Genomic DNA, 57435 nt, shown 5'->3' with positions numbered 1-57435 from the left:
GACCTCTACAAGGTGCTGGAGACGATCCCCGCCGAGCAGGCCTTCCGCCCCCTCGCCGAGGGCGGCTGCCCGCTCGTCGCCAAGCCGTAGGGAGGGAGCCGAACGCCATGATGCGCGCGCTCGAAGGGCAGGCCGCCTGGGTGACGGGGGCCGGATCCGGGATCGGGCAGGCGGCCGCCGTGGCGCTGGCGCGGGCCGGCATGCGGGTCGCGCTCACCGGACGGGGTCAGGAGGCCCTCGCGCGCACCGCGGAGATGGTCCGCGCGGCGGGCGGCGAGGCGCTGGTCGCCCCGGCCGACATGGGCGTGGCCGACGACGTGCAGCGCGCCTGGGAGGCGGTTCACGCCGCGTGGCGGCGCTGCGACCTGCTGGTGAACTCGGCGGGCCTCAACGTGCCGCGGCGCGGCTGGAGCGAGATCACGCCGGCCGGCATCGACGCCGTGGTCGGCGTCAATCTCAACGGCCCCTTCTACGCGGCGCGGGCGGTGCTGCCGACCATGCGGGCGCAGCGGAGCGGCCTGATCATCCACGTCTCCTCCTGGGCCGGCCGCTACGTCTCCAAGCTGACGGGACCGGCCTATTCCGCCGCCAAGCACGGGCTCGTGGCGCTCTCGGAGAGCCTGAACCAAGAGGAGTGCGGGCACGGCATCCGGTCCTGCTGCATCTGCCCCGGCGAGGTCGCGACGCCCCTCCTCGACAAGCGGCCAGTCCCGGTCACCGCGGAGGATCGCGGGCGCATGCTCCAGCCGGAGGATCTCGCCGAGACGATCCTGTTCGTCGCCCGCCTGCCGGCCTCCGTCTGCGTCAACGAGATCCTGATCAGCCCGACCTGGAACCGCGGCTATCTCGAGGGCGTGAAGCTCTGAGCGGGGCCGTCGCGGCGCGCTTGGCCGGGGGCGCGGTGCGCTCATCCCGCGTTCAGGCACGGAGGACGAGTGTCGCCACGGCCAAGCTGAACACAAGTATTTCTGAATTGTATCTGAGACTTTATGGACTAAATTCGGCGCAAGCTGGGCTATTTCAAGATTAAAATTGGATGAATGCGGGGTTCAGAACCGATTAAATCCGTCGCGCCTACCAGCGCTGCCGGAAGGCGATGAGACGCGTCTTCGCCGAACCGATGGGGACAACGGTCCGGCGGACCGCCGGGCCCCTCGGGGCCCCATCGCGCACGACCGGGGGGCGCGACCATGTCAGGGACCGAGGACGATCCAGGGATTCCGGGCTCCGCCGGCGCGGCGGACCCGGCCGGACCGGGCGCCGCGGCCGCATCACGCCCGGTGCCGGTCGGCGGACCCGGCCGGCCGATCGACGACGGCGCGCGGGACCGGATCGGGCGCGGCCTGCGCCTGCACTACGCGGGCGTCCTGGCCCTGCCGATCCCGGACCGGCTCCGGACGCTGCTCGACGAGCTCGCCGCACACTCCGACACGGAGGCCTCGCGATGACCCTGATGCTGCAAGCCGCCCCCGCGGGGAGCGGATCCGGTCCGGCCCCCCGGGGCGCCGACGCGGAGATGCGCGACCTCCTGCTGGGGGCGATCCCGGCGCTGCGGGCCTTCGCGTTCTCGCTGACCTACGACCTCGACCGCTCGGACGACCTCGTGCAGGACACGCTCGTGCGCGCCTGGGTCAACGCCGCAAGCTTCCGCCGCGGGACCAACCTGACCGCGTGGCTGTTCACGATCCTGCGGAACCTGTTCTACTCGGAGCAGCGCAAGCGCAAGCGCGAGGTGGAGGACGCCGACGGCCTCCATGCCGGACGCCTGACCGCCCTCCCCGAGCAGGAGATCCGGATGGAGATGGCGCAGTTCCAGAGCGCGCTGAACCGGCTGCCGCCGGCCCAGCGCGAGGCGCTGGTCCTGGTCGGCGCCCAGAGCTTCACCTACGAGGAGGCCGCGGCCATCTGCGGCGTCGCGGTGGGCACGATCAAGAGCCGGGTCAGCCGCGCCCGGACCCGCCTGATCGAGGTGCTGGGCATGACCGGCACCGACGACATCGGACCCGATCCGCAGACCCGCGCGGCCCTCGACGGCTCCTGAGGCGCGCGCCGCGGCGAGGACCGCCGCGGCGCCTACTTGATGAGCCTGACGACGTCGCGGAACCGCCTGTGCCGCGCCGTGCCGAGCCACTCGAACGCCACCATCTCGGTCGTTACGATCTCGGTGCCGTGGGCCGCCATCCGGGCGAGCGCCGCCTCCCGGTTCTCGATCCGCCGCGAGCCCACGGCGTCGGCCACCACGGCGACGCGGCGGCCGGACTCGCGCAGCCCGAGAACCGTCTGCAGCACGCAGACATGCGCCTCGCAGCCGCTGACCACGAGGTCGCGGTCCGCGGGCAGGCGCTCGAGGAAGCCGGGCGTCCGGGTCGCGCCGAAGCTCATCTTCGCGAAAGCCGTCCCGGGCTCGGGCGCCAGGGCCGGCACGGTCGGCCCGAGGCCGCCGGCATTCTGCTCGGTGACCAGGACCGGGACGTCGAGCAGCTGCGCGGCGGCGAGGAGGCGGCCCGCATTGGCGACGACCCCGTCCCCTTCCGCGATCGTCGGCATCAGCCGGGCCTGAACGTCGATGACGAGGAGGAGCGAGCGGGCGGGGTCGATCAGCGGCATCGATGTCTGGTCCCTGCGGACGGGTCGCGTCGGAGACGGAGGGGGCCCATCCTGGCCCCATCCGAGCCGTATCCTCGCCCCATCCGGTCCGGTGGGGACCGCGCCCGCAGGCATGACACGTGCGCGCCCCGACCGCGACCCCGCCCTAGAGCCGCTCCCGATCGTTTTGCGACGGTTGGGAAGGGCGGCGACTCCGGTCCCGGCAGCCGCGCCAGGCTCCCTCTCCCTCGCGGAAGAGGGCACCGGTGCCTCGTTCGGCACAACCCCGGCGGTCGCCTCCGTCCCGAACCGACAGGGAACGGCTCTAGCGGAGCGCGATGTCGCCGGGGATGTTCGCCGCCGCGGCGCCGCCGGCGGCCTTCTCGAACCACCGCCGGGCGGCTTCGAAATCCTGCTTCACCCCGCGACCGTTGACGTAGAGGAAACCGAGATTGTTCATCGCGTCCACGTTGCCGCCGGCGACCGCCCGCTCGAACCAGCGGCGGGCCGCGGCGGCGTCCCGCTTCACGCCCTGACCGTTGAGGTGCAGGCTGCCGAGGGCGTTCATCGCGTCAACGTTGCCGGCGGCGGCGGCCTTCCCGAACCAGGACGCGGCCGCGCCGTAATCCTGCCCGACGCCCTGACCGTTGGCGTAGAGTAGGCCGAGATTGTACAGGGCCGACGCGGCGCCGGCGGCCGCCGCCTTCTCGTACCAACTGCGCGCGGTGGCGTAGTCCTGCGTCACGCCCTGGCCGGCATCGTAGAGGCTGCCGAGGTTGTTCATGGCCTCGGCGTTGCCCGCCAGGGCGGCCTTCTCGAACCACGCCGCCGCGGCGGCGTAGTCCTGCTTCACGCCCTGGCCGTTGTAGTACAGGCTGCCGAGGTTGAGCATGGCGTCGACGTCACCGCCGGCGGCCGACTTCTCGAACCAGCGTCCGGCCGTACCGAAATCCTGCTTCACGCCCTGGCCGTTGATGTAGAGGATTCCGAGATTGTACATCGCGGCGGCGCTGCCGCTGACGGCCGTCGTCGTGGAGAGGCTCCCGGCGGTCTCCGCCTGTGCGCCCAGCCCGGACAGGACCGAGAGCGCCAGAGACATGGAGACGATGGATGTCGCGCGCATGGCCGTGAATCCCTGTGCGGGCACGCGAACGGTCATGCCCTGCGCGGAAGCCGATCCCGAGCATCTTCCGCAATGCTGAAGGCGTGTTCCCGAACCTTCTTCGTCCGCTGACAGTCTTACGGGCGAAAAACCCTTCGGCTGGACTGCACCGGACTGATCCTTGACCTATCCGGGCCCGGCAGGACTTTCTGGACCAAATCGCACATGCGGCCCGCATGGTCGGCCGACATCGCCGGCGCGCGCCACGGGCCGCGACAGGGTTCGCGCGCGGCGGGGACCGTGCGGGACCGGCCGGAAGGAGGCGTTGAGGGCTCGGCGGGGCGGGCGACCGGTCCCGGGACGCGTCGCTAGTAGGTCGCGAACAGCCGCGCCACCGCCTCGGGCTCCGCCGTGACGGTCAGCGCCAGGGCGAGCAGGATCCGGGCCTTCTGCGGGGTGAGGTTGTCGGCGCTGAGGATGCCGCGGCTGCGCAGCCGGGTGGTGAGCGGGACCACGCCGCTGCCGGCCCGGGTCGACATCACCACCACGATCCCGGCGGCGGCCGCCGCCTCCAGGGCCTCGGCCTCGGCGGGTGGGGTCATGCCCGGCGCGAGACCGGCCGCGACGAGGCCGCGCGCGCCCGCGGCCAGGAAGGCCCGGACCGCGGTGCCGTCGGCGTCGGCGTACCCGTAGGCGACGTCGACCCGCGGCAGCGCCGGCAGGGTCCGGATGTCGAAGGGCGTGCCCGGCGCGTGCGCCCGCTCGGAGCGGCGGTAGTAGCGGACGGACTCGCCGTCGACGTGGCCGAGCACGCCGAAATCCGGGGTCCGGAAGGTCTGGAGCCGGGCCACCGAGGTCTTGGTCACCTCGCGGGCCGCCTGGATCTCGTCGTTGAGCACCACCAGCACGCCGCGCCCGCGGGAGGCGGGCGCCGCGGCCGTGCGCACGGCCGCCACGAGGTTCAGCTTGGCGTCGGTGGAGAGGGCGCTCATCGGCCGCTGCGAGCCGACCAGCACCACCGGCAGATCCACCGTCAGGGTGAGGCTGAGGGCGTAGGCGGTCTCCTCCAGCGTGGCGGTCCCGTGCCCGATGACGATGCCGGCGAGGTCCGGGTGCTCGGACGCGAGGCGCTCGCACAGCCGGACGAGGTCGCGCCACTCCGCGAACCCGATCGCCGGGCTCGGGACCGCCCGGAACGGCACCGGCACCACCGCGGCGACTGTCGCGAGTTCCGGAACTGCGTCCAGGATCGCGCCGGCCTCGAGACGCCGGTCGGTGGCGGTGTAGTCGAGGATGTCGAGGGCATCGCGGCCGAGGGACGAGATCGTCCCGCCTGTGCCGATGAACGCGACCTTGGGCAATCCGGTCCCCGCTCCTGCCGCCATGCCGTCTCTCCCGTGCCTGTCCGGCGCTGTGATGCCGCGTCGCGCGGCCGGGGTCGACCCCGGCCGCGCGCAGGCGGGCGATGCACCGGGCGGGAGGCCCGCCGGGCGCGTCCCCGGCCTCAGCTGCGGAAGTCGAGGAGGAGCGCCGAGACGGCGCCGCTGTTGGCGGTGCCGCTCGCCCCGTAGCCGACGCGGCCCGACTGGCCGCTCTGGAGCTGCTGGATGAAGGTGGATAGCAGGTCGTTCGTCGTGCGCGCCGCGTCGGTGGTCGAGGTCGAAGTCGAGGTCGAGGTCGAGGCCGACGCGGAGACCGACGCCCCGCTCCCGGCGCTGCCCGCAGCGTCCGTCGGCGCCGGGCCGGGCGGGGGCCCCGGCGGCGGACCGTCCGGGCCGGCGACGTCGCCAGTCCCGTCGCCAGTGGCGTCCGCGCTCTGGGTGCTCCGGCCGTGGCTGGCGAACAGGTTCTTCAGCTCCGTGGCCTGGTCGGCGGTGAGGCTGCCGCTGCTGACCTGATCGGCGATCAGGCCGTCGATCCGGTCCTTCATCGAGGACGGGTCGAGCCCGGACCGGCTCGTCGCGCTGGTCGAGGCAGCGCTGGTCGACGACAGGCTCCTATCGATGCTGCTCAAGGCGCCCGCGAGGGCCGTCGCGTCGGTGCTGCTGATCGTGCCGGCCGACAGCGCGCTGCTGATCGTGTCGGACATCCGGGTCTGGGGCGACGCAGGCGGCGACCATCGCTGCGCGGCGAGCTGTGCTGTCGCGGTGGACGAGACGGTACTCATGGGGGGCTCGGGTCACGGATGAGCCGGATTCGCCCGGCGGCGGGTCCGTGTGCAAATTACCCACGCGGTTCTTAAGGCCGCGTTTCCGGGATCGCCCGGATTCCCGTCGCGCTAGCGGACTCGGGGACGGCCCGGAGCCGGGGCGCGACCGGGGATACCGGTCGCGCCGCTCAGAGGCTCGCGGCCATGCGCAGCGGCGGCGCCTCGGCCGGGCGCGCCGCGGCCTCGGCGTGGCCGTAGAGGCCGCGGTGCTTCGGGTTCGGCGAGAGCCGGTCGGTCAGGCCGATCACCGTCTCGGCGGCGCCGAGCAGCAGCGCGCCCTCCGGGGCGAGCTGCGCCGCGAGCCGCGCCAAGACGTCGGACTTGGTCGGCGCGTCGAAGTAGATCAGCACGTTGCGGCAGTAGATCACGTCGAACTGGCCCAGCGAGGCGAAGCTGTGCAGCAGGTTGAGCTGACGGTAATCCACCATGCTGCGCAGGCTCTGGGCGATCTGCCACTGCTCGCCGACCTGGGTGAAGTACTTGATCAGCCACTGCACCGGCAGGCCGCGCTGGACCTCGAAATGGCTGTACAGCCCGAGCTTGGCCTTCTCGATCACCTCGGTGGACAGGTCGGTGGCGACGATCTCCACCTGCCAGCCGGCGAGCCGCGGCGCCGCCTCCTGAAGGAGCATGGCCAGCGAGTACGGCTCCTGCCCGGTCGAGGCCGCCGCGCACCAGATCCGCAGCCGGCGGCGGCCGGCATTGCGCGCCAGCACGTCCGGCAGGAGCGTGTCGCGGAACAGGTCGAAGGGGATCCGGTCGCGGAAGAAGAAGGTCTCGTTCGTGGTCATGGCCTCGACCACGGCCCGCTCGATCGTGCTGTTCTGGGCGAGCTTGAGGGCGCCGATCAGGTCGCCGAGGCTGGCGAGGCCGAAGCGGCGGCAGACCGGGGTCAGCCGGCTCTCCACGAGGTAGCGTTTCTCCGGCGTCAGCGCGAGGCCGGAGCGCTGCTTCAGGAAGGTGCGCAGGAATTCGAACTCGAGCTCGGTCATGCCGGCTGCCCCGTGATCAGGGCGCGCAGCGCCGTCGCGAGTTCGGGCAACGGCAGCACGGCCTCGGCGAGCCCGGCCCGCGCGACGCTGCCCGGCATGCCCCAGACCGTGCTGGTGGCCTCGTCCTGAGCGAGGACCGGGCCGCCGGCCTCGGTGAGCGCCCGGGCGCCGTTGGTCCCGTCCGAGCCCATGCCGGTGAGGATCACGGTCGCGGTGGCGGCGCCGAACACCACCGCCGCGTCCTTGAACAGGACGTCGACCGCGGGGCGGCAGAAATTCACCGGGGGGCCGTCGGTGAGCTTGATGATCGGGCCGCCGGCCCCGCCGGCCAGCCCCATGTGGCGGCCGCCCGGGGCGACGTAGATGCGGCCCGGCTCGACCCGCTCCTCGGCCTTGCCCTCCGCCGCCGGGAGCCCGGTGCGGGTGGCCAGATGCTCGGCGAAGACCGCCGTGAAGATCGGCGGCATGTGCTGGACGATCAGGACCGGCAGGCGCCGCAGGGCGGCGGCGCCGATGCCCTCCAGCATCTCGCCCACGGCCCGCGGGCCGCCCGTGGAGGAGCCGATCAGCAGGGCGCGGGGCTGGGTCCGGTTGCGGACCTTGGGCCGGAGCGTGAAGGGAGTCGCGGGGCGCGCCGCGGCGGCCGGCGCCGGATGCGCCGCGGCCGGCACGGCCGCCGGCGCGGGCGCGGCGTGGTAGCCCGGCGCGTGGCCGGCGGGCGCGGCGGACGGGCGCCGGTTCCGCGCGCGGGCGGAGCCGAACACGCGGACGCGCTCGATCAGCTCGACCCGGAACGTGTCCGAGGTGGTGACGCCGCGGCTGCTCTCCGGCTTGGCGATGTAGTCCACCGCGCCGAGGGCGAGGCATTTCAGCGAGATATCGGCGTTGCGCGTCGTCAGGGTCGACATCATCACGACCTGCACGCTCGGGCTCATGGCGAGCATGCGCGGCAGCGCGGTCGTGCCGTCGAGTTCCGGCATCTCGATGTCGAGCAGGACCACGTCCGGGTCGTGCTTGGCCATCAGCTCCAGGGCGATCCGGCCGTTGGAAGCCGTGCCGACGAGCTCGAATCCGGCCTCGCCGATCCAGCGGGCCACGAGGCCGCGCACCACGGCCGAGTCGTCGGCCACGAGCACACGGATCGCCGTGGCCGATGAGGTCGTGCTCTGGGTTGGCGGCGTGCGCAGCGGGGCGACCGCGGGACTCAGGGCCATGATGATTGCCTCGGGTGCAGGGTCGCGGGGCTCGGGCCGCGGGTCAGGGAGCGGGCGATCAGGCCGCGTCGGCGACGAGACCGACCTGTTCGAGCTTGGCCGTCAGGATGTCGCGGTCGAAGGGCTTCATGATGTACTCGTCGGCCCCCGCCCGGAGGGCGCGGGCGATCGCCCCGACGTCGTTCTCGGTGGTGCAGAACAGGACCTTCGGCGCGCCCCCGCCCTCACTCTGGCGCAGGGCCTGGAGGAACGCGTAGCCGTCCATGTTCGGCATGTTCCAGTCGAGCAGGATCGCGTCGGGCATGCTGGCCGCGCAGGCTTCTAGGGCGGCGCTGCCGTCCTCGGCCTCGCTGACGTTCATGCCGAGATCCTCGATGATCCGCCGGGCGACCTTCCGGATCACCGCGGAATCGTCCACCACCAGGCAGGTGGTCTCGTGGGGCGCCTTCATCGACCTCTCCCTCAAGCCGCCTTGGCGCCGGCGGGCGTGAAGCCGAGGAGCGCGTCCACGTCGAGGATCACCAGGAGCCGGCCGTCGAGGCGGTGGACGCAGGTGGCGAGGTCGCGGAAGCGCGGATCCAGGTTGATCGGCACCGCCTCGCGGCTGTCGGCGCCGAGCTTGAGCACCTCGCCGACCCCGTCGACCACCAGCGCGAAGGTCTCGCCGGCCTGCTCCAGGCCGATCGCCATCTTCGGGCTGGCCTTGGTGCCGTCCGCCTCGGCCTCCGCGTCGGGCAGGCCCAGGCGCCGGCGCAGGCTCATGGCCGTCACGACCCGGCCGCGCAGGTTCAGCAGGCCGACGATCTCGGCCGGCGCCAGGGGAACCGGCGTCACGCCGGAAGGGACAAAGACGTCGTGGACCCGCTCGATCGCCAGACCGAACAGCGTCTCGCCGACGAAGACCGTGACGAAGTCGTCGGTGGCGCCGGTCTCGGCGCCGCTGGTGGGGGCGCCGCTGGTGTTGGCGTTGGCAGCCTGCATCGGAACTCTCCGGATTCGTTCGTCGCGATCGTCGCGGTGGGCTCGGGTCGATCGGCCTGGGTCGATCGCCCTGGGGCGGGCGGCGCGGCGGCTCAGGCGGCTTTCGACACCGTGGCGGCGCCGATCTCGGCCAGCGCCGAGATCAGGCCGCTGCGGTCGAACTTCGCCACGAGGTCGCTGATCGCCAGCGCCCGCGCCTTCTCCACCGCGTCGGCGCCGATCGCGCCGGTGAGGCCGATCACCGGGAGCCCGGCGACGCGCGGCTCGGCCCGCCGCATGGCGGCGACGAGGTCGAAGCCGCTGCGGCCCGGCATCTCCAGGTCGGTAACCACCACCTCGATCTGCGGATCGGACTGGAGGGTCGACAGGGCCGTCTCGGCGCTCGACGCCGTGACCACCTGGTAGCCCGCGGCCTTGAGCACCGGGCTCAGCATGTCGCGGAAGAAGGCCGAGTCGTCGACCAGCAGGACCGTGGAGATCTGCTCGGGCCGCTTCAGGCCGCGCGCCCAGTCGTCGTAGGCCAGCGGCAGGAAGTGGGCGATGTTGATGATGTCGGTCGCCCGGCCCCGCAGCACCGCCGAGCCGATCAGGTCCGACCGGTCGGCCGCGATCTCGATGTCGAGGCGCTCCTCGACGATATCGACGATCTCGTCGACCACGAGGCCCATGGCGCGCTCGCCGTCGGAGAACACCACCAGGGCCTGCGTCCCCTCCGACTTGATGGTGATCGCCGCGTCGGCCGGGACCAGGGGCATCAGGCGCCCGCGGTACTGGATCAGCGCGCGGCCGCCGAGCCACTCGACCTTGGCGCACTCGATCTCCTCGAGGCGGGTGACCAGCGACAGCGGCACCGCCTTGAAGCTGCCCTGGCCGCCCTTGAACACCAGGAGCGTGGTCTTGGTGTCGGCCATCTCGACCGCCTCGTCGGCGTCGGCGTCGATGTGGCCGCCGCTGCCCTGGACGCCCTGCGCCACCTGGCGGGCCACGCCGTTGGGATCGACGATCAGCACCACGGCGCCGTCGCCGAGGATCGTGTTGCCGGCAAACATCGGGATGTGCCGCAGCTTCACCGACATCGGCTTCACGACGATCTCCTCCGTGTGGAAGACCTCGTCGACGAGGATGCCGAAGCGCTCGCGTCCGACCTGGGCGACCACCACGAAGCCGGCCTGGTCCGTCTCGGCGCCCGGACTCGACTGCCCGAGCAGGCCGGTGAGCGAGACGATCGGCAGCAGCCGCTCGCGCAGGCGCAGCACCGGCGCGCCGTTGATGTGCTCGACCCGCTGCGCCCCGGCATCGACCCGGACCAGCTCCAACACCGCCACCTGCGGCAGGGCGAAGCGGTGCTCGCCGGCCCGGACGATCAGGGCGGCCACGATCGCCAGCGTCAGCGGGATCTTGATGGTGAAGGTGGTGCCGCGACCCGCCGTGGTGGCGATGTCGATCAGGCCGCCGATGGTCTCGATGTTGGTCTTGACCACGTCCATGCCGACGCCGCGGCCCGAGACCGAGGTCACCGCCGCCGCCGTCGAGAAGCCGGCGTGGAAGATGAACTTGGCGACCTGGGCGTCGGTCATCCGCTCGATATCGGCCTGGGAGGCGAGCCCGCGCTCCGCCGCCTTCTTGCGGATGGCCGCGAGGTTCAGGCCCTTGCCGTCGTCGGCGATCTCGATCGTGATCGTGCCGCCCTCGTGGTAGGCGGCGAGGCGGATCGTTCCGCGGGCGGGCTTGCCCGCCGCCACGCGCTCGGCGGTCGATTCGAGGCCGTGATCCGCCGAGTTGCGGACCATGTGGGTCAGCGGGTCCTTGATGACCTCCAGGACCTGCCGGTCGAGCTCGGTCTCGTTGCCGACCATCACGAGGTCGATCTGCTTGCCCAGTTCGGCCGAGAGGTCGCGCACCACGCGCGGCAGCTTCTGCCACGCGTTGCCGATCGGCTGCATGCGCGTCTTCATGACGCCTTCCTGCAGCTCGGCCGTGACGTGCGACAGGCGCTGCAGCGGGACCTTGTAGCTCGAATCCTCGTGCCGGCGGGCGATCTCGAGGAGCTGGTTGCGGGTCAGCACCAGCTCCGAGACCATCGTCATCAGGTGCTCGAGCGTGTCGACGTTCACCCGGATGGTCTGGTTCTTGGCGGCGGCGGTCGTCTCGCCCTCGGCGCCCTCGACCTTCTCGGCGCGCGCCGGCTCGGCCTTCTCGGTCTTCTCGGCCTCGACGGGCTCGGGCTTCTTCTCGAACTTGGGCGCCGCGCTGACGGCGGGCGCTGGGGCCAGGGCCGGGGCCGGAGCGACGGCGGCCGCAGGGGCGGGCGTCGCGGCCACGGGGGCCGGCGGCGGGAGGAAGTCCGATTCGTCCGGACCGGGGGCGGCCAGGAAGGCGGCCTCCAAGTCGTCGAGGGAGACCTCGCCGGGCTTCAGCTCGCGGACCACCGGATCGGGCAGGACCGGCTCGGGCGGCGGCGGCGGGGCGGCGGCCTCGGGCGAGCCCTCGGCCATGCGCTCCAGGGCGGAGATGAGGTCGTCGTCCGAGCCCGCGGGCTCCGTGCCGGTGGCCTCCAGATCGGCCAGGATCGCCTTCAGCCGGTCCAGCGTCAGCAGGATCAGGGTGACGGAATCCGACGTGGCGGGCAGCCCGTCGCGGAAGCGACCCATCAAGGTCTCGGCGGCGTGCGCCAGAGCTTCCAGCCGAGGGAGGCCGAGGAACCCGCAGGTTCCCTTGATCGTGTGCACGAGTCGGAAAATGTTCCGCAGAATAGTCTCGTTGTTCGGATCCTGCTCGAATCGAACCAATTCTGCATCGACCGTGTCGAGATGCTCCCCGCTCTCGGTCAGAAACTCGCGAAGCAGGTCGTCCATAGGCGCTACTCGTTACGCGGAGAAGGTCTCGCGCAACCTACTTACTCGCGCGGGGTTAGGGAAGCGTTTCCATCCCGGCCCCGCGCGGCACCTTTTTCAGAGTTTCACGCCAGCGCCGTGTCCGAAGCCTCTCCATCGCGGTCTTCGGGCGCGTCGATCACTGCGGGCGTGGCGGTGATAGTCACTTCATCGCCCTCGATCGCGAAGCGGACATCCATGGCGGCGGCCCGCGCCACGAGGCCGGCGTAGAACGGCAGGATGCCGTGGGCGTCGACGGTGCCGCTCTCGGGGCTGCCGGCCATCAGCTCCTCGACGTGGGGCGGGATGCGGGCATGCGAGCCCTTGGCCTTCAGCACCAGCGTGGGCGCCTCGCCGTCGCCGGAGACGACGACGTCGATCAGGCCGCCCCGGGGAATCGCCGAGGTGGCGACCATCACGAGATTGAGCAGGAGCTTGACCTTGTTCTTCGGGAACAGCGCCTGCGGGGCGCTCCAGGTCAGCTTGGTCTTGTCGTCGGAGAACATGCCCTTGGCCACGCTCTCGGCGTCGGCGAGGTCGATCGAGGCGCCGGCCGAGCCGGCGGCCCCGAAGGCGATGCGGGCGAATTTCAGCCGCGCCGAGGCCTGACGGGCGCTCTTCCCGATCAGCTCCAGGGCGAAGGTCCGCATCGATTCGTCCTGGTCGTCCTCCAGGACCTCGAGCCCGTTCACGATCGCGCCGACGGGGCTGATCACGTCGTGGCAGACGCGGGAGCAGAGCAGGGCGGCGAGGTCGAGGCCGTCGAGAGTCAGGGTGGGCGAGGTCGGGGAGGACATGGTGCGCTCCGGGCGGGCGGATCTGAGGTGCGGACGTCTGCGGGCCGGGACCCCGATTGGGGCTGCCGGTTCCCGGCCGCCCGGTTCTCGGCCGCCCGGTCCTCGGCCGCCCCTGCGGCGATCGAGTCGCCCGAAAGGATCCCGCGCGGCCCGCGGGCCGGACCGGGGGCGACGACCGGTCCGCACGGATAGACGCCACGGTCGGCTTTGAAAAGCGTTACCGGATCGGACGGAAGGACGGGACGGGCCCCGATTCCGGGTCCGCGCGGCCGCGAACGCGTCGCCGCTGCCCGGTCCAGGCCGCCTCGTGAGCGCGCGGCGGGCGCCTTGAGCCCTGTGCGCCGGACCGGACACGGGCGGCCCGGTCGGCTACGATGCCGGCCCCGTCGCGCCAGGGAGGATGCGGCATGCGAGACGAGACCGGTCTTCCGAACGGAGCGGCGAAGGGAGCGGCCGCCGGGTCAGCCACGACGCTGCGCGCGGGCCTGCGCCCCCGGCTCGGGCTCGCCGACCCGGACGCCGCGCGGGCCCGGCTCGCCGAGCTCGCGCCGGCGCTGCCGGCCGGCTTCCTGACGCCGCCCTGCCGGGACCTGCTCCTCGGCCTGGCGGATCATTCCCCCTTCCTCTGGCGGGCGGCCACCCGGTCGCCCGAGCGGCTCGTCGCCCTGCTGGAACAGCCGCCGGACGCGGCGAGCCGGGACATCATCGCGCGGCAGCGCGCCGTCGGCGCCGCCTGCGGGGCGAATCCCGACCTCGCCGAGGTCGGTCGTCAACTGCGCGCCAACCGGGAGGCCCACGCCCTCCTGGTCGCCCTGGCGGATCTCGGCGGCTGCTGGGACCTCGACGCGGTGACCGGCGCCCTGTCGGCCTTCGCCGACGCCTCGGTGAGCGGGGCGGTCGAGGCGCTCCTCCGGCAGGGGATGGCGACCGGGCGGTACCGGCCCGGGGATCCGGAGGCGCCGCAGGACGGGTCGGGCCTGATCGTCCTGGGCCTGGGCAAGCTCGGCGGCTGCGAGCTGAACTACTCCAGCGACATCGACCTCGTCGTCTTCTACGAGGCCGAGCCCGCTGCCGCGGCGACCGGCGGCGATCCGAAGCCCTTCCTCGTCAAGCTGGCGCAGGGGCTGGTGAAGCTCCTGGCCGACCGGACCGCCGACGGCTACGTCCATCGCATCGACTACCGGTTGCGGCCGGACCCGGGCTCGACCGCGGTGGCGCTCTCCACCGGCTTCGCCTTCGACTACTACCAGACGCTCGGCCAGAACTGGGAGCGCGCGGCCTTCATCAAGGCCCGGCCGATCGCCGGCGACATCCCGGCCGGCGAGGCCTTCCTGGCGGAACTCGCGCCGTTCATCTGGCGCCGGCACTTCGACTTCCCGGCCATCGCCGAGATCCACGCCCTGAAGCGGCAGATCCACATGGTCCGCGGCCACGAGACCATCGCGGTCGGCGGCCACGACATCAAGATCGGCCGCGGCGGCATCCGGGAGATCGAGTTCTTCGTCCAGACCCAGCAGCTCGTCTTCGGCGGCCGCAAGCCCGCCCTGCGCGGGCGCCGGACCGTCGCGATGCTCGGCGAGCTCGTCGCGGAGGGCTGGATCGACGGGCGGGCCCGGGACGAGCTCTCCGCGGCCTACGCGTTCCTGCGCACCCTCGAGCACCGGATCCAGATGATCCGGGACGAGCAGACCCAGCGCCTGCCCACCGGGACCGAGGCGCTGACCGCGCTCGCCCTGTTCGCGGGCTTCCCCGACCTGCCGGCCTTCGAGGCGGCCCTGCTCCGCCATGCCGGCCGGGTCCAGGCACACTACGCCCTGCTGTTCGAGGCGGAGCCGGAGGCCGGCGCCGACGGGGCCGCCCTGGTCTTCGGCGAGAGCGAGCCGGATCCCGAGACCCTGGCGCGGCTCGGCGCCTTCGGGTTCCGGGACCCGGCCCTGGCCTGGGAGACCGTGCAGAGCTGGCATCTCGGGCGCCGCCCGGCCCTGCGGACCGGCCGGGCCCGGGAGATCCTCGCCGAGATGCTCCCGGCGCTGCTGCGCGCGCTCGGCGGGACCGCCGACCCCGACGCGGCGCTCCTCGCCCTCGACCGGGCCTTCGCGCGCATGCCCGCGGTGGCCGAACTCCTCGCCATCCTGCGCTCGCACGAGCGCCTGCGCCTGCTGTTCGCCGACATCCTGGGGACGGCGCCGCGCCTCGCCGACACGGTCGGCCTGAGCCCGCACGTCCTCGACACCGTGCTCGACGCCGACTTCGTGACGCCGACCACGGATCCCGACGAGGTCCGCGCGCAGTACCGGTCGCTCCTGGGCCAGCCGGCGAGCCACGAGGAGAGCCTCGACCGCTGCCGGGACGCCACCCGGCAGATGGCCTTCGTCACCGGGGCCCGCCTGCTGTCGGGCATCCTCACCCCGCGCCACGCCGGGGAGGCCTACGCGGCGATCGCCGAGGCCACGGTGGCGCTGAGCCTGGAGGCGGAGGAGCGCCGGTTCGCCCTGGACCACGGCGCGGTGCCGGCGGGGCGCTGCTGCATCCTGGCGCTCGGCCGCCTCGGATCCCGCCAGCTCAGCGCCGAATCCGACCTCGACCTCGTGTTCCTGTACGATTTCGACCCGGAGAACCGCACCAGCGACGGACGGCGTCCCCTCGACGCCGTGGTGGCCTACAACCGGCTGGCGCAGCGCGTGTTCGCGGCGCTCACCACGGCCACGCGGCGCGGCCGGCTCTACGCGGTCGACCTGCGGCTGCGGCCCTACGGCAGCCACAGCCCGCCCGCCGTGCAGCTCAGCGGCTTCGCGGCCTATCACGGCGGCGAGGCGGAGCTCTGGGAGCACATGGCGCTCGCGCGCGCCCGGGTCGTCGCCGGCGACGCCACCCTGGCGGCCGACGTCACGGCCGCGATCGCCGGAATCCTCCGGCAGCCGCGCGAGACCGCCGCCGTCTGCGCCGAGGCGGGCGCGATGCGGGCCCTGGTCGCGCGGGAGCGGGGCCATGCCGGCCCCTACGACCTGAAGCTCGCTCCCGGCGCGCTGTTCGACCTCGACTTCCTCGCCCAGGCCATCGTGCTGAGCCACGCGCACGACTGGCCCGGCTGCATCGGCCTCGGCGCGGAGTCGCTCTTCCGCGAGGCGGCGGCGCGCGGCCTCCTGCCCGCGGCGGCGGGCGAGGCCCTCGCCGAGACCTACGGCTTCCTCGACGCCGTCTACCAGTGGCAGCGGCTCGTGATGACCGATCCCGCCGCGGAGCCGTCAGAGACCGCGTCCCGGCAGATCGCCAAGGCCGTGGGACTCCCGGACGCGCGCGGCCTCGCGGCGGAACTGCGCCGCCACCGCCGCCGGAGCCAAGCCCTGCTGGCGCGGATCCGGCGGACGGTTCGGATTCCGGCGCGGATGCCGGCCGCCGCGCGGGAGCCGCCGGAGCGCCGATGAGGCGGCGCTCCGGCCGGTGGCCGTCGACATTCACCCCCCGCTCGGGCATTCAGGGCGGTGTCGGGAGGCATCATGACGGGCGCGGCGACGATCTCGGGACCGGAGCGTGAGCGGATCGCCGCGGCGCTCGCCGAGATCGCCTGCGCGGCGGGGGAGATCCTGCGCCGCTACCACCGGGGCCCCTGCCCCCACGCCCTGAAGCCGGACGGCTCACCCTCCAGCGCCGCCGACGTCGAGGCCGAGGACCTGATCGTCGACGCCCTCGCTGGGCGCTTCCCCGGGATCGCGGTCGTGGCCGAGGAGCGCGCCCAGGGCGACACCGCGCGCCCCGCCGACCTCTTCTTCCTCGTCGATCCCCTGGACGGCACCCGCGACTTCCTCGCCGGGACGCCGGACTACTCGGTCAACATCGCGCTGGTGGCGGGCGCCCGCCCGGTGGCGGCCGCGCTGGCCGCCCCCGGCCTCGGCCGCGTCTGGTGGGCCGGCCCTACGACCTTGGAGGGCCCCGTGATCGCGGGCCGGCCGGGGTCCGGGCGTCCGGTCCGCGCGCGGGCGGCGCCGGGGACGGGCCTCGTCGCCCTGGGCAGCCGGCGGCACGGCGATCCCGAGACCGCCACCTGCCTGGCGGCGCTGCCGGTGGTGGAGACGCGCCAGGTCGGGTCCGCCCTGAAGTTCGGGCTGATCGCCGCAGGCGAGGCCGACATCTACGTCCGCTGCGGCCCGACCATGGAATGGGACACGGCCGCGGGCGACCACATCGTCGCGGCGGCGGGCGGCTGCGTGGTGGTGCCGGGCGGCGGCCCGATCCGCTACGGCCAGCACGGACCTGATCACCGCAACGGTCCCTTCGCGGCCCTCGGGGACCCCGCCCTGGCCCCGCGGCTCGCCCTGCCGGCCCGCGCGAGCGACCGGCCGGCGGCGGCGCTCAGCGCGGCGCATCCCTAGGCGGCACGTTGGGCGAGGCGTCGGGCGAGCCGTCGGGCGGGACATCCTGCAGGCGGCGCACGGCCGGCCAGGCCGCCTCCGCCTGCCGGGCCAGGCCGGGCTCCGCCAGGAACCGGGCGCGGCGCCCGGCATCCCGGAACAGGTAGAGGCGCTCGTCGATCACCGCGAAGACCAGGGGATCGGCGTCCACCAGCCGGCCATCAAGGATCCCGGCGGCGTCGTAGCCCCCGAGGCGCGGCGCGTAGGCGGGCGGGTCGTCCCGGAATGCCGCGCGGTTGGCGCCGCTGGAGAAGCGCCAGACCTGGCCGCCCCAGGACAGCTCGAACCGGGCCAGACCGGCCTGCGGCCCGCCCTCCAGGAAGTAGCTGACCGGGTCGAAGCCGTTGAGCGTCAGCAGCTCGATCCGCGTCCGGGCCGTCAGGCCCTCCTCCGCGGCGGCGCGGCCGGGGGCCACCGCCGGCAGGGCCGCCAGCGCGGCTGACAGCGCGGCTGACAGCCCCACCGCCCGCGCGAGCGTGAGCGCCGCACGCGGGACGCCCGCGCCCGACCGCCCGGCCATGCGGACTGCGGGGTCAGGACGCGTTAACCACATCTTGCGGATTCCCTCAGAAGCTGGTCCGACTCATCCGCCCGGCGCGGCCTCTGCCGGCCCGGCGGGACAGAGCGGCTCAGGTCCATCGCACGAACCGTTAATCGAACCGGGCGAGGAGGCAACGATGACGGCACGAGACGATCGCGGCACCGACCGCCGCACCCTCCTGCGCGCGGGCCTCGGCCTGGCGCTGGGTGCGCCCCTCGGCGGCTCTCTCCTCGGCGCCGCGGGCGCGGCCCGCGCGGCCGGCGAGGATCTCGACACGCCCGAGACCTTCCGTCCCGGCGAGATCGTGGAATCCGGCCACCGGTTCTTCGGCACGGTGTCGCGCGGCCTCGCGCTCACCGTCGAGGAGGCGGGCCGGCGCTGGGGCGAGCCCAACGGCTACATCCTCGGCCAGGAGGGCGGCGGCGCCGTGGTGGCGGGCGTCCGCTACGGCGAGGGCACGCTCTACACCCGCAACGCCGGCAAGCGGCGCATCTACTGGCAGGGCCCGTCCCTCGGCTTCGATGTCGGCGGCGACGGCGCCCGCACCATGATGCTGGTCTACAACCTGCCCAACGTGCGCGACCTGTACCGCCGCTTCGCCGGCGTCGACGGCTCCGCCTACTTGGTGGGCGGCTTCGGGATGACCGCGGTGGTCAACGACCGGGTCATCGTCGTGCCGATCCGCAGCGGCGTCGGCGCGCGGCTCGGGATCAATGTCGGCTATCTGAAGTTCACCCGTGAGCCGACGTGGAACCCGTTCTGATCCGGCCTGATCCGGCCTGAGCCGGCTTTGATCCGGGACGGCGTCGGAACGCGTTCTGATTGACCGGCCCCGCGGGATTTCACCCTCGCGGCCAACCTGGGCTAGAGTGGAGTTGGGTCGGGTTTTCCGGCCGGATGCGCGGGCTGCACCCTCGTGATCGAAACGGTGATGATCTTCGCGCTGGGCTTCCTGGCGGCGAGCCTGTGCGGCCTGCTGCTTCTGCCGGCCCTGAATGCCCGCGCCGCGCGCCTGGAGCGTCGGCGGGCCGAGGCGCGCCTGCCCCTGTCGCCGGCCGAGATCGCCGCCGAGCGCGACTTCCTGCGCGCGCAGTTTGCCGTGCAGCAGCGCCGGTTGGAGCGCCGGGTCGAGACCGTCGAGGCGCGGCGGCAGGCCGACATGGCGGCGATCGGGGCCGGGACGATGCGGGTCGCCGCCCTGGCGCGCGACGTCGCTGCCCGCGACGCCGAGATCGCCCAGGCCCAGGCCAAGACCCGGGAGTTGGAGACCGAGCTGACGCTGGCGCGGGAGGACGGGAGCGCGAGCCTCGCCACGCTCCAGGCTCTCGAGGACGCCCATGCCGACCTGCTCGACAGTCTCCTGGCGCTCCGGCAGGGCGCGGCGCCGGCACCGGACGCCGCCGCGCTGGCGGCCGAGCGCGACGACCTGCGCGCGAGCCTGAAGGCGGCCGAGGAAGCTCTGGCCCTGACCGTGGCCGACCGCCAGAACGAACGCCACGACCGGGCCGGAAACCTGTCGCCGGACCGGCAGGCCGGCATCGAGCGCGAGAACGCCGATCTCCGCCGGCGAATCGTCGAGGTCGCCGAAGCCCTCACGGCCCCGGGCCGGATGCCGCGGACCGCGGCGGCGATGCCGGAACCCGAGCGGGTCTGAGCCGATCCACCTCCGAAACGGGGTTTGGCGACCGGAACGCAACCGAAAACCTGCGATGACTGCCTTGTTTCGACCACGCAAAGGCATCATCGCATCGCCGACGCGTCCTGCATTCACAAGTTCGACAGATGGTACGGATACCCATGCGCCTGAAGCCGATCGTCCTCGCCGTCGCGGCGGCCGTTGCCCTGACGCTGCCGGCAGCCGCGCAGCAGACGAAGCGCGGCAACGAGACCCTGAAGAAGTACTGCACCGGGGACTACCTGACCTATTGCGGCAACCTGGCCCCCGACGATCCGGCCACCGATGCCTGCTTCCAGAAGAACTGGAAGAAGCTCAGCGAGAACTGCCGCCGGGCGATCGACGCCTACGAGGCCGAGCAGCAGCAGAACGCCCCCGCCAAGAACCGGCAGGGCTCGCAGGGCGGCAAGGAGCGGCGGGGCTGACGCCTCCCGGCTGTCGAGGCCGGGCCGGGAACCGCGGGAACGGGCCCCAACCGTGCGCCGCGGCCGGCCTGTGGCGGACGGGCGCTCGCGCCGGGACGCGGCAACGGCTAAGGTAGCGCTCCCGCCGGCCCTCGCGTGCCGGTGCCGAGCCCGCCGGACCCTCGCGCGATGTTGTCGAAACCCGCCCTGAAACTCCTCGCCGTGTCCGGCCTCGTGGCCCTGGCGGCTTCCGCCTGCGGGCGGCGGGGTGCGCTGGAGCCGCCCCAGACGGCGGCCCCGCGGGCGGGTGCGCAGGCCGGTGCGGACGCGCCGACCGGGCGGCGGACGCTGCCGGTCTCGGTCGGCCTCGGCGGCGGCGCCCCGGAGCCGGACCCGGCCTCGGTGCGCGCCGGCGACGAGCTCTCCGCGGCGGCGGTCCCGCCGGGCGGCACCGAGGCGCCGGTCGAGACCAGCCGCGGCGCGCGGCGCGGCTACCGGGTGCCGAAGCAGCCTTTCATTCTGGATCCGCTGCTGTAGAGGGCGGAGGCCGGCACGCCGTCGCGGTGCCGCGCCCGGTGGCCCCGCTCGGACTCGGTCGGACCCCGCCACCGGCGCGCGCCCGCCGCGGCCGGCGGCGGAGTGTTTCACGGGAAACAGCCCGCGCTCCGGCGGGACGAGATACGGCGACGAGACACGGCCGAGATGCACCATTTTCACTATCGCGACGGCCGCCTGCACGCCGAGGATGTCGACCTGACCGGCCTCGCCGCGGAGGTCGGCACACCGTTCTACTGTTACAGCACCGCCACGCTGGAGCGGCACTTCCGCGTCTTCGCGGAGGCGTTCGCGGCCGACGACGCGCTGGTCTGCTTCGCCATGAAGGCGAACTCGAACCAGGCCGTCCTGCGGACCCTCGCGGCCCGGGGCGCCGGGATGGACATCGTCTCCGGCGGCGAGCTGCAGCGGGCCCTGGCGGCCGGCGTGGACCCCGGCAAGATCGTGTTCTCGGGAGTCGGCAAGACCCGCGCCGAGATGGAGGCCGCGCTGAGGGCCGGCATCTTCTGCTTCAACGTGGAGAGTGAGCCGGAACTCGCGGTCCTGTCCGAGGTGGCGGTGGGCCTCGGCCTCCGCGCGCCGGTCTCGGTCCGGGTGAACCCCGACGTGGACGCCGGCACGCACGCCAAGATCTCCACCGGCAAGTACGAGAACAAGTTCGGCATCCCGATCACCCGGGCGCCGGCTGTCTACGCCGCTGCGGCCGCCCTGCCGGGGATCGCGGTGCACGGCGTCGACATGCATATCGGCAGCCAGATCACCGATCTGGCGCCCTTCGCCGACGCGGCCCGGCTGCTCGCCGGCCTCGCCCGGGAGTTGCTGGCGGCCGGCCATCCCCTGCGCCACATCGATTTCGGCGGCGGCCTCGGCATCCCCTACCGCGACGACAACGCGCCGCCGCCGGACCCGGCCGCGCTGGCGGCGACCCTGCGGCCGCATTTCGCCCCGCTCGGCCTGCGGCCGGTCTTCGAGATCGGCCGGATGATCGTCGGCAATGCCGGGATCCTGCTGACGCGGGTGCTCTACGTGAAGCACAGCGAGGGGCGGACCTTCGTGATCGTCGACGCGGCGATGAACGACCTGATCCGCCCGACCCTGTACGAGGCCTATCACGGCCTGCGGCCGGTCATCGAGCCGGGTCCCGAGACGCCGCGCCTCGTCGCCGACGTGGTCGGCCCGGTCTGCGAGAGCGGCGACTACCTCGCCCTCAACCGCGAGATGCCGGAGGTGAGGCCCGGCGACCTGATCGCCGTGATGAGCGCCGGCGCCTATGGGGCGGTGCAGTCCTGCACCTACAACACCCGGCCGCTGGTGCCGGAGGTTCTGGTGCGGGGCGACCGCGCGGCGGTGGTCCGCCCGCGCCTCGACGTCGACGCCCTGATCGCCCTCGACCGGGTGCCGGACTGGCTGGCGTGAGCCGCGCTCCGGAGGGCGCCGCCGCCCCCAGGCCGCTCCCGGGACCCGACGGGCCCCTGCCGCTGTCGGTCTTCATCATCGCCCACAACGAGGTGGACCGGATCGGCGCGACGCTTCGGGCGGTCCGCGGCCTGACCGACGACCTCGTCGTGGTCGATTCCGGGTCCACCGACGGCACGCAGGCCCTGGCGGAGTCGCTGGGCGCGCGGGTGCTGCACCATCCCTGGCCGGGCTACGGCCCGCAGAAGCGCTTCGCAGAGGAGCAGTGCCGGCACGTCTGGCTCCTGAACCTCGACGCCGACGAGGTGGTGCCGCCGGAGCTGGCCCGGGAGATCCGGGGCCTCTGGGCCGCGGGCGAGCCGCGCCGGCCGGCGTGGCGGATCGGCATCGCCGAGATCTTCCCCGGCGAGGGCCGGCCGCACCCGCTCGCCTACACGCTGACGCCGGTCCGGCTCTACCGGAAGGATCGGGGCCGCTACGCCGCCTCGCCGGTCCACGACCGGGTGGCGCTGGAACCGGGGGTGAAGCCGGGCCGGCTCCGGGGCGTGATCCATCATTTCTCGGTGCGCTCGCTCGGCGACCAGCTCGACAAGCTGAACCGCTACTCCGACCAGCAGGCGGACGACTTGGAGTCGCGGGGCGTGGTGATCCCGACCTGGCGGGTGTTCGTCGAGCTGCCGGGCAATTTCCTGAAGGCCTATCTCGGCCGCCGCCACTTCGTGCGGGGCACCTACGGCTTCCTGACGGCGATGAACTACGCGATCTCGCGGCATCTGCGCGTCGCCAAGCACGTCGAGCGCCGCCGCGTGGCCGCCGCCCGCCAGGATCGGGTTGACCCGCCGGATCCGACCTTCTAGAGCCAGAGCGCCGGAGACGTGGCCGAGCGGCTGAAGGCACTCGTTTGCTAAATGAGCATACCCAGAAATGGGTATCGAGGGTTCGAATCCCTCCGTCTCCGCCAGCACCGCTCAACTCGATCTAAGTCTCTGGATTGACAGCGATTTTCCGCACGTCGAGTTTTGATTTCTCCCCGCGGAAACTGGCTCGGCCAACGGCCGAAGGAATGCCCACTCGGCGCGCCCGATCGTCACGACGGCGTGTGATTCGAGCTTGAGCGGAGGAACGACTGCTTCCTGGCTCGCTTGCGAAGAGCTCCGTCCGAAGAAATGTGATCGACCGAACCGTCGCATCCTGCTTCGGCAGCATTCTCTGCGAGACCTGACTGCCCGGGTCGCCAGATCGTCAGCGTAGGTACCGACTCCGAGAACCACGCCGCGCCGGTGCCGTCGTGCTGCCTGCGATCCGGAGGCGGGATGATGTCACCCGGCATGCGCGTCGGATTGCTCCGTCCGGGTGGCGTCCAGGCGGGTACGCCGGCTTCGGCACCGGCTGACATGGGCGTGGTCGCGTCCGAAGGAGCCGCACTGAACAGGAGCGCGCGCACGAGGGCGAAGGCACATCCCTAGCGGATCCCGCTCGCGCGGAGCGCCCTTCCCCACCGGGCAGTCGAGACTTGGCCGTCGCGTCGATCCGTGCACCCGCTGGGCACGCGTCAGGACCCTCCCGTGACCGTGACCGGCCGCGCGGAACGGCGCCCGGGCGAGAGCCGTTCCCGATCCCCGTGGCCGCCCTGGTCGCGAAGGCCTGGTCGCGAAGGCCTGGTCGCGAAGGCCTGGTCGCGAAGGAGAACCGCCAGGAGCAGCACCACCGACACGATCAAGGGCCTGGCCAATGAGGCCGTCGGCAACGTGAAGCAGGGCATCGGCAGCGCGACTGGCAACGACAAGCTGAAGGCCGAGGGTAAGGCGCAGGAACTGAAGGGCGAAGCCCAGAAGACGACCGGGAACGTCAAGGACGGCGCCAAGCACGTGGCCGACAAGCTCACCGGCAAAGTTTGATCCGGCCGCCCGGAGCGGTTCCACGCTCCGGGCATCCCGAGGTCGCGGCAACGCGTCGAAGGAAAGGATCGTGGGTGCTGGCAGAGGCCGGTCCTGCAACGCCCGCGCGCCGTGCCGCGTTGATCTGCGAAGACAATATCCGAACCGCAGCCGGACCCTTGCCTGCGCGCAGCATCGTGGGCCCATGGACCAGTTGAACGCGTCGCAACCGACGCCGGAGATCGACCTCTCGTCCTGCGACCGCGAGCCCATCCACATCCTCGGCGCGGTGCAGGGGTTCGGCTTCCTCATCGGGGTCTCCCCGGACTGGATCGTCACCCGCGCCTCGGACAACATCGCGACCTGGCTCGGCCAGGGTGCGGCGGCACTTCTCGGCCTGCCCCTCGATGCCGTCCTCGACCGCGAGGCCATCCACACCCTGCGCGGGCACCTGCAGACCCTGCGCGGGCCGGACGCCGTCGACCGGGTCTTCGGCCTCCGGCTCGTGCCGGGCGGCGAGCCGTTCGACGTGGCCCTCCACCGGTCCGGGGACACCATCGTCATCGAGGCCGAGCCGAGCGCCACCGAACACCTCAGCGCCGGCAACCTCGTGCGCAGCATGGTCACCCGTCTCCAGCAGACCGTGGGGTTCGACCCCCTCTGCCGCGAGGCCGCCCGCCAGATGCGGGCGCTGACCGGGTTCGACCGGGTTATGGTCTACCGCTTCGCCGCGGACCATTCGGGCGAGGTCATCGCCGAGGCGGCCCGGTCCGGCCTCGCTCCCTACCTGGGGCTGCACTACCCGGCCTCCGACATCCCCAAACAGGCCCGCGCCCTCTACGCGCGCAACTGGCTGCGCATCATCGCCGACGTCGACGACACCGGCGCCGCCGTGCTGCCCCCGCGCGATCCGGCCGGCCAGCCCCTCGACCTGTCGCTGTCGACCCTGCGGACGGTCTCGCCGATCCACCTCGAATACCTGCGCAACATGGGCGTGGCGGCCTCGCTGTCCGTGTCCATCCTGCGCGACGGTCGCCTGTGGGGCCTGTTCGCCTGCCACCACACCGAGCCGCGCCACATCTCCCTCGAGCGCCGGACCGGCGCCGAGCTGTTCGGCCAGATGTTCTCCTGGCTGCTGGAGGCCCGCGAGCGGCAGGCCGACGCCGAGCGCGAGGTCCGTTCGCGCGAGTTGCACAACCGCCTGCTGGGCGCGCTGGCCACCGGCGGCACCAACCTGGAAAGCCTCTCCGACTTCCTCGACGACCTGGCGGCGATCCTGCCCTGCGACGGCATCGGCCTGTGGGTGAACGGCGAGATCACGCTCCAGGGCTCGACCCCGACCGCGGAGGAGTTCGCCGGCCTGGTGCGCTTCCTCAACCGCACGGCCGCGAGCAAGGCCTACGCGACCGACGAGATCGGGCGCGTCCACGAACCGGGCCGCGACTTCACCGAGCGGGCGGCCGGCATGCTCGCCATCCCGGTGTCGCGCACGCCCCGGGATTTTCTGGTCTACTTCCGGCGCGAGGTCTCGCGGACCGTGACCTGGGCGGGCAACCCGGTGAAGCCCGCGACTCCGGGGCCGAACGGCGTCCGTCTGACCCCGCGCAAGAGCTTCGAGGCGTGGCGCGAGACCGTGCACGGGCGCTCGCTCCCCTGGGCCGAGGTCGAGATGCGGACCGCCGAGGCCCTGCGCATCACCCTGCTCGAGGTGATCCTGCGCCTCACCGACTCCGCCGAGAAGGAGCGCAAGGTCGCGCAGGAGCGTCAGGAACTCCTCATCGCCGAGCTCAACCACCGGGTCCGCAACATCCTGAACCTGATCCGCGGGGTGGTGACCCAGAGCCGGCCGGCGGACGGGGCGGACAGCGCCTTCGCGAACACGGTCGGCGACCGCATCCAAGCGCTCGCCCGGGCGCACGACCAGATCACCTCGAGCAACTGGGGACCGGGATCCCTGCGCGACCTCGTCATGCTGGAGGCCGGCGCCTACCTCGGACCCAAGGCCGGCCGGGTCGTGCTCGACGGCGCCGACGTCCTGCTGGAACCGCAGGCGTTCTCGACCGTCGCCCTGGTCGTCCACGAGATGATGACGAACTCGGCCAAGTACGGCGCGCTCTGCGACAGCCTCGGGCGGGTCGACCTGCGCTGGGAGCGGGACGCCCTCGACCACTTGGTGATCCGATGGCGCGAGACCGGCGGCCCGGCCGTGCGGGCGCCCACCCGGCGCGGCTTCGGCACGACCATCATCGAGCGGTCGATCCCGTACGAGCTCAAGGGCGAGGCGGAGGTGCGCTACGAACTGGCGGGCGTCGAGGCGCGCTTCACCATCCCCCCGGCCTTCGTCCAGAACGCCTCACGCGCCGCGCCGAAGGCTGTCAGGGCGGTTCACGCCGAGGCGCTGCGCGGTCTCGCGGGGTCCGTGCTGGTCGTCGAGGACAACATGATCATCGCCCTGGAGGCCGAGGAGTTGCTCACGTCGCTCGGCGCCACGAACGTGGACATGGCGTCGTCGACGCGCGAGGCGCTCCGCCTGATCGACGCGGCGCCGCCGGCCCGGGCCCTGCTCGACGTCAACCTGGGCTCCGAGACCAGCATCGCCGTCGCGCGCAGGCTGTTCGAACTGGGCATCCCCTACGCGTTCGCCACCGGCTACGGCGACGGCTTCCGCATTCCGGAAGACCTCGCCGCCGTGCCGGTGGTGAAGAAGCCCTACGGGGCGGAGGACCTCCTGCGCGCCTTCCCGGCTTGAGCCCGCGAGCCGGTGCTTGACGGGTCGGTGGTCAGGGTTACCGGTGGTTGGGGCGATGTCGGGCGCGGCGCCTGGCCCGGTGGGATGTTCCGCCACGAAACGCGCGGAGGTCGCGCGGTCCTCAGCGCGCCTCAGCTTGCCGAGGAAGCCCTCGGACTCACGGAGACGGGTTTCACGATCGCGACGCGGTGCCTCGATGCGGCGGATCTCGCCGTCGCGCCACGCGTCGAAGGCGGTGGTGCCGCTGGCCCGAAGGCGGGGTGAACGACGGCGGTGCGCGGGTCACGGCGCCGGGCCCGACAGGTCGCGGGCGGCATTCGAGACCCGGCAGGCCGGAACGGTCGCGCGCGTCGCGGGCTTCGGGCGGGTCGGCGCCGCGGTCGCCGGGCCGGAGCGCCTCTACCGGCGGTCACGCTCATTCGGGGTGGGGTCACCTCGGTTCGGTGCCGCGCCGCTCTAGGTTGGCTGAAAGGGGAGCGGACCGCATGGAGCAGGACATCGGCGAGGGGGAGCGGCCGCCCGCTTCGCGACGGCCATCCGTCTCCAGGTCCCTGGACCTCCTCAACCTCCTGCTCATCGACGTGAACGGGGCGATCAAGCCCTACCTCAACGTCTACCTCTACGTGCACCGCGGTTGGAATGATGCCTCGGTCGGGCTGGTCAGCACGGTGTCGGGCATCGTCGGCATCGTGGTGCAGACGCCCATCGGGACCGCCATCGACGCGGTGCGCGACAAGCGCGTGATCCTGCTCGGCGCCCTGGTCGCGCTCTCGCTGGCCACGCTCCTCGTCGCGCTCTTCCCGTACTTCTGGCCCGTGCTCGCGGCCTCCTGCGTGCTGGCCGCCGTCGGGGGCATGCTGAGCCCGGCCATCGCGACGCTCACGCTCGGCCTGTTCCCATCCGACCGGATCGCCGGGCGCTTCGGCCGCAACGCCGCCCTGGAGCGGACCGGGAACGTCGCCATCGCCGTGCTGATCGGGCTCGTCGGCTGGCTGTTCCCGGACCGCGCGGTGTTCCTCTTGGTCCCGGCCTGCGCCATCGTCTCGGCCGCGGCACTCTACTCCATCCCGCGCGATGCCATCGACGCGCGCCGGGCTCGCGGCGGCGGCGAGGGGGAGCAAGCCCCGGCCCGGTGGCGGACCCTGCTGACCTGCCGGCCGCTCATGGTCTTCGCGGCCTGCGTAGGGCTTTTCCATTTCGCCAACGCGCCGCTGCTGACCCTCGTCGCCCAGGAGATCGGGCAGGCGCGCCCGGACTGGTCGTCCGTCATCGTCTCCGTCTGCATCGTCGGCGCGCAGGGGGTGATGGTGCCGATGGGGCTCATCGTCGGCCGCCGGGCCGAGCGCTGGGGCCGCAAGCCCTTGCTCGTGATCGGCTTCGCCGCGCTGCCCGTGCGCGCCTTGCTCTATCTCGTCTGGCGCGACCCGTACTGGCTGATCGCGGTCCAGTGCCTCGACGGCGTCGGTGCCGGCCTGCTCAGCGCGGTGAAGCCGCTGGTCATAGCCGACATCACCCGAGGAACCGGCCGCTACAACGCCGCCCACGGCCTGATCGGGACCGTGCAGGGCGCCGGCGCTTCGCTGTCGTTCGTGATCGCCGGAACCTTGGTCCAGCAGGCGGGGTTCGATGCCGCCTATCTCGCGTGCGCCGCCGTCGCGGCGGTCGCGCTCGGGGTGCTCGTGACGCTGCTGCCCGAGACAATCCCGGAGTAGCCCCGGAGAAGCCTCGGGGCGGCCCGGCGGCGTGGCTGCGAGCGGTGAGACCTGGCACGGCTTGAGGAGGGGTGGTGAAAGATCGGATTTCCGGCCGGGGTGGCCGGCGGCTCACCGCGACGCTGGCCGTGCTCCTCTCCCTTGCCCTGCCCGTCACCGCCGCGACGCTCCACAGCACCTACGTCGACCCGGCGGCGATGGCGCTGCAGCGCGTCCTGCCGCCCCCGCCCGAAGCCGGCTCGGAATCGGCCAAGGCGGACATGCAGGCCGTGGAGGCCGCGGTCCGCGCCCGCACGCCCGACGACGAGCGGCGCATCACCGCGAACCTGCCGTGCACCCTCGACCGCTTCACCGGTGTGCTCGGCCCGGCCTTCACGGCGGAGACGATGCCGGACACCGCGGCGCTGATCGAGAGTGTGTTCCAGGACGGGGAACTCGCCGTGCTGGCGGCGAAGGCCGCCATCGCGCGGCCGCGGCCCTACACGGTGAAGCCGGACCTCGCCACGTTCGGACATCGCTCCGACAGCACGTCCTACCCGAGCGGCCACGCCACGTTCGGGTATCTCGCGGCCACGGTGCTGTCGCGCCTCGTGCCCGAGAAGCGCCAGGCGCTGTTCGCTTTCGCCGGGACCTACGGGGAGAACCGGGTGATCGCCGGCACCCATTTCCCGTCCGACCTCGAAGCCGGCAAAATCGCCGCGGCCGTCATCGCCGAGGCGCTGTTCCACGACCCGCGCTTCGAACGCGATCTCGCCCGGGCGGCTTCTGAAGTCGCGGCCCAGGGCGGCGCCTCCGGTCGGTGAGGCGAAGGCTCCTGACGCAGGATCACGAAGGCGGGAGGCGGGTTGCGGGGCGAACCCGCCTGTCTGACCGCGATCCCAGGCAATCCTGGGCACCCGCGCACGGGCCCTTGCCGCACCCGACCCAGCCCCGGAGATGGGCCGCCCGACATCCGAGCCCCGAACGACAGGAGACCGCCGGCATGTCTCACGTCACCGAGGAGATGGCCGCTGATGGGCACTTCATGGTCAAGGTCGCCGGTCGTGCCGTCACGGAGACCTGCGAGAAGCGACAGGCCAGGAAGCTCGTCCGCGCGATGCGCATCTGTCGGGCGGCCTCGTCACGCTGTTCGGCGGAAGACGAGGCTCGCCGCTGCGATGGCTAAGCCCAGCCGAGCTCTCTCACGGCCCGGGCGTCGTTCCAGATCTTCGTCAATCCGATGATGCGGTCCCCCTCGAACTGCATGACATACACGTAGTCGGTCGACGTGGATTTGCCCGTGGGCGGGCAGGGTCCGCCCTCGCCAGTGTGGGTCCCGTGGAAGACCCCGTAGGCCATCACGTTCCGGCGCTCCTCGTCGGTCGCGAAGGATCGCACCTCGTACCGACCGTCGGGGATGAAGGTCAGGAGCCCCTTCATCCACTCCGTGTAGTCCCGCAGGGAGGTCACGCCGGCCAGGGCATCGGCCTGGGCGGAGAAGGTCGCATGCGGGGCACAGTAGCGCGCGCACGCCTCCCAGCCTCCGCCGGTCTCGCAGGCATCGAAGAAGGCCTTTGCTACCGTCGTGATGTCGCCCATGCCTGGATCGCCCTTTTCCATTGCCGGAAGCGCCGATTGTAGCGGACGCCGTCCGCGCAAGCACCCTCTGCGAGGGTCTGCGCGGACGGTCATGCGGCTGGCGCCGCTTCCGACCGTATCGCGACGATCAGGAAGGCGCCTCGTTCGAGGCAGCCGCGCCATGCCCCCCGCTCCCGTGCGGGAGCGGGTTGGGGCAAGACGCTTCGAGGTCGAACGCGCCATGTCTGTGACCGTTCTCGTGTGAAGCCGGGGGAGGCGGTGGGCCGGACGCGCCGAGGCGCGCGGCCCGGCTTCTCGAAAACGGCGTCCCGACTTCGGCCGTCCCCCGGCCGAGCGCTCGAGCGCTCTCCGCCGAAGTGGATACCGGTTCGGCGTAAGAGAGCGCGTCAAGACAAAGGTTTAGAGCCGTGCCCGATTGCAACGCGATCGGGCACGGCTCTAGCCGAGCCTCCGGCCGATCGCCTCGGCGAGCATGATCGTGGTCACATTCGTCGGCGCCGAGACGATGTCGGGCATGATCGAGGCATCGACGACGTTCAGGCCGTCCACCCCGCGCACCGCCCCGCTCCCATCGACCACTGCCCACGGGTCGTCGCGGCCGCCCATCGGGACGGAGGAGGTCGGGTGGGCGTAGCCGTCGACTGCCGAGAGCACGGCTCGCCGCAGCGCGTCGTCGTCACGGACATCGGGACCGGGATACAGCTCCGCCGCGACCACGTCGCTGAACGGGGCCGTCCGGCCGATGCGCCGCGACAGGCGCACCGCTTCCAACATGCGCCTCAGGTCGGCCGGGTCCTCGAAGAAGTTGTAGCGGATGAGCGGCATGGCGCGGGGGTCGCGGCTCGTCAGCCGAACCGAGCCGACGGACCTCGGCAGCGTGACCGAGCAGGCCAGTACGATGGCCCCGCCGGTCGGGCTCTGCGCCGGATCGAAGATGTGCGTCCCCGAGATGTGAAGGTCCAACTCGTCCGGGGCGGCCTCACGCGACCGCGTCCAGATGATCGCGCCCGCGACCGGGTCCATCGCCCGCACCTCCCGCTTGAGCGCGTAGACGTTGTAGTAGAACGGATGCTCCTTGAGCCGCTCGCCGACCGGCGCGTCCTGCAGCACGGGAATGTCGAGGTCGCGCAGGTGCGCCGCCGGCCCGATGCCCGACCGCATCAGGATGGCGGGGCTGCCGAATGCCCCGGCCGAGAGGATCACCCGTCCGGCCTCCACCGTCGCGCCGCCCAGAAGCCGGAGGCCGCGCGCCCGCCGGCCGTCGAACAGCACGGCGTCGACCTCGGCGCCCCCGACGATGGCGAGGTTCGGTCGGCGCCGAACGTCCTCAGTCAGGTAGGCCATGCCCGTGTTGACGCGTCGGCCCTCGACCACGTTCAGCGGGTAGGGCGAGACGCCGTGCTGCTCCGCGCCGTTGAAGTCGGCGATGCGGGACAGGCCGGCCGCCTCCGCGGCCAGCACGAAGGCGCGCATGGAGGGGGTGATCTCCTCCATCGTGCGCTGGCGGATCGGGAAGGGCCCGGAGCGCCCGCGCCGAGCGTCGTCGCCGGCCGGCGTGTTCTCCAGTGCCCTGAAGACCGGGAGCACCTCGTCCCACGACCAGCCGTCGAGACCGCGCGCGGTCCAGCGGGCGAAATCGGACGGCCGCGCCCGCATGGCGACCGCGGCGTTCACGCCGGAGCTGCCGCCGAGCACCTTGCCGCGGATCGCGCGCACGTCGTGGCCGAGGCCGGAGCGGTCCTGGGTGTGGTAGCCCCAGTCGTGCGCCGCGTCGCCGCCGACCCAGTTCGCGTTCGCGATGACGTCCGGATACGCCCCCGGCGCGTAGGCCGGTCCGGCCTCCAGCAGAAGAACCGTCCGGTTCGGATTCTCGCTGAGCCGGCGCGCGAGCACGGCGCCCGCGGAGCCTCCGCCGGCGATGACGACGTCGAAGGCCTGATCCGGGATGGGGGCGCGGGTGGGCATGGCGGACATGTCCTCTTCGAGAGCGGCGATGGTCAGGATGCGGAGGCGCGGCGCAGGAAGGCGGCGGCTCGGTCGAGGGCCCGGCGGCTGCTGTCGAGGTGGGCGATGTCGAGCTGGAAGACGTGATGCAGGCCCTCCCAGACCTCCAGCCACACCGCGACGCCAGCCTGTTCGGCGCGCCGGGCGTAGCGCGTCGCGTCGTCGATGAGGCGCTCGTCGGTGCCGACTTGGATCAGGAGCGGGGGCAATCCGCGCAGGTCGCCGAGGAGCGGTGAAGCCAGCGGGTGGCGGACATCGCGCGCGCCGGCATACTTGCGCGCGCAGTCCTGCAGGTACGCACGGCCGATGAGCGGGTCCTGCACCGAAGGATCGTTCATGGAGGGGCCGGACAGCGTCAGGTCGGTCCAGGGCGAGAAGACGACGCCGGCCACCGGCGCAGGGCCGCGCGCGCGCAGGGCGAGGCTCGCCAGGGTGACGAGGCTCAGCCCGCCCCCGGCCGAGTCCCCGACGACGGCGATCCGGTCGTAGCCTTGGCCGATCAACCAATCCCAGGCAGCCAGCGCCGCCTCCGGGGCAGCGGGCAGCGTCGCCTCCGGCGCCAGAGGATAGTCGATGGCGAGCGCGGCGACGCCGGCCCGGCTCGCGATCTGGCTGACGAAGCCGCGATAGGCCGCGGCCGTGCCCTGGACGTAGCCGCCGCCGTGCAGGAAGAGGATCGCCTGGCCGGGCGCGGCATCCGCGGGGCGCACCCACCAGCCGCGGATGCCGGCCTCGTCCACGGGGTCGAACGCGACGCCGTCCGCGCGCGGGCTGCCGGCTATGAAGGTGTCGTAGACGGCCCGCGGCTCTCCCGTCGCGTTGCCCCAGAAGCGCGCGAACAGGTCCCGCAGGGCGTCCTCGCGCCGCCGTTCATCGTCGGCGAGCGGAATGGTGATCGTCCCTGGCGCCGGATCGGGGCCGAAGGTGTCGTCGCGCATCGCAGTTCCCGCTGGTGCATCGGCCCGACCGCCGCCGGGCAAGGCTCCGCCGTCCGCGCGTCGCTCGGCGCCGCGCGGGGTTCGTGTGTCGGACGATCGGATCTCAGGCCGGGATGCGGCCGAACGCGCCCCGGGCGTAGCCGGCGAGCGCGCGCTCGACGTCGGCGACCGTGGACATCACCAGCGGACCGCGCTTGACGAAGGGCTCGCGGATCGGCCGCCCGGCCATCAGCACGACATGCGCAGCCTCGGCGGCTTCGAGGATGATCTCCGCGGCGGAACCGGCGCCCACCGCTAGGGCGCCGCCCTCCGGCAGGAGGCGCTCCTCCTCACGGCAGCGGACGGACACGCGCCCCGACACGGCGTAGATCCAGGCTTGCCGCCCCTCGGGCAGGGCGTGGGCGAAGGCGCCGCCCGGCTGTAGGAAGCCGTCGAGCAGTGTCATCTCCTCCGGGGTGCCACCCGCGCCAACAACGTCGCCGCTCTGCCCCAGGACGACGCGGACGCGATGGCCGCGGCCTTCGAGGACCGGGATGTCGGCCGCGCGAACGTGCAGCGCGCGCGCCGGCTGCGCCTTGAGGCGCGCGGGCAGATTGACGAAGACCTGCAGGGCGTGGACCCGTGCCCCTTCGGCCGGCCTCTCCTCGTGCGCGGCGCCCGACGCCGCCGCGAGCCAGTAGAGGTCGCCCGGCTCGAGGGCGACGTCTCGGCCCAGCGTGTCCCGGTTGAGGAAGTGGCCGGTCGCGTCCTCGAACATGACGGTCACGGCCGAGATGCCGGCATGGAGGTGCGGCTCGAAGGTCGGCCCGGTCATGACGAAGTGGTCGACCATCAGGAGCGGGTCCATGCGCCCGTCGAAGGCTTCCTCGGAGAAGTGCGCCGCGGAGAAGTTCGAGCCGATGCGGTGGGGCGCTCCGAGAACGGTCTCGCCGAGCCTCGGGTGGAGCGCGTCGGCCCCGTGGATGGTCTCGAGAGCTGTCATGTCCTGCCTCGCTGCGTGGATGTGCCGATGGTGTTGCGACAAACGCTGGCCGAGAAGGCAGCCATTTTCGGACCTATCGTCCGATCGTTTGGACGCCGGGATCCGGCATCCGGTGGCGCTCGCGGCGGATGGGGACCGGCCCCGGCTCCGCACCCCCTCGACCGACCCCGCCGAGATCGCCCGCGCCTAGAGCAGCACGGCCTTCGGAAACTCCGCCGCGAGGTGGTCGAGGAAGGCCCGCACGGACGGAAGCAGGCCTTGGCGGTAGGGAATGAGGGCCGTCAGGGTGGAGTCGCCCGCGACCCAGTCGGGCAGAACGCGCCGCAGGGCACCCGAGCGGACGGCCTGACGACAGATGTAGCTCGGCAGAGCGACCACGCCGATGCCGCGGATGGCGGCCTGCTGCAGCCCGACCATGTCATCGCCCATCAGCCGCGGGCTCAACGGCAGTACCGCCTCGTCCCCGGCGCGGCTCGCGTGCCGCAGCCGCCAGACCGGCGCGACCCCGGTCCGCATCATGAACAGGGACGGATGGTCCCGAAGGGCGTCCGGATTGTCCGGAGCGCCGTTCTCGTCGAGGTATGCCGATCCCGCGAACAGGAACCAGGGCGCCGGCGCCAGGGTACGCTGGACGAGGTTCGAGTCCGGCAGCGGGTCCGTATGGGCCCGCACGGCGATGTCGAAGTTCTCGCCGACGATGTCGACGGTGCGGTCCGCGCCGTGGGCCACGACATTCACCTTCGGGTGGCGGACGAGGAAGTCCGCGATGATGTCCGCCAGGGCGAACTGCATGGTCGCGACGCCGGCCGTGCACCGCACCGTGCCGGTCGGCTCCGTCAGGCGCTGGCGGATCGTCGTCTCCGCCAGCTCCGCCTCTCTGAGCATCGCGACCGCGTGGCGGTAGAAGTCCTCCCCCGCATCCGTCATGCCGAACCGGCGCGAGGTCCGGTTCAACAGCCGGACGCCGAGGGCGCCCTCCAGCTGCTGGAGGCGGTGGCTCAAAGTGGATTTCGGCACGCGCAGCGTCCGCCCGGCGGCCGTGAAGCCGCCGCGATCGACGACCTGCACGAAGTAGAAGAAGTCGTTCAGGTCGAGCACGCCGCCCCCTCGTCGTCCAAACCTATGGACGCTGGGTTCGGATTGTTGCGGCTTCTGGGCCGCCGGTCCAGCCGATAGCTCTTGCTCGTCGCCGGCCCCGACGGGCCTTGAGCAGGAGGATACGATGACCGCTCGCGCCTACGAACCGCTCACCGTCGAGAACGCAGCCCTCGTCCTCGTCGACCATCAGGTCGGCCTGATGACGGGCGTGCGGGACTATTCGACGGGCGAGCTCAAGCACAACGTGATCGCCCTGGCGAAGGCCGCCGCGGCGCTCGGCCTGCCCATCGTGGTCACCACGACGGCGCGCGACAGCCTATGGGGTCCGACCTTCCCCGAGTTGGTCGCGGCGTTGCCCGGAAACGAGATCATCGACCGCTCGTCGGTGAACGCCTACGACGACGCGCGCGTCGCCCGGGCCATCGAGGCCACGGGCCGCGAGAAGCTGATCTTCGCCGGCATCTCGCTGGAGGTCTGCGCGGCTTTCCCAGCCATGACAGCCGTCGCCCGCGGCCTCGACGCCTACGTGGCTGTCGACGCCTCCGGGACGTTCAGCGAGACCAAGCGCCAGGCCGGCCTTCTCCGTATGGCGCAGGCGGGCGTGGTCCTGTCCGACTACGCGACGCTGATGGTCGAGATCCTGAAGGACAACGCCCGCCCGGAGGCGGGCCCGGTCTACGCGGCCTTGGACATGCCCTGGGCGACCTTGGTCGGCCAGGTCGCCGCCTCCTTCGGCAGAGTGCACGGCGGAGCGAATGCTTGACCGTTCACGACACGTGTCAGTTTGCGGCCTGTCCCACAGCGGTCGCGCCAGCGGTGTCTGCCGGCCCCTGCTCGACGCAACAATCGAAGCAACACGCGCGTAAGGCCGAGCTCTTAAATCCTTCATTAACCAAAGGCCCGAACGGCCACGAGGGGGAACCGACATGACCACCATCATCGCACGACTGCTGATCGTCATCAGCGTGATCGGCGCCATCGCCTGCGCGCCGATGCTGACGCCCGCATCCGCAGCCGGTCTCCTCGCGCAGACGAGGTGAGCCGTCATGGGCATGCAGTCCGTCATCCTGCTGGTCATCGCCGGCAACTTCGCCTGCGCCTTCCTCATCCCGTATTTGGCGATGACCGGAGCCTGAAGGCGTCTCCTCGGTAGATCTATCCCCCTACGGAGCCGATCATGAGTATCTCGAAGACCGCTTGCCTCACCGCTGTCCTCGGCCTCGTCTCCAACATGGCCTTTGCCCAGCCACAGGCGAGCCAGGAGAATCTGAAGCGCCACTGCATAGGAGATTACCTGGAACATTGCGGCCAGTTCTCGCCCGACGGCGGGGAAGTCCAGGCCTGCTTCCGCGAGAGAGCCGGCCTCCTGACACCGAATTGCTCGATGGCCATCGCCGCTTACCAAGAGGAGCAGAAGGCCGCGAATCCGATCCGGAAGGTCCGCGCCGCACGGTGAAGTCATCCCTTCGCGTATTCGATAAGGTCAGCCGAGCCGGCATCTGCGAAATCCGGCGCGGCACGGAATTCGCCCGTGTCTACCGTCGCCTGCCCTGACCGGGATGCGACCCGCCGCAGGGTATCAACCTTACCGCGCCCGACAGCCCTCGGCGAATGGGGGTTGGATGACTGGTACCGCAAGCCAGCGCACGCGGTGCGCGTTCGCCGCGCACAGTCGAAGCGCGATGCGAAATCTCCTGCGCCGGATTGTGGCGGAGTCCGCCGCTTCTCGAGATTGGGCGCGAATGGAAGCCGAGGTCGGCTTTCCCGCACTTGATGCCCAGAAGCGGACAGGCGGGAGATCACCCCGAACTGCCGTTCCGGGAGCGACCCGAACCGGTCACTCAGGTCACGAGAATGACGGCCGGGACGCGGACGCGCCCGGTTGCTTGTCTCGGCTGTGCGCCTGCCGGTAGTCACGCGGGCTCATGCCGTAGCGATCCTTGAAGCGGCGCGCGAAATGCGCCTGGCTGCTGAAACCGCAGCCGTAAGCCAGCATGCCGATCGACAGGTGGGCGCAGGCCGGATCATTCAGGCGCTTGGCTGCCGCCTCCAGGCGGCGTCCCCAGATGTAGTCGGAGATGTGCCGGCCGCGCTCGTGGAACAGTTCCTGGAGCCGGCGCAGCGACACGCCCATCGCGGCGGCGAGTTGCGGCGGATCCAGGTTCGGGTCGCTCAGGTTCGCCTCGACATAGGCCTTGGCGCGCTGGACCGTGACGTTGCCGTGGACGGAACGGGGTACCTCCTGCGCCATCCGTTCGGCGAGGCTCGCTATGATCAGGTCCGTTCCGATCGCCGCCATGCGCGCGGCCGCGTCGGGCGTGAGCTGATCGCCCATGCGCACCAGCTCCTGGAGGAAGGTGTTTGCCAGGGTCGTGGAGGCGAGGTCCGCGCCGACCGTGAGTGCACAGTACAGCCGGGACGGACCCAGCATGGCCTCGAAGCGCTCGCGCGGCAGATCGATGACGAGGGAGATGCCCGTGTCGGCCTCGCAGACGGCCGGGCGTGCGTCGATAACGACGAAGTCGCCCGTCCGGAATACAGCCTCCCGATCGCCTTGCTGGATGGCGTCCTGACCGGAGAGCTTCAAGGACGCGTAGAGGCGGTCGGGCTGCCCATAGCGCCGAATCGCGTCGGGGGTTGCTTCAGTCCGCATGGCGGTGTGTGCCATCTTGGAGATCGGCACAGGCCCGATGCTGGTGACGTCCAGCCTGCCCTGAAACGGAACCCCGTGAAGGGGTTGCTGATCGATCGGGATCAATCGCTCGCAGATCGTCTCGCGCCAGCGCCGGAACGCGTCCTTGGGGTGAATTCCCTCTGTCGAGAAGAAGGGTTGCATGCGTAGCCTCGGCACGCAGCGCGCCGTCCCGAAGCGCAGACTGCGGATCCGGAGGGTTATTGTATATAATCTATTATCTCAAGACCGCGGTGCTGGGTGCTTCGCGGCGGTTCTGTCTGCGTCTCAACCAATGCCGTCGGTAAGCGCACCGGCAGGAAACCGCCCAGAGCCGCCACTCCGATCGCACCCAAGCCTGACACGGGACCGCCCCGCGGGGGCCGGTCACCGTCTCGGAATCCCTCCGTCCTCGCCAGCGTTGTCGGAGCCGCCGCAACGGCCGCGCTCTTCCCGATGCCTCGATCGTCCAGACGACACGAGGTCACCGCCGGGCGGCGACGAGGTCCGCGGCGCGCCGCCACCCGAGTGTCCGGCCGATTCGCGCTCGGACCCTGGGTCCGAGCGTGCCGGATCGCGAGCAGCTGGTGGTCGCGCGCCGGCCTACGATCCGCGCAGGTAGCTCAGCGGCCGACCGGTATCCGGATGCGGCATGACGCCCATCGGGATGTCGTACACGGCGCGCAGCGTGTCGGGGTTCATCAGCGTGCCGGGCGGGCCGTCCGCGATGAGGCGTCCCGAGTGCAGCGCCAGGATGCGGTCGCAGACGCGCGCCGCCATGTTCACGTCGTGCAGGACCACCACGACGCCGAGCCCGTCACGATGGGCCAGATCGCGCACGAGGGCGAGGATCTCGACGGCGTGGGCGACGTCGAGGGCCGAGATCGGCTCGTCGAGCAGCAGGCAGGCGGGCTCCTGCGCGATCATCATCGCGAGCCAGACGCGCTGCCGCTCACCGCCCGAGAGCGTGTCGACGAAGCGGTCCGCGAAGGCGGCGACGCCGGTGGCGGCGAGCGCCCGCCGGACCGCCTCACGATCCCGGTCGGCGACGCGGCCGAGGGCGCCGTGCCAGGGATAGCGCCCCAGCGCCACGAGCTCGCGCACGGTCATGCCCGGGACCGGCGGGAGCGCCTGCGGCAGATAGGCGACCTCGCGCGCGAAGGCGCGGTCCTCCCAGGCACTGAGGGCGCGATCCGCGAACGCGATCCGGCCGGCGGTCGGCGCCTGCTGGCGGCCCAGCAGCTTGATCAGGGTCGACTTGCCGGACCCGTTATGGCCGATCAGGCCCACCACCTGCCGCGGCTGGATCACGAGGTCGAGGGGATGCAGCAGGGTGCGTTCGGGGAGTCCGAAGCTCGCGCCCTGCAGGGTGAAGAGCGGGGGGGCGCCCGCGGCTTCCGCCGTCGGCGCGCCCCGCGGCCGCGCGACGACCGGCGCATCGGGACCGTTCATGCGGGCCTCCTCGGGCCGTCCGTTCCCGCCGGACCCGCTTCGGGGCGTGCCGGCAGGGGGCAGGCGCCGCAGAGGCTCTGGTCGGGGATGAGGTAGCGCAGGCAGCAGACCTTCCGCACCCGACGCGGCGGCGCGCCCGCCGGCGCGTCCCCCGCCTCCGGGACGTAGCGGATCGGCGCGAACAGCGGGTTGGGCGCGCCGGACCGGCGGCGGCTCGTCAGGACGCTCGCGGCGGCCGCGTGCCCGGTCCGGCCCGCCTGCGGGAGCCCCTCGGTGCGGCGCACCACGAACTCGAAGATGTTGCCGGCATTGCTCCACAGCACGCGCGGCGCCACGCCCGAGACCGCCGCCAGGGCGCCGACCAGGGGCGCCAGGTGCGCGTCGATCAGCGCGCCGAAGCGATCCGCCGGCGCCCTCTCCTGGGTCTGCCCGCCGGGCCCGTCGCTCCCCGCGGCGGGGTCGCGCAGCTTGAGCGCCCGCGTCAGCCCGCCGTCGTCCGGGACGATCTCGACGGCGTCGAGGGCCACGGGCAGGATGAGGTCGAGCACGATGTTGGCGGCGAGCGCGGGCACCACCAGCATCGAGAAGTGCTGCTTCGCCCAGATCGACGCGACGGCGCGGGGCTCCGGCGCCGCGAAGGTGCGGGCGAACCGGTCGAGCTGTTCGGTCAGGACGCGCGGATCGAGCAGGTCGGCGCCCCTCACGGAGGGGCGCGGATCCTCCGCGGACACGATCCGATCCCGGTAGCCCTCGAGGGGGCCGACGAACAGGGCGTTCAGCGGGGAGAGAATCATCGGCGCAGCATCAGCCAGACGAAATAGGCGCCCCCGAGAACCGTCGCGACGAGGCCGGCGGGCAACTGCCACGGGAAGGCCGCGACGCGCCCGAGCCAGTCGGCCAGCACCATGATCAGGCCGCCGGCGAGCGTCGCCGCCACCAGCTGCTCGGCGGCCCGGCTGAAGCCCAGGCCGCGGGCGAGGTGCGGCCCCATCAGCCCGACGAAGCTCAGGGGGCCGACGAGCAGGGTCGCGGCGCCGGTCAGGATCGCGGCGACCGACAGGACCGTCAGGCGCGCCCGCGCGACCTGGAGCCCGACGGCCCGGCTCGTCTCCGCCCCGAGCGGCAGGATCGTGAGCCAGCGCGCGAGCAGCGGCGTGCCCGCGAGCACCAGGGCCGCGCCGAGGCAGGCGAGCCCGGCCTCGGTCCCGGTGGCGTTGTAGGTCGAGCCCGAGAGCCACGTCAGCAGGGCGGCGGTCCGCGGGTCGGCCGTGGCGAGCAGGAGCGCGATCACCGAGCCGATCAGGCTGGTCAGGGCCGCGCCGACGAGCAGGATCCGGGCGGAGGCGTAGCGCGCCCGGCGGCCCAGGGCCAGGACCGCCAGCAGCGTCGCGAGCGCGCCCGCCGCGGAGGCGGCCAGCATCGCGGCCGGGCCGAGGCCGGGGGCGAGGAACAGGACGAGCACCACCACGAGGGCCGCGCCCGCGGAGACGCCGAACAGCTCGGGGCCCGCGAGGGGGTTCCCGGTCAGCCGCTGCAGCAGCCCGCCCGCGTAGGCGAGCATGGCCCCGGCCCCCAGGGCGGCCAGCGCGCGCGGCGCCCGCCAGGCCAGGAGGGCGCCCGGATCGGGGCTCCACAGCCAGCCCTGGGCATCCCGCCCCAGTGTGAGCGACAGGCCGACGGCCGCGAGGGCGAGGATCGCGAGCGCCCCGATGGCGGGCCACGGCCGGGCGAGACGGACCGGGATAGGCCCCGGCGCCGGCGGCGCCTCGCGCGCGGTGCGCAGACCCAGGATGAGGCCGACCAGCAGGGGCGCGCCGACGAGGGCGGTGACGGCGCCGGTCGGGACACCGCTGCGGGCGATGAGCCGCTGCACGAGCTGATCGGTCAGGACGAGCAGCACCGCCCCGGCCACCGGCCCCCAGAGCAGGCGGTCGCGGAGCCGGCGGGCGCCGCCGTAGCGGGCGAGGGCCGGCCCCGCCAGGCCGACGAAGCCGATCACCCCGAGATACCCGGTCACGCTGGCGCCGACCGCGACGCCGAGGGCGAGGGCGGCGAGCCGCGTGCCGGCGGTGGAGACGCCGAGGCCCCGCGCCCCGGCATCGCCGAGCTCGATCAGGGTCAGCGGGCGCGCCAGCAGGCCGGCCGCGAGGGCCGCGAGGGCGAGGCGCGGGACGAGGCCGCGGACGCCGTCCCAGTTGTTCTGGTTCAGCGCGCCGGCCTGCCACGCGTAGAGGTCGGAGAGCGCGTCGAAATGCGCGAGCACCAGCATCCGGTTGGCGGCCTCGGCGGACAGCCCGACCACCAGTCCGGCGAGGATGACGGTGGACGGCGCGTAGCCGCTGCGCCCGCTCAGCAGCAGCACGAGGCCCGTGCACAGGGCCGCCCCGGCGCCGGCGACGGGCTCGTAGCCGTAGATCAGGAGGGCCGGCCACCACAGGGTCGCGAGGGCCAGGGCGAGCTTCGCGCCCGCGAACACGCCGAGGGTGCCGGGCTCGGCCAGCGGGTTGTCGAGCACCTGCTGGAACAGCACGCCGGCGAGGCCGAGGCCGCCGCCCGCCAGGACCGCCATGGCGAGGCGCGGCAGCAGGCTGTCGCGCAGGACGAGCTGCGGCATGTCGCCGTCGGTCGGGTCGAGCAGGGCGGCCCACCACTGCCCGGGCGGCAGGACGGCCGCCAGGTTGGCGTGCAGCAGCGCGGCGCTCACCGCCAGCGCGAGGGCGAGGAGCCCCGCCCCGCGCCAGAGCGGCGAGGCCCCGGACCCGTCGGCTCGCGCCCGCCGCGCTCCGGCCCCGGCCGCGCTCACGCCGGGGCCTTCCCGAGGGCCGCGGCGACCTGACGGGCGAAGCGCGCGGCCGACGGCAGGCCGCCGTTCGGATGGACGACCGGCATGCGGATCACGCGGCCGGCGCGCACGGCGGGCAGCGCCCGCCAGAGCGGGCTGTCGTCGAGGCGCCCGAGGGCGCGCGCGGTCTCGGCGCCGCGGTCGAAGTGGATCAGCGTCGCGTCGGGCACCTCCGCGAGGTCCTCGACCGCGGCGAGCACCGTGCCCGCGCCGCTCTGCCGGCCGGTCCAGGCATTGGTCAGGCCGAGGCGCTGGGCGACCGCGCCGACGGTGCTGCGCGTGCCGAAGACGGCCAGCTGCCGCCCGTCGTCGCGGAAGCGGCAGATGTAGACCGGGCGCCCGGTCCGGCCCGCGAGCGCAGCCCGGGCCTCGGCGAGCGCCCCGTCGGTCCCGGCGACCAGCGCCCGCGCCGCCGCGGCGCGGTCGACGCGGTCCCCCAGGTCGCGGGTCAGCGCCTCGAGGTGGTCGATCGGCTCCCGCGCGCCCGCGACGATGGGCAGCGCCACGACCGGGGCGATCCGGGTCAGCGCGACCTGGATCTGCGCCTGCCACGGCGCGGCGAGGATGAGATCGGGGGCGATCAGGCTGAGGAACTCGAGGTTCGGCTCCTGCAGCGGGCCGAGGTCGAGGACCGAGTCCGGCAGGGGCGGCTGCGCGATGAGCTTCTCGTAGAGCGGCCGGTTGGCGATCGCCACCGGCACGAGGCCGATCGCGAGGAGCGTCTCGGCGAACAACCCGTCGAGGGCGACCACGCGGGCGGCGGGCGCGCCGCCCGTCTCCGCGCGCCGCGGGTCTTCGGACGCGCCCGCGGGGGACGCGGCGAAGCCGCCCGGGACGAGGCCCAGGACGCCCGCGGCGAGGCCGGCGAGGAGGGCGCGACGATCGCCGCGCGGGCGGCTCATCCCCATGCGCCGGCCCGTGCGCCGACTCGGGCGAGCGGGCGGCGGATCCGCCCGCGGCACGCCTCCGCGCGCCGCGCCCGGCCGGTCCGCGGGACGGCGAGCCTCATGGATGCGCTCCCTGCCGCTCCCAGGCGCGGATCCCGCCGGCGGCGGGCGCGCGCGCCGGGGCGACCGCGCCCCCGCGCCCGTCCTGATCGAGCAGGCTGTCGACGATCTCCTGTGCGCGGACCGGCAGGACCGAGAGCAGGGTGTCGCTCAGACCGTGCGAGGTCTCCGAGTAGCCCTGGACGTAGATGCGCGGGACGAAGCCGGGGCGGGTCGGGACGCGGTAGTCGCGCGCCAGGTCCGGCCCGTCGCGGTAGGGCGCGAGCGGTTCGAGGATCGCCGGGTTCGGGTCGCGCGCGTACCCGGTCGCCAGGACGACGCCGTCGTAGCTGCGCTCCGCCTCGACCTCGGCGTAGCGGTCGACGGTCCGCAGCCTGATCCCGCCCGCGTCGCCGACGGCCGAGAGGATCTCGCTGCGCGGCCGGAGGTGCAGGCGCTGCGGCCCGGAGACCTTCTCCCGGTAGACGATGACGTGGAGCGCCTTGAGCAGGTCGGCGTCGATCACCGCGTAGTTCGTGTTGCGGTAGCTGCGCACAATCGCCGCCCGCCGCTCGCTCGGCTGCGCGTACACGAAGTCGGTGCGGTCGGGGTGGAAGATCTCGTTGACGAACGGCGTCGCGTCCGACGGTCGGAGGGCGTGGCCGCGGAAGACGAGATCGACCTGCAGCTGCGGGAAGCGGGCGTGGAGATCGTGGCCGATCTCGGCGGCGCTCTGGCCGCCGCCGATCACCGCCACGCGGGCGCCCGGGCGCGACAGGTCGAGCGGGCTGCCCGGGCCGCGCCGGTCGACGTGGTCGAGGTAGCGGCTCGAATGGCAGAGCCGGGGATCGCGCGCCAGGGCGGCGAAGGCGGCGGGCACGTGCGGGGCGCCGCCCACCGCGAGGGCGAGGTCGCGCGTCTGGCGGCGGATCTCGCGGCCCGCGGCGTCGCGGGTGACGACCCACAGGGTCTCGACCGTCCCGTCCGGTCCCAGCCCGGGCTCCACCGCGACCGCGGTCTCGCCGTAGTCGCACCGGTCGGCGAAATGGTCCGCCACCCAGCGGAGATAGTCGTTGAACTCGATCCGGCTGGGATGAAACGTCCCGAGATCGATGAAATCGTGCAGTCGACCCTGGCTGTGCAGGTAGTTCACGAAGGTCAGCGGGCTCGTCGGGTTGCGGAGCGTGACGAGGTCCTTGAGGAACGAGATCTGCATGTCGCTGCCCGGCAGCAGCATGCCGCCGTGCCATCGGAAGTGCGGCTGCCGCTCCAGGAAGCGGTACCGGAGGCCGCGCGCCGCCGGGGTCTCGGCCAGGGCGATCGCCAGGGCGAGGTTCGACGGCCCGAAGCCGACCCCGATGACGTCGCAGAGCGGTGCGGCGCGCGCGGTCATCCGATCGTCTCCTCGTCCGCACAACGGGGTGGGAGCCGGGGCGCGCGGCGAGGTGCGCGGCGATCCTCGCCGCCGCGGCGCACGGGGGCGGCGCCTCCCTCGGGGGAGCCGCGCGTTCCCCCGGCGGGACCGCTCGCAGGCGACCGGAAGCTGGTTCGCGCACACGCCACTGACCGCGTCCCCCGCCAAGCCCCGGACCACAGAACACCCGCCGGCCGAACCCGCCGGCCGCACTGCGTAGCGCGAACCGCCACAGTGATTCAAGGTCTCCGGAAAACACTTCTGACGATCGAGCAGTAATGAATTAAATTAGAACATTTCAAATATGTAAAAGGGCCCTTGAGTCCGGCGATCTTTCGGCCATGTTATGCGCCGACAAGCGAAGTTCATTGATTCATTGGCGAGGCAGCTCGCAGCTTTCACCTGAACGGGATGCATCGATGGCGTTCGATCGCGAAGATACGCTGTTCTACGTGGTGGTGAATCACGAGGAGCAATACTCGATCTGGCCGAGCTACCGCGACATCCCTGACGGGTGGCGCGCCGTGGGCGATCCGCGCGCGAAGGCCGATTGCCTGGCCTACATCGACGAGGTCTGGACCGACATGCGGCCCCTGAGCCTGCGCCGACACATGGAGGCTCAGGAGCGGGACGCGGGCGGCGCGCGGGCGTGACCGTGCCGGGACGAGTCCGGCTGTTCTGCCTGCCCTACGCGGGGGCGAGCGCCGCGGTGTTCGCGCAGTGGCGCCGCGGCCTGCCCGACGCGGTCGACGTCAGGCCCGTCGAGCTGCCGGGGCGCGGCTCCCGGATCGGCGAGGCGCCCTGCACCGACCCGCGGGCGCTGACGCGGCGCCTCGCGGACGAGGTCGCCGGTTCCGTCACGGGCTCCTACGCGCTGTTCGGCCATAGCCTGGGCGCGCTGCTCGCCTTCGAGCTGGCGCACGAACTCCGCGACCGCGGGATCGCGGCGCCGCGCGCGCTGTTCGCCTCCGGATGCGCCGGACCGGCGGTGTGCGACGGGGCGTATTTCCGCCGCCCGCGCAGCGACGCGGACCTGCGCGACGCGCTGTCCGCCTACGGCGCGACGCCGCCGGAGGCGCTGGCCGATCCCGCCCTGATGGCCCTGGTGCTGCCGGTGCTCCGGGCCGATTTCCGGCTGCGCGGCGCCTACACCTACGCGGCGCGCCCGGCGCTGGACTGCCCGATCCAGGCGCTCGGCGGGACGCGGGACGACGTCGCCCGCGCCGACCTCGAGGCCTGGGGCCGCGAGACGCGCGGCCCCTTCGACCTCGCGCTGTTCGAGGGCGACCACTTCTTCATCCACGCGCGGCGGGGGCCGGTGCTCGACCTCGTCGGCCGGCGGATCGGCGCGCGGGCCGAGGTCGCGGCCTGAGGCGGCCGCGCCCGCCCATCGGCGGCGCGCGGGCCGGCGGCGCGAACGAACGGGATGTCACCATGGAGGACGCCGTGATGGAACTCGTGACCAAGCCCCTGCGGGACGAGGGTCCTCTGCCGCTCCTGGTCACGCCGCCGGAGGGCGCCGCGGGCGCGGCGCTCGCGGACGCGCTGCCGGCGATCCGGGCCGCGGCCGAGGCGCACCTCCACGCCGCGGGCGGCCTGCTGCTCCGCGGCTTCAGCCTCGACGGGCCCGACGCGTTCCGCAGCTTCGCGGCGGGCTTCGGCCACGACCTCCTGAGCTACGAGTTCGGCTCGACGCCGCGCAGCGCCGTGACCCAGGGGGTCTACACCTCGACCGAGTACCCGCCCCACCAGCACATCCCGCTGCACAACGAGCAGGCCTACGCCCGCGACTGGCCGATGAAGATCTGGTTCTACTGCCAGCAGGCGGCGCCCGAGGGGGGCGAGACGCCGCTGGCTGACAGCCGCGCCATCTACCGCGCCGTGCCCGAGCCGATCCGCGCGCGCTTCGCCGAGCGGGGCCTGATGTACGTGCGCAACTACGGCAACGGGCTCGACGTGGCCTGGGAGCAGGTGTTCGGCACGCAGGACCGAGGGGCGGTCGAGGCGTACTGCGCCGGCCACGGGATCACCTGCGAGTGGAAGCCGGACGGCGACCTCCGCACCCGGCAGGTCTGCCAGGGCACCGCCCGCCACCCCGAGACCGGCGAGCCGGTGTGGTTCAACCAGGCCCACCTGTTCCACGTCTCGAACCTCGAGCCGGAGGTGCGCGCGACCCTCCTCGACCTCGTCGACGAGCCGGACCTGCCGCGCAACGTCTACTACGGCGACGGCAGCCCGATCCCCGACGCGGATCTCGACGCGATCCGCGCCGTGCTCGCCGCGCACACCGTCGTCTTCCCCTGGCAGTCCGGCGACGTGGTGATGCTGGACAACATGCTGACCGCCCACGCGCGGACACCCTTCAAGGGCCCGCGCAAGGTCGTGGTGGCGATGGCGCAAGCCGGCCGCGCGCAGTGATGGCGGCGGCGTTCGCCTTCGCGGAGCCCGGGTCCGCGCCAGGGACCGCGCTGTGGCGCGCCCTCGCGCGGGGCGCCCGCGCCCGGCTCGTGCTGGCCGGCGCGGCGAGCCTCGTCGGCGGGATCGCCACGACGGGCCTGATCGTGCTCATCAACGGGGCGCTCCACGCGTCCGAGCCCGCCCGGGCCGACCGGGTCGCCGCCTTCGCGGCGACCGCCCTCCTCGCCTGCGCGGCGCTCGTCGTCTCGCGCGCCCTCTTCGCCGATCTCGGGCAGCGCGGGCTCGCCGATCTCCGGTCCGCGATCGCCGCGCGCGTCCAGGCCGCCGCGTTCGCGGATCTCGAGGCTGTGGGGAGCGCCCGGGTGCAGGCGCTGGTGACCGAGGACGCCAACCAGGTCGCCAACTTCCTCACGGCGCTGCCCGTGCTCGTCACCAACTGCGCGGTGGTCGCGGCGACCCTCGCCTATCTCGGCTATCTGTCGTTCCCCCTGTTCCTGGCCTCGGCCCTCACGATCGCCCTGGGGGCCGCGGGCTACTCCGCCTGCTACGGCCGCGTCACGCGCCACCTCGCCCGGGCCGGGGCGGAGCAGGACCGCCTCGTCGGACATTTCCAGGCGCTGCACGGCGGCGCCAAGGAGCTGCGCCTCAACCGGGAGAAGGGGCGCCACTTCCTCGACGCGGTCCTGGCGACCGCGATCGCCCGCGTCGCCGACCACCGCCGGCGCGGCCTCGCCCTCCTCGCGCTGGCGGCGGGCTGGGGCCGCATCCTGTTCCTGGCCCTGATCGGGCTCGCGCTGTTCGTCCCCGGGACCGGCGCGCAGAGCCAGGCGGTGACGACCGGGTACGTCATCGCCCTGCTCTACCTGATGGGGCCGCTCGAGGCGGTGCTGAACACGATGCCGCTCGTCAACCTCGCCCGCGTCGGCGCGCGGCGGATCGAGGCGGCCTTCGCCGAGCTGCCGCCCGAGCCGGTCGGCGATCCGGGGACAGGCCCGGCCGCGCTCCGGCGCGACGCCACCGTGACCCTGCGGGGCGTGACCCATCACCGGGCCGATCCGCAGACCGGCGACCGCTTCGACCTTGGCCCGGTCGACCTGACGCTGCGCCCCGGGGAGATCACCTTCCTGGTCGGCGGCAACGGCTCCGGCAAGACCAGCCTCGCCCGGGTGATCGCCGGCCTGCACCCGCCGACCGGCGGGACGCTGTGCCTGGACGGCCGCCCGGTGGCGGGCGCGGCCCTCGCCGGCTACCGCGCGCACGTCGCGGCCGTCTTCTCCGATTTCCACCTGTTCGAGACGCTGCTCGGCCGGCCGGACGCCGCGCGCGAGGCGCAGGCGCGCGCGTGGCTGGCGCGCCTCGGCCTCGACGGCCGCGTCAGCCTCCGGGACGGGGTCTTCTCGACCCGCGATCTCTCGACGGGCCAGCGCAAGCGGCTCGCCCTCCTCGTCGCCTGCCTGGAGGACCGGCCCGTCATGATCTTCGACGAGTGGGCCGCCGACCAGGATCCCGACTCCCGGGCGGCCTTCTACGAGACGCTCCTCCCGGAGCTGGCCGCCGAGGGCCGGACGATCCTCGTCGTCACCCACGACGACCGCTGGTTCGACCGGGCCGACCAGGTCGTGAAGCTCGAGCGCGGCCTCGTGGTGGAGCACCGCGCCGCCCCGCCGCGCGGCCGCCAGGCGGGAGCCGGCGCGTGAGCCTGCACGAGAGCCTGCACGTGGGCCGCGCGCACCGCGCGCCGTCGCCCCACCGGCCCGCGCCGGACGACAGCCTCGTGGCGATCCTGCGGGCGCGGGCGGCCGCCACGCCCGACCGGCTGACCCTGCGCTTCCTCACGGACGGGCGCGCGGTCGGGGCGTCCCTCGATTACGCGGAACTCGACCGGCGGGTCCGCGCCCTCGCGGCGCGCCTCCAGCGCGACGCCGAGCCCGGCGCGCGGGCGCTCATCGCCCTGCCGAGCGGGCCGGACTACGTCGTGGCGTTCTTCGCCTGCCTCTACGCGGGCCTCGTCGCCGTGCCCTCCTTCCCGCCGGAGACGCGGGATCCGCACCACGCGGCCCGCCTCGCCCTGATGATCGCCGACATGGCACCGCGCCACGTCCTGACCGATCGGGCGAACCGCGAGACCGTGGCGGCGACCTGCGCGGGCAGCTCCGTAAGCGCGATCGTCTGCGTCGACGCGGTCGGCAGCGCCGGGGCGGAGGCGTGGCGGCCGGTCCCGTGCCCGCCCGACACCCTCGCCTTCCTGCAGTACACGTCGGGCTCGACCGCGAATCCCAAGGGCGTCGAGGTCACGCACGGCAACATCGTCGCCAACGCCCGCTGGCTCGCCGAGGCGATCGCGCCCGGCCCAGACGACGTCTTCGTCTCCTGGCTGCCCCTCTACCACGACATGGGCCTGATCGCGGGGCTGATCGAGCCGATCTTCGCCGGCGCGCCGCTCGTGCTGATGAGCCCGCAGGCCTTCCTCGCCCGGCCCGCCTCGTGGCTCGAGGCGATCGGCGCGCATGGCGGCACGATCAGCGGCGGCCCGGACTTCGCCTACCGGCTGGCCTGCGAGCGCGTCGGCGCCGCCGCGCTGGCGGGGCTCGACCTCGCCGGGTGGCGCGTCGCCTACAGCGGTGCCGAGCCGATCCGGCCCCGGACCCTCACCCGCTTCGCCGCGCGCTTCGCCCCGGCGGGCTTCGCGCCGACGGCGCTCAGCCCCGCCTACGGCCTCGCCGAGGCGACCCTCCTCGTCGCGGCCAAGCCCCTGGGCACGCCGTGGCGCCGGCTGAGCGTGGCGCCGGCGGCGCTGGCGGCCGGCCGCGCCGTCGCCGACGAGGCCGGCACCGCCCTCGCGAGCAGCGGCCGGCCGGTCCGGCCCGAGCACCTGCGGATCGTCGACCCGCGCACGGGCCTCCCCTGCCCCGACGGGACGGTCGGCGAGATCTGGCTCAGCGGCCCCTGCGTCGCGCGCGGCTACTGGAACAACCCGGAGGCGACCCGCGCGACCTTCGTGCCCCGCGACGGCGCGACCTGGCTGCGGACCGGGGACCTCGGCTTCCTGGACGGCGGCGAGCTCTTCGTCACCGGGCGCGCCAAGGACCTCATCATCCTGCGCGGCCACAACGTCTATCCGCAGGACGTGGAGACGGCGGTCGAGGCGCGCGTGCCGGCTCTCCGCCCGGGGCGGGTCGCGGCCTTCGCGGTCGAGGGCCCGGCGGGCGAGGCGATCGGGATCGCCGCCGAGATCGGCCGGAGCGCCGCCGCCCGCGCGCCGGAGATCGCCGCCGCGGTCGACGCCGCGCTGGCGGAGGTGCTGGCCGAGCCGGCGGAACTCGTGGCCCTGCTGGCGCCGGGTACCCTGCCCAAGACCACGAGCGGGAAGCTCCGGCGCGGCGCGTGCCGGGACGGCCTCGCGGCCGGCGACCTCACCCCCCTCCACCTCTACCGGCGGCCGCAGGGTGCTGCGTCGCCGGATGAGCCGCCCCGGAGCGCGACGGAGCGCGCCCTCGCGGCGATCTGGTGCGATCTCCTCGGCCTCGACGAGGTCTCGCGCGGGCGCGGCTTCCTGGAACTCGGCGGCCACTCGCTCCTGGCGATGCGCGCCGTCGACCGCGTCCGCACCGCCTTCGGGGTCGCCCTGCCGCTGCGCGACCTGTTCGCGGCCCCGACCCTCGCCGACCTCGCGGCGCGGATCGACGCGCTGCCCCGCGACGCGGTGCCGGCGCCCGCGCTCCTGCCGCGCGCGGGCCCGCCCCTTCTGTCGCTCGGCCAGCAGCGGCTCTGGCTGGCCGAGCGGCTCGGCGACCCGGCCGGGCGCGGCGCCTACGTCATGGTCGGACATATCCGGTTCGGAGGCCCGCTGGAGCCCGACCGGCTCGCCGCGGCCCTGCGCCGGGTCGTCGCCCGGCACGCCGTGCTGCGGACCGGCTATCCGACCGGCGAGGACGGCCTTCCGGAGCCCCGGATCGCCGAGGCGGTCGCCCTCGACGTGCCCGTCGACGACCTCACTGGCCTCGATCCGGGCGCCCGCGAGATCCGGGTCGCCGCGTGCGAGGCCGCGGAGGCGGCCGCGCCGTTCGACCTCGCCGTGCCGCCGCTCCTGCGCGCCCGGCTCCTGCGCCTGGCCGCCGACGATCACCGCCTCGTCCTGGCCCTCCACCACCTCGTCGGCGACGGCTGGTCGGTCGGCGTGCTGCTCTCCGAACTCGGGGCCGCCTATCGCGGCGCGGAGGCGCCGCCCCTCCCCGTCCAGTACACGGATTTCGCGCGCTGGCACCGGGCGGCCGTGGAGCGCGCGGCGGCGGCCGAGACCGCGTTCTGGCGCGGGCACCTCGCGGAGGTGCCCGCCCTGCTGCCCCTGCCGACGGACCGGCCGCGGCCGGCGGTCCCGTCGCAGGCCGGCGGCTCCGTCCGCTTCGAACTGCCGGGGCTGCTGGTCGCCCGTCTGGCGGAGCTGGGCCGGGCGCGCGGCGCCTCGCCGTTCGTCGTGCTGCTCGCGGGCTTCCAGGCCCTGCTCCATCGGCTGAGCGGGGCCGAACGCTTCGTCGTCGGCACCGACGTCGCGGGCCGGCCGCACCCCGATCTGGCCGGGCTGATCGGCTTCTTCGTCAACGTGCTGCCGATCCGGGCGCGCCTCGACGGCGCCCCGTCCTTCACCGCGCTGATCGAGCGCGTCCGCGAGGACGTCCTCGCCGCCTTCGAGCACGCCACCCTGCCCTTCGACCGGATCGTCGACGCCCTCGACATCCCGCGCGCCCGCGCCCGGCCACCCCTCGTCCAGGCCCTGTTCGTGATGCAGAACGCGCCGCCCGGCGATTTCGGTGTCCCGGGGCTCGCGGCCGAGGCCCGGGCGGCCAGCGCGCACGGCTCGAAATTCGAGATGGCGCTCTTCCTCGACCCGCCCGCGCCGGGGGGCGGGATCGCGGCCGAGTGGGTCTTCGCCACGGCCCTGTTCACCCCCGAACGCGTCGCGCGCCTCGCGGAGGCCTACGCGACCCTGCTCGCCGCCGCAGCCGCCGCGCCCGCGGCCCCGCTCCCGACCCTGCTGCCCGGCCTGCCCGACCTTCTGCCCGCGCTCCCGCCCTCACGAGACCCGGAGGACCCCGTCATGTCGAACACCGCCCCGTCGCTCCCGCGCACCGGCCGCCTGGAAGCGAAGCTCGACAAGCTCAAGGGACTGGGCGCCGGCAAACCCGCCGCCGCCGCGGGCGAGCCGGCCCGCCTCTCGACCCTGGCGCCCGGGCGCGACTTCCCCCTCGTGATCGAGCCGCTGTCGGCCGACGTCGACGCGGTGGCCTGGGCGACCGCCCAGCGCGACTGGGTCGAGGGCAAGCTGCGCCGCCACGCCGGCCTGCTGCTGCGCGGCTTCGGCATCGCGACCCCGCAGGAATTCGAGGCCTTCGCCGAGGCGCTCCAGCCCGGCCTCTACGGCGGGTACGGCGACCTGCCCAAGAACGAGGGCGGGAAGAACACCTACCGCTCGACGCCCTACCCCGAGCGGGAGATGATCCTCTACCACAACGAGAGCAGCCACCTGCATGCCTGGCCGCGCAAGCAGTGGTTCTTCTGCCAGCAGCCGTCGCCGGTGGGCGGCGCGACGCCCATCGTCGACTGCCGCGCGCTGTACCGGCAGCTGCCGCCGGCGATCGCCGACCGCTTCGAGCGCCTGGGGCTGATCTACGTCCGCACCTTCACGGAGCGCTTCGACGTCGACTGGCGCCGGTTCTTCCACACCGAGGATCGCGCGGCCGTGGAGGCGCGCTGCCGGGCCGAGGGCGTCGACTTCGCCTGGCTCGACGCGGACACGCTCCAGACCCGCACGCGCTGCCCGGCGGTGATCACCCACCCGCTGACCGGCGAGAAGTCGTTCTTCAACCAGGTGCAGCTGCACCACCCGCGCTGCCTCGACCCCGAGGTGCGCGCCGACCTCCTCGGCCTCGTGGGGCCGGAGCGGATGCCGCGCGACGTGCTCTACGGCGACGGCACGCCGATCGAGGACGCGGTGATGGACGAGGTCGGCCGCCTCTACGAGGCGATCGCCGTGCGCTTCGACTGGCGCCCCGGCGACGTCGTGATGCTCGACAACATGCTCGCCGCCCATGCCCGCGACCCCTACGAGGGGCCGCGCCGGATCGTCGTCGCCATGGGCGACATGGTCGAGCGCGGCGCGGTCACGGGAGCGGCGGCATGACCGGCGCGGCGATGACCGGCGCGGCGATGACCGGCGCGCAGGCCTCCCTCGCCGCGGCGCCGACCCGGGCGCTGACCCCCGAGCAGCGCGCCTGCCTCGACGAGACCGGCACCGCGCCGAATCTCGTCGCCGAGATCGACCTGCCCGGGCCGGTCGAGGCGGACCGCCTCCGCCGCGGCCTCGCCGCGGTCGCCGCCCGCCACGACGTCCTGCGCACCGCCTTCGTGCGCGAGCCGGGCTTCCGCGGCCTGCGGCAGGCCGAGGCCGGCGCGCCCGCTATCCCGCTCGATACCGGCGCGCCGCAGGGAGACGTCGGGACCGTCGGCCTCGCGCCGGAGCGCGGCCAGACCCTCGCGGCCGTCCTCCTGCCGGGCGCGACGCCGCGGCTGCGCCTCGTCGCCAGCGCCCTCGCGGTCGATGCCGGCAGCCTCGACCGCGTCCTGTCGGAGGTCGCGGCCGCCTGCGCGGACGACGCGGCGCCCGGCGCCGATCCCGAGGCCGCGACCTACGCCCAGTACGCGGAGTGGCGCGAGGCGGTCGCCGCCGACGACGCGGACGGCGAGGGCCAAGCCTACTGGCGGGACCAGATCGGCGCGGGCGCGGCGCCACTCCGGCTGCCCTATCGCCGCGGGGCGGCCGCCGACGCGGTGGAGGAGCCGGCCGCCGCGATCCGGCTGAGTCGGGCCGCCGACACCGCCGTCACGGACGCCTTCGCGCGGGCGCTGGCCCGGCCGGACCTCGCCGCGGCCGGCGCCGAGGCCGTGCTCCAGGCCGCGTGGTGGCTGCTCGTGGCGCGCCTCGCCGAGCGGACGGAGATCCTCGGCGGCTGGGCGCACGATTGCCGGCGCGACTACGCGGTCTTCGCCGGCACGGTCGGCGTCTTCACCAAGACGCTGCCCCTGCGCCTCGTCCTCCCGCCGGAAACCAGCGTCTCGGAGGCCGCGGCCGGTCTCGCCGCGCGGCTCGACGAGCACCGCGCCTTCCAGGAACTCTGCCCCCTCGACGCGGCCGGCGACGACCGCCGCCCCGCGGTCGGCTTCGCGCTCGCGGCTCAGGGGGCCGCGCAGGACCGGCTCCTGCCCGGACCCGCCGGGTTCGAGCTCTGCCTGGAGCCGGCCCTCGACGCGGAGGGGCACCTCGCCGCGCTGACCTTGCACGCCGACCCGCGCCGCTACGCGGTGGAAGCCCTGGAGACCCTGCTCGATCAGGTCGAGACGCTGCTCGTCCGCCTGCCCGCGAAGGCCGCGACGCCCTTCGCGACCTACCCGCTCGTCGGCGCGCGCGAGGAGGTGCGCCTGCGCGCCTTCGGCCGCCCGGCCGCCCGCGCCCTGCCGGCGGAGACCCTTCCGGTCCTCGTCGCCCGCCACGCGGCGACGGCGCCGGACGCCCCCGCCCTCGTGGGCGCCGGCCGCACCCTGTCGTACGCCGCGCTGGAGGACCGCGTCGCGCGCCTCGGCGCCTGGTTCGCCGCGCGCGGCGTCGGTCCCGAGCGCGTCGTCGCCCTGGACCTGCCGCGCTCCGTCGACCTCGTGGTGGCGATCCTCGCGGTCTGGCGCGCGGGGGGCGCCTACCTGCCCCTCGACCCGGCCTGGCCGCAGGCCCGCCGCGACCGCCTGATCGCGCTCGCCCGGCCCGCGCTGACCGTGGCGCTCTCGGCCGACCCCGCGGCCGGCCGGCACGCCCTCGGGGCGATCCTCGACGGCCTCGGTGAGGCCCGGCACCCCGCCGAGGCCCGGGACCCCTCCGACATGGCCTGCCTGCTCTTCACCTCCGGCTCGTCCGGGACGCCGAAGGGCGTGGTGATCGAGCACGCCCAGATCCGCGCCTACGTGGAGGCCGTCATCGACGCCCTCGACCTGTCCGGTCACGGGCGCTTCGCGCTGACCTCCACGGTGGCGGCCGACCTCGGCAACACCATGCTGTTCGCGGCGCTGCGCCTCGGCGCCTGCCTCGTGGTCGCCGACGAGGCCGAGATGGCCGACGGCCCGGCCTTCGCGCGCTTCCTGCGCGGCAACGCCGTCGCCTGCGCGAAACTGGTCCCGTCCCACCTCGCCGCCCTCCTCGACGGCGTCGAGGACCCCGCGCTGCCCGCCCTGCTGGTGCTCGGCGGCGAGCCGACGCCGGCCGCCCTGGTCCGGCGGATCCGGGCGGCGGCGCCGACGACGCGGATCGCCAACCATTACGGTCCCACCGAGGCCTGTGTCGGCGTGCTGGTGCATCCGGACGCGGCCACCGCGCCGCCGGACGAGAGCCTGCCGCTGAGCCGCGTGCTCGCCGGCAGCGAGGCCTACATCCTCGACGCGGCGGGCGCGCTCGCGCCGACCGGCGCGGTCGGCGTGCTCCACCTCGGGGGCGCCCAGATCTGCCGCGGCTACCTCCCGGGCACGGAGGCCGGCGGCGCGGGCGCGTTCTCGCCCAACCCGTTCGGAGCGGGGCGGCTCTACCGCACCGGCGACCGGGCCCGCCTGCTGCCCGGCGGCCGCCTCGTGCTCGCCGGGCGGGCCGACGACCAGATCAAGCTGCGCGGCCACCGCGTCGAGCCGGGCGAGGTCGAGGCCGCGCTGGCGGGCCTCGCCGGCGTGAGCCAGGCGGCGGTGCGCCCGTTCACGGGGCCGGACGGCGCGACCGGACTCGCGGCCTACGTGGTCGCCGACCCCGAGCGGACACCCGCCGCGCTCCTCGCGGCGCTGGCCGAAACCCTGCCCGCCGCGTGGCTGCCCGCCCCGATCCTGCGCCTCGACAGCCTGCCGCGACTGGCCAACGGCAAGATCGACCGCGCCGCCTTGCCCCCTCCGGACGCCCATACGGACGGGGGCACGGGCGTCCCGCCGCGCACGGCGCTCGAGACCGTGCTCACCGACGCCATGGCGGAGCTGCTGGGCCTCCCGGCGGAGCGCCTCGGGGCCACGGGCGACTTCTTCGCGGCCGGCGGCAACTCGCTCCTCGTCATCAAGCTGACGGCGCGCATCCGCAAGCTGCTCAAGGTCGAGATCCCCCCGAGCCTGGTCTTCGACCACAGCACGCCCGCGACCCTCGCGGCGGCGCTCGGCACCTACGCCCCGCCGGACGCGATCGAGGAGACGGCGAGCCTGCGCCTGGAACTCGCCGGCCTGAGCGAGGCCGAGCGCACCGGCCTCGCCGGGGTGGGCGCGTGACCGGGATCGGCGCGCGCGACGCGGCGCGGCGCGCGGCCCTCGCCCGCCTGCTGCGGGAGGACGCCGAGGCGGCCGACGGCATCCCGCGGCACGCCGGGGGCCCGGCGCCCCTGTCGTTCCCGCAGGCGCGGCTCTGGTTCCACCAGCGCTACGACCCGGAGAGCCCGGCCTACCACTCGGCCCGGGCCTTCCGCCTCACCGGCCCCCTCGACGTCCCGGCGCTCGAGGGCGCGTTCCGGAGCCTGATCGCCTGTCACGACGTCCTGCGCACGGCGCTGGCGGATACCGCCGACGGCCCGCGCCAGATCCTGCACCCGCACGTGCCGTTCGAACTCGAGCGCGCCCCGGCCCTCGACGGTGACCCGGGCGCGGCGCTGCGCGCCTTGAGCCGCCGCCCCTTCGATCTCACCCGCGCGCCGCCGCTGCGCGCGGTCCTGTCGGAGGCGGATCCGGCGGGCAGGCGCGTCCTCCTCGTGGTGATGCACCACATCGCGGTGGACGCGTGGTCGACGGCGCGGCTCTTCCGGGATCTGGCGCAGGCCTACCGCGCGGCCCTCGCCGATCCCGCGCGGATCGGGCAGCCGCTGCCCGCCCCGCGCCTGCGCTTCGTGGATTTCGCCGCGTGGCAGCGCGCCCGGTTCGACGGCGCGGCCGGGTCCGCGGCGATCGCGCGCGGGCGCCGCTACCTCGGCGACGCCGTCCCGGCCCTGGACCTGCCCCTCGACCATCCCCGCCAGCCCCTGGCGAACCGCCCGGGCGGGCGGGTCGACTTCACCCTGCCCGCCGACCTCGCCGGCGCGGTGGCCGCGTTCTGCCGGTCGCAGGCGTGCCCGCCCTTCGTGGCGCTGCTGGCGGCGTGGCAGGTGCTGCTCGCCCGCCTGAGCGGCCAGACGGACTTCGCCGTCGGCGTGCCGAACGCCGCCCGCACCCGCCCCGAGCTGCAGGACCTCGTCGGCTTCCTCGTCAACACGCAGGTCTACCGCGTCCGCCTCGATCCGCGCGGGAGCTTCCGCGATCTCTGCGCGCGGCTGCGCGGCGAGGCGATGGCGTTCCTGGCCGAGGACGACGTCCCCTTCGAGCGCCTCGTGGCGGAGACCGGGATCGCGCGCGACGCCGCGACCACGCCGGTCTTCCAGGCGGCGTTCAACTTCCGCCCCAGCCGGGATGCCACCCCCCTCGACCTCGCGGGGGTCGCGGCGGCGCGGATCGACGTCGACGTGGCGAGCGCCAAGTTCGACGTCGCCCTCGACGTCGCCGCCGACGGGACCGGCATCGATTGCCAGCTCGAGTACGATGCCGGCCTGATCGCGGACGCCACCGCCCGGCATTGGCGCGACGGGTTCCTCACCCTGCTGCGCGCCCTCGTCGCGGCGCCAGACCGGCCCCTCCACGCGGCGAGCACGCTCACGGCCTCCGACCGGGCGGTGATCGGCTCGGCGAACGCGACCGCCCGGGCTTATCCGGACGGCGCCGGCGACGTCCTCGCCGCCTTCGCAGGCCATCTCGCGCAAGACCCGGACGCCCCGGCCGTCACAGACGCCCGGACCAGCCTGACCCGCGCCGGCCTCGACGCCCGCGCCACCGCCATCGCCCGACGCCTCGCCCGCGCCGGCGCCCGACCCGAGCG

48 protein-coding genes, 1 tRNA gene and 1 pseudogene (1 of these 50 only partly in view) are annotated in these 57435 nt (G+C 73.7%); 27 read left to right on the top strand and 23 right to left on the bottom strand.

Features of this window, described 5'->3' with window-relative positions:
• The 4 genes from C4T42_RS26820 to C4T42_RS26805 form a co-directional block, all read left to right on the top strand.
• A protein-coding gene (locus C4T42_RS26820; RefSeq protein WP_042671735.1) for an ABC transporter substrate-binding protein crosses the window boundary here: on the top strand, positions 1-90 show its 3' end. Its footprint begins 1125 nt before the window's first position; 90 of the gene's 1215 nt are visible here — the last part of the coding sequence; its start codon lies beyond the left edge, outside the window; it ends in the stop codon at positions 88-90.
• A 17-nt stretch (positions 91-107) separates the two neighbouring features.
• Positions 108-866, top strand: coding sequence for an SDR family oxidoreductase (locus C4T42_RS26815; RefSeq protein WP_020094387.1), 759 nt, complete (start codon positions 108-110; stop codon positions 864-866).
• A gap of 324 nt (positions 867-1190) precedes the next feature.
• The gene (locus C4T42_RS26810; RefSeq protein ID WP_042671734.1) at positions 1191-1448 is read left to right on the top strand and encodes a NepR family anti-sigma factor; all 258 of its coding nucleotides are present in this window, start codon (positions 1191-1193) and stop codon (positions 1446-1448) included.
• Positions 1445-2041, top strand: a complete 597-nt coding sequence (locus C4T42_RS26805) for a sigma-70 family RNA polymerase sigma factor (protein ID WP_020094385.1) — start codon at positions 1445-1447, stop codon at positions 2039-2041. Before C4T42_RS26810 ends, C4T42_RS26805 begins: the two co-directional genes overlap by 4 nt.
• A 32-nt stretch (positions 2042-2073) precedes the next feature.
• On the opposite strand, the gene C4T42_RS26800 is transcribed toward C4T42_RS26805, so the two are convergent.
• From C4T42_RS26800 to C4T42_RS26755, 10 genes are all read right to left on the bottom strand, one after another.
• Complete coding sequence (locus tag C4T42_RS26800) at positions 2074-2607, bottom strand: isochorismatase family protein (RefSeq protein ID WP_091928113.1); 534 nt, start codon at positions 2605-2607, stop codon at positions 2074-2076.
• A gap of 304 nt (positions 2608-2911) precedes the next feature.
• Positions 2912-3709, bottom strand: a complete 798-nt coding sequence (locus C4T42_RS26795; RefSeq protein WP_020094383.1) for a tetratricopeptide repeat protein — start codon at positions 3707-3709, stop codon at positions 2912-2914.
• Between the two features lie 347 nt (positions 3710-4056).
• Complete coding sequence (locus C4T42_RS26790; protein WP_091981130.1) at positions 4057-5073, bottom strand: asparaginase; 1017 nt, start codon at positions 5071-5073, stop codon at positions 4057-4059.
• Positions 5074-5192: 119 nt separating this feature from the next.
• Positions 5193-5777 carry a hypothetical protein gene (locus C4T42_RS26785; protein ID WP_244603286.1) on the bottom strand — a complete coding sequence of 195 codons (585 nt, stop codon included), beginning with the start codon at positions 5775-5777 and terminating at the stop codon, positions 5193-5195.
• 248 nt (positions 5778-6025) lie between these two features.
• Complete coding sequence (locus tag C4T42_RS26780; protein WP_020094379.1) at positions 6026-6889, bottom strand: protein-glutamate O-methyltransferase CheR; 864 nt, start codon at positions 6887-6889, stop codon at positions 6026-6028.
• The gene (gene cheB / locus C4T42_RS26775) at positions 6886-8103 is read right to left on the bottom strand and encodes a chemotaxis-specific protein-glutamate methyltransferase CheB (protein ID WP_103986160.1); all 1218 of its coding nucleotides are present in this window, start codon (positions 8101-8103) and stop codon (positions 6886-6888) included. Before cheB ends, C4T42_RS26780 begins: the two co-directional genes overlap by 4 nt.
• Positions 8104-8161: 58 nt before the next feature.
• Positions 8162-8554 (bottom strand): response regulator, encoded by a 393-nt coding sequence (locus C4T42_RS26770; RefSeq protein ID WP_012320961.1) that lies wholly within the window; start codon positions 8552-8554, stop codon positions 8162-8164.
• Positions 8555-8565: 11 nt separating this feature from the next.
• Positions 8566-9084: a chemotaxis protein CheW gene (locus C4T42_RS26765; RefSeq protein ID WP_103986159.1), complete on the bottom strand. Its 519-nt coding sequence runs from the start codon at positions 9082-9084 to the stop codon at positions 8566-8568.
• A gap of 92 nt (positions 9085-9176) precedes the next feature.
• Positions 9177-11939 (bottom strand): hybrid sensor histidine kinase/response regulator, encoded by a 2763-nt coding sequence (locus tag C4T42_RS26760; RefSeq protein WP_103986158.1) that lies wholly within the window; start codon positions 11937-11939, stop codon positions 9177-9179.
• Positions 11940-12043: 104 nt separating this feature from the next.
• Positions 12044-12754, bottom strand: a complete 711-nt coding sequence (locus tag C4T42_RS26755) for a histidine phosphotransferase family protein (RefSeq protein WP_103986157.1) — start codon at positions 12752-12754, stop codon at positions 12044-12046.
• A gap of 407 nt (positions 12755-13161) precedes the next feature.
• Here C4T42_RS26755 and C4T42_RS26750 point away from each other — a divergent pair, with 407 nt between their 5' ends.
• Complete coding sequence (locus tag C4T42_RS26750) at positions 13162-16179, top strand: bifunctional [glutamine synthetase] adenylyltransferase/[glutamine synthetase]-adenylyl-L-tyrosine phosphorylase (protein ID WP_103986156.1); 3018 nt, start codon at positions 13162-13164, stop codon at positions 16177-16179.
• Positions 16180-16251: 72 nt separating this feature from the next.
• Positions 16252-17124 carry a 3'(2'),5'-bisphosphate nucleotidase CysQ gene (locus C4T42_RS26745; RefSeq protein WP_103986155.1) on the top strand — a complete coding sequence of 291 codons (873 nt, stop codon included), beginning with the start codon at positions 16252-16254 and terminating at the stop codon, positions 17122-17124.
• Here the strand turns inward: C4T42_RS26745 and C4T42_RS26740 are convergent.
• Entirely contained in the window at positions 17105-17683 is a 579-nt protein-coding gene (locus C4T42_RS26740) for a YHS domain-containing (seleno)protein (protein WP_020094372.1), read from the bottom strand. The genes C4T42_RS26745 and C4T42_RS26740 overlap by 20 nt on opposite strands.
• A gap of 157 nt (positions 17684-17840) precedes the next feature.
• Between C4T42_RS26740 and C4T42_RS26735 the strand changes: the two genes are divergently transcribed.
• From C4T42_RS26735 to C4T42_RS26695, 9 genes are all read left to right on the top strand, one after another.
• Entirely contained in the window at positions 17841-18467 is a 627-nt protein-coding gene (locus C4T42_RS26735) for a DUF1134 domain-containing protein (RefSeq protein WP_020094371.1), read from the top strand.
• Positions 18468-18635: 168 nt separating this feature from the next.
• Positions 18636-19358, top strand: a complete 723-nt coding sequence (locus tag C4T42_RS26730) for a hypothetical protein (protein WP_042671737.1) — start codon at positions 18636-18638, stop codon at positions 19356-19358.
• Positions 19359-19501: 143 nt separating this feature from the next.
• Positions 19502-19804, top strand: a complete 303-nt coding sequence (locus C4T42_RS26725; protein WP_020094369.1) for a hypothetical protein — start codon at positions 19502-19504, stop codon at positions 19802-19804.
• 168 nt (positions 19805-19972) lie between these two features.
• A complete protein-coding gene (locus C4T42_RS26720) occupies positions 19973-20320 on the top strand; it encodes a hypothetical protein (protein WP_020094368.1) in 348 nt (115 codons plus the stop codon).
• A gap of 165 nt (positions 20321-20485) precedes the next feature.
• Positions 20486-21754 carry a diaminopimelate decarboxylase gene (gene lysA / locus C4T42_RS26715; RefSeq protein WP_020094367.1) on the top strand — a complete coding sequence of 423 codons (1269 nt, stop codon included), beginning with the start codon at positions 20486-20488 and terminating at the stop codon, positions 21752-21754.
• A complete protein-coding gene (locus C4T42_RS26710) occupies positions 21751-22611 on the top strand; it encodes a glycosyltransferase family 2 protein (protein ID WP_020094366.1) in 861 nt (286 codons plus the stop codon). The genes lysA and C4T42_RS26710 overlap by 4 nt, the downstream gene beginning before the upstream one ends.
• Before the next feature lie 12 nt (positions 22612-22623).
• Positions 22624-22715 (top strand) — tRNA-Ser (locus C4T42_RS26705).
• Between the two features lie 697 nt (positions 22716-23412).
• Positions 23413-23652 (top strand): CsbD family protein, encoded by a 240-nt coding sequence (locus tag C4T42_RS26700; protein WP_042671726.1) that lies wholly within the window; start codon positions 23413-23415, stop codon positions 23650-23652.
• 184 nt (positions 23653-23836) lie between these two features.
• On the top strand, positions 23837-26380 hold the full coding sequence (locus C4T42_RS26695; RefSeq protein ID WP_020094364.1) for an HWE histidine kinase domain-containing protein: 2544 nt from the start codon (positions 23837-23839) through the stop codon (positions 26378-26380).
• Positions 26381-26524: 144 nt separating this feature from the next.
• Here C4T42_RS26695 and C4T42_RS32540 read toward each other — a convergent pair.
• Positions 26525-26587 (bottom strand): annotated as a pseudogene (locus C4T42_RS32540) (hypothetical protein); the annotation flags it as partial.
• Between the two features lie 278 nt (positions 26588-26865).
• Here C4T42_RS32540 and C4T42_RS26685 point away from each other — a divergent pair.
• The 3 genes from C4T42_RS26685 (at position 26866) to C4T42_RS26675 (ending at position 29257) form a co-directional block, all read left to right on the top strand.
• Entirely contained in the window at positions 26866-28092 is a 1227-nt protein-coding gene (locus tag C4T42_RS26685; RefSeq protein WP_042671725.1) for an MFS transporter, read from the top strand.
• 74 nt (positions 28093-28166) lie between these two features.
• Positions 28167-28895 carry a phosphatase PAP2 family protein gene (locus tag C4T42_RS26680; protein WP_020094362.1) on the top strand — a complete coding sequence of 243 codons (729 nt, stop codon included), beginning with the start codon at positions 28167-28169 and terminating at the stop codon, positions 28893-28895.
• 179 nt (positions 28896-29074) lie between these two features.
• A complete protein-coding gene (locus tag C4T42_RS26675; RefSeq protein ID WP_020094361.1) occupies positions 29075-29257 on the top strand; it encodes a hypothetical protein in 183 nt (60 codons plus the stop codon).
• On the opposite strand, the gene C4T42_RS26670 is transcribed toward C4T42_RS26675, so the two are convergent.
• From C4T42_RS26670 to C4T42_RS26650, 5 genes are all read right to left on the bottom strand, one after another.
• Positions 29254-29670, bottom strand: a complete 417-nt coding sequence (locus tag C4T42_RS26670) for an ester cyclase (RefSeq protein ID WP_020094360.1) — start codon at positions 29668-29670, stop codon at positions 29254-29256. The two genes, C4T42_RS26675 and C4T42_RS26670, sit on opposite strands and share 4 nt — an antisense overlap.
• 438 nt (positions 29671-30108) lie before the next feature.
• Entirely contained in the window at positions 30109-31635 is a 1527-nt protein-coding gene (locus C4T42_RS26665) for a GMC family oxidoreductase N-terminal domain-containing protein (protein WP_020094359.1), read from the bottom strand.
• A gap of 32 nt (positions 31636-31667) precedes the next feature.
• Positions 31668-32612 carry an alpha/beta hydrolase gene (locus C4T42_RS26660; protein ID WP_020094358.1) on the bottom strand — a complete coding sequence of 315 codons (945 nt, stop codon included), beginning with the start codon at positions 32610-32612 and terminating at the stop codon, positions 31668-31670.
• A gap of 103 nt (positions 32613-32715) precedes the next feature.
• A complete protein-coding gene (locus C4T42_RS26655) occupies positions 32716-33594 on the bottom strand; it encodes a pirin-like C-terminal cupin domain-containing protein (RefSeq protein ID WP_020094357.1) in 879 nt (292 codons plus the stop codon).
• 186 nt (positions 33595-33780) lie between these two features.
• Positions 33781-34692, bottom strand: coding sequence for a LysR substrate-binding domain-containing protein (locus tag C4T42_RS26650; RefSeq protein ID WP_056529504.1), 912 nt, complete (start codon positions 34690-34692; stop codon positions 33781-33783).
• A gap of 124 nt (positions 34693-34816) precedes the next feature.
• Between C4T42_RS26650 and C4T42_RS26645 the strand changes: the two genes are divergently transcribed.
• Positions 34817-35455, top strand: coding sequence for an isochorismatase family protein (locus C4T42_RS26645; RefSeq protein WP_103986154.1), 639 nt, complete (start codon positions 34817-34819; stop codon positions 35453-35455).
• A gap of 414 nt (positions 35456-35869) precedes the next feature.
• Positions 35870-36148: a hypothetical protein gene (locus C4T42_RS26640; protein WP_020094351.1), complete on the top strand. Its 279-nt coding sequence runs from the start codon at positions 35870-35872 to the stop codon at positions 36146-36148.
• Between the two features lie 390 nt (positions 36149-36538).
• On the opposite strand, the gene C4T42_RS26635 is transcribed toward C4T42_RS26640, so the two are convergent.
• The 6 genes from C4T42_RS26635 to C4T42_RS26610 all read right to left on the bottom strand — a co-directional run bounded on the left by C4T42_RS26635 (position 36539) and on the right by C4T42_RS26610 (position 44036).
• Positions 36539-37528 carry a helix-turn-helix domain-containing protein gene (locus C4T42_RS26635; protein WP_103986153.1) on the bottom strand — a complete coding sequence of 330 codons (990 nt, stop codon included), beginning with the start codon at positions 37526-37528 and terminating at the stop codon, positions 36539-36541.
• A 438-nt stretch (positions 37529-37966) separates the two neighbouring features.
• Positions 37967-38815: an ATP-binding cassette domain-containing protein gene (locus C4T42_RS26630; RefSeq protein WP_170855236.1), complete on the bottom strand. Its 849-nt coding sequence runs from the start codon at positions 38813-38815 to the stop codon at positions 37967-37969.
• Positions 38812-39609, bottom strand: a complete 798-nt coding sequence (gene fhuF, locus C4T42_RS26625) for a siderophore-iron reductase FhuF (protein WP_091981164.1) — start codon at positions 39607-39609, stop codon at positions 38812-38814. Before fhuF ends, C4T42_RS26630 begins: the two co-directional genes overlap by 4 nt.
• A complete protein-coding gene (fhuB, locus tag C4T42_RS26620) occupies positions 39606-41618 on the bottom strand; it encodes a Fe(3+)-hydroxamate ABC transporter permease FhuB (RefSeq protein WP_103986152.1) in 2013 nt (670 codons plus the stop codon). Before fhuB ends, fhuF begins: the two co-directional genes overlap by 4 nt.
• Positions 41615-42559 carry an ABC transporter substrate-binding protein gene (locus C4T42_RS26615; protein ID WP_244603285.1) on the bottom strand — a complete coding sequence of 315 codons (945 nt, stop codon included), beginning with the start codon at positions 42557-42559 and terminating at the stop codon, positions 41615-41617. Before C4T42_RS26615 ends, fhuB begins: the two co-directional genes overlap by 4 nt.
• Positions 42560-42662: 103 nt before the next feature.
• A complete protein-coding gene (locus tag C4T42_RS26610) occupies positions 42663-44036 on the bottom strand; it encodes a lysine N(6)-hydroxylase/L-ornithine N(5)-oxygenase family protein (protein ID WP_020094345.1) in 1374 nt (457 codons plus the stop codon).
• 440 nt (positions 44037-44476) lie between these two features.
• Here C4T42_RS26610 and C4T42_RS26605 point away from each other — a divergent pair, with 440 nt between their 5' ends.
• The 7 genes from C4T42_RS26605 to C4T42_RS26575 form a co-directional block, all read left to right on the top strand.
• On the top strand, positions 44477-44710 hold the full coding sequence (locus tag C4T42_RS26605) for an MbtH family protein (RefSeq protein WP_020094344.1): 234 nt from the start codon (positions 44477-44479) through the stop codon (positions 44708-44710).
• 2 nt (positions 44711-44712) lie between these two features.
• On the top strand, positions 44713-45429 hold the full coding sequence (locus C4T42_RS26600) for an alpha/beta fold hydrolase (protein WP_199778774.1): 717 nt from the start codon (positions 44713-44715) through the stop codon (positions 45427-45429).
• 62 nt (positions 45430-45491) lie between these two features.
• Complete coding sequence (locus C4T42_RS26595; RefSeq protein WP_020094342.1) at positions 45492-46475, top strand: TauD/TfdA family dioxygenase; 984 nt, start codon at positions 45492-45494, stop codon at positions 46473-46475.
• A complete protein-coding gene (locus tag C4T42_RS26590) occupies positions 46475-48172 on the top strand; it encodes a cyclic peptide export ABC transporter (RefSeq protein WP_103986150.1) in 1698 nt (565 codons plus the stop codon). Before C4T42_RS26595 ends, C4T42_RS26590 begins: the two co-directional genes overlap by 1 nt.
• A complete protein-coding gene (locus tag C4T42_RS26585) occupies positions 48169-52653 on the top strand; it encodes a TauD/TfdA family dioxygenase (RefSeq protein WP_103986149.1) in 4485 nt (1494 codons plus the stop codon). Before C4T42_RS26590 ends, C4T42_RS26585 begins: the two co-directional genes overlap by 4 nt.
• Positions 52650-55808 carry an amino acid adenylation domain-containing protein gene (locus C4T42_RS26580; protein ID WP_103986148.1) on the top strand — a complete coding sequence of 1053 codons (3159 nt, stop codon included), beginning with the start codon at positions 52650-52652 and terminating at the stop codon, positions 55806-55808. The genes C4T42_RS26585 and C4T42_RS26580 overlap by 4 nt, the downstream gene beginning before the upstream one ends.
• The coding region (locus C4T42_RS26575) for a condensation domain-containing protein (protein ID WP_280177404.1) at positions 55805-57435 on the top strand (1631 nt) is incomplete at its 3' end. The genes C4T42_RS26580 and C4T42_RS26575, both read left to right, overlap by 4 nt.

It is taken from the genome of Methylobacterium sp. 190mf, assembly GCF_900107945.1.
Taxonomy (GTDB): domain Bacteria; phylum Pseudomonadota; class Alphaproteobacteria; order Rhizobiales; family Beijerinckiaceae; genus Methylobacterium.
The sequence above is the reverse complement of the archived record's forward strand: the minus strand, read 5'-3'. Positions and strand labels throughout refer to the sequence as shown.

Coding starts and splice junctions, on each gene's coding strand:
- C4T42_RS26815 (WP_020094387.1), top strand. CDS start 108: ATGATGCGCGCGCTCGAAGGGCAGGCCGCCTGGGTGACGGGGGCCGGA.
- C4T42_RS26810 (WP_042671734.1), top strand. CDS start 1,191: ATGTCAGGGACCGAGGACGATCCAGGGATTCCGGGCTCCGCCGGCGCG.
- C4T42_RS26805 (WP_020094385.1), top strand. CDS start 1,445: ATGACCCTGATGCTGCAAGCCGCCCCCGCGGGGAGCGGATCCGGTCCG.
- C4T42_RS26800 (WP_091928113.1), bottom strand. CDS start 2,607: ATGCCGCTGATCGACCCCGCCCGCTCGCTCCTCCTCGTCATCGACGTT.
- C4T42_RS26795 (WP_020094383.1), bottom strand. CDS start 3,709: ATGCGCGCGACATCCATCGTCTCCATGTCTCTGGCGCTCTCGGTCCTG.
- C4T42_RS26790 (WP_091981130.1), bottom strand. CDS start 5,073: ATGGCGGCAGGAGCGGGGACCGGATTGCCCAAGGTCGCGTTCATCGGC.
- C4T42_RS26785 (WP_244603286.1), bottom strand. CDS start 5,777: ATGTCCGACACGATCAGCAGCGCGCTGTCGGCCGGCACGATCAGCAGC.
- C4T42_RS26780 (WP_020094379.1), bottom strand. CDS start 6,889: ATGACCGAGCTCGAGTTCGAATTCCTGCGCACCTTCCTGAAGCAGCGC.
- cheB (WP_103986160.1), bottom strand. CDS start 8,103: ATGGCCCTGAGTCCCGCGGTCGCCCCGCTGCGCACGCCGCCAACCCAG.
- C4T42_RS26770 (WP_012320961.1), bottom strand. CDS start 8,554: ATGAAGGCGCCCCACGAGACCACCTGCCTGGTGGTGGACGATTCCGCG.
- C4T42_RS26765 (WP_103986159.1), bottom strand. CDS start 9,084: ATGCAGGCTGCCAACGCCAACACCAGCGGCGCCCCCACCAGCGGCGCC.
- C4T42_RS26760 (WP_103986158.1), bottom strand. CDS start 11,939: ATGGACGACCTGCTTCGCGAGTTTCTGACCGAGAGCGGGGAGCATCTC.
- C4T42_RS26755 (WP_103986157.1), bottom strand. CDS start 12,754: ATGTCCTCCCCGACCTCGCCCACCCTGACTCTCGACGGCCTCGACCTC.
- C4T42_RS26750 (WP_103986156.1), top strand. CDS start 13,162: ATGCGAGACGAGACCGGTCTTCCGAACGGAGCGGCGAAGGGAGCGGCC.
- C4T42_RS26745 (WP_103986155.1), top strand. CDS start 16,252: ATGACGGGCGCGGCGACGATCTCGGGACCGGAGCGTGAGCGGATCGCC.
- C4T42_RS26740 (WP_020094372.1), bottom strand. CDS start 17,683: ATGGCCGGGCGGTCGGGCGCGGGCGTCCCGCGTGCGGCGCTCACGCTC.
- C4T42_RS26735 (WP_020094371.1), top strand. CDS start 17,841: ATGACGGCACGAGACGATCGCGGCACCGACCGCCGCACCCTCCTGCGC.
- C4T42_RS26730 (WP_042671737.1), top strand. CDS start 18,636: ATGATCTTCGCGCTGGGCTTCCTGGCGGCGAGCCTGTGCGGCCTGCTG.
- C4T42_RS26725 (WP_020094369.1), top strand. CDS start 19,502: ATGCGCCTGAAGCCGATCGTCCTCGCCGTCGCGGCGGCCGTTGCCCTG.
- C4T42_RS26720 (WP_020094368.1), top strand. CDS start 19,973: ATGTTGTCGAAACCCGCCCTGAAACTCCTCGCCGTGTCCGGCCTCGTG.
- lysA (WP_020094367.1), top strand. CDS start 20,486: ATGCACCATTTTCACTATCGCGACGGCCGCCTGCACGCCGAGGATGTC.
- C4T42_RS26695 (WP_020094364.1), top strand. CDS start 23,837: ATGGACCAGTTGAACGCGTCGCAACCGACGCCGGAGATCGACCTCTCG.
- C4T42_RS26685 (WP_042671725.1), top strand. CDS start 26,866: ATGGAGCAGGACATCGGCGAGGGGGAGCGGCCGCCCGCTTCGCGACGG.
- C4T42_RS26675 (WP_020094361.1), top strand. CDS start 29,075: ATGTCTCACGTCACCGAGGAGATGGCCGCTGATGGGCACTTCATGGTC.
- C4T42_RS26670 (WP_020094360.1), bottom strand. CDS start 29,670: ATGGGCGACATCACGACGGTAGCAAAGGCCTTCTTCGATGCCTGCGAG.
- C4T42_RS26665 (WP_020094359.1), bottom strand. CDS start 31,635: ATGCCCACCCGCGCCCCCATCCCGGATCAGGCCTTCGACGTCGTCATC.
- C4T42_RS26660 (WP_020094358.1), bottom strand. CDS start 32,612: ATGCGCGACGACACCTTCGGCCCCGATCCGGCGCCAGGGACGATCACC.
- C4T42_RS26655 (WP_020094357.1), bottom strand. CDS start 33,594: ATGACAGCTCTCGAGACCATCCACGGGGCCGACGCGCTCCACCCGAGG.
- C4T42_RS26645 (WP_103986154.1), top strand. CDS start 34,817: ATGACCGCTCGCGCCTACGAACCGCTCACCGTCGAGAACGCAGCCCTC.
- C4T42_RS26640 (WP_020094351.1), top strand. CDS start 35,870: ATGAGTATCTCGAAGACCGCTTGCCTCACCGCTGTCCTCGGCCTCGTC.
- C4T42_RS26635 (WP_103986153.1), bottom strand. CDS start 37,528: ATGCAACCCTTCTTCTCGACAGAGGGAATTCACCCCAAGGACGCGTTC.
- C4T42_RS26630 (WP_170855236.1), bottom strand. CDS start 38,815: ATGAACGGTCCCGATGCGCCGGTCGTCGCGCGGCCGCGGGGCGCGCCG.
- fhuF (WP_091981164.1), bottom strand. CDS start 39,609: ATGATTCTCTCCCCGCTGAACGCCCTGTTCGTCGGCCCCCTCGAGGGC.
- C4T42_RS26615 (WP_244603285.1), bottom strand. CDS start 42,559: ATGAGCCGCCCGCGCGGCGATCGTCGCGCCCTCCTCGCCGGCCTCGCC.
- C4T42_RS26610 (WP_020094345.1), bottom strand. CDS start 44,036: ATGACCGCGCGCGCCGCACCGCTCTGCGACGTCATCGGGGTCGGCTTC.
- C4T42_RS26605 (WP_020094344.1), top strand. CDS start 44,477: ATGGCGTTCGATCGCGAAGATACGCTGTTCTACGTGGTGGTGAATCAC.
- C4T42_RS26595 (WP_020094342.1), top strand. CDS start 45,492: ATGGAGGACGCCGTGATGGAACTCGTGACCAAGCCCCTGCGGGACGAG.
- C4T42_RS26590 (WP_103986150.1), top strand. CDS start 46,475: ATGGCGGCGGCGTTCGCCTTCGCGGAGCCCGGGTCCGCGCCAGGGACC.
- C4T42_RS26580 (WP_103986148.1), top strand. CDS start 52,650: ATGACCGGCGCGGCGATGACCGGCGCGGCGATGACCGGCGCGCAGGCC.